Source organism: Streptomyces sp. NRRL S-1813 (assembly GCF_000719605.1).
Classification (GTDB): domain Bacteria; phylum Actinomycetota; class Actinomycetes; order Streptomycetales; family Streptomycetaceae; genus Streptomyces; species Streptomyces decoyicus.
The window spans coordinates 1-53,202 of record NZ_JOHB01000038.1 but is presented as its reverse complement, the minus strand read 5'-3'; the positions used below and the strand labels follow the sequence as shown (position 1 = coordinate 53,202).

Genomic DNA, 53,202 nt, shown 5'->3' with positions numbered 1-53,202 from the left:
CTCGGGCGGGAGTTCGCCGCGGAGCAGTGTCCACAGCCAGCGGTGGGCGCTGACCGTGTGGCCGTCTGCGGATGCCTTGCCGTAGCCGTCGCTGTCGCGGGGCCCGGTCCATTCCCAGCAGCCGGATGGTGCGGGGCGGACATTCCGGAGCAGGGTGCGTATGACGTGCTCGGTGGTCGGCTGGTTCATCGGTCCTCCCAGGTGTCGGGGCCGGGGGTGGTGGTGATTCGGCGTCGGCGCCAGGCGGGTTCGCAGTCGTCGAGGGAGGGCTGTACGGGGATGGCGAGTTGCCCGGCGGCGGCAGACGGGGCCGAGGCAGTCGGGGCTGGGGCGGCGCAGCGGCCGCCCGCAGTCCTCGCATTCGGTTATCGCTTCGGCTCCTTGGGCCGGCCGGTGATCCGGCTGTGGTCGGGGGAAGCGGTGATGGCGCTGGTGGTCACACAGATGAGCAGCACCAGCAGCACGACGGCGCCCATCAGGCGGTGTCGAAGTCGAGGACGCCGGCGATCGGCTTGGATAGGCGGGCCTGGCACAGCGCGGCGTACGGCTCGTGCTGCTCGACGCCGACTGCGCGGAACCCCTCGATCGCGGCGGCCTCCAGCGTGGTGCCGGAGCCGGCGAACGGGTCGAGCACGACACCGGCGGGCGGGGTGACGAGCCGGACCAGCCACCGCATCAGCGCGAGCGGTTTCACTGTGGGGTGCGCGGTGCCGTCCTCGCCGCGGGGCCGTTCGCTGGCCGGGGCTTTCGCCTCGTATCGGAAGGCGGGGAAGTAGCGGGATGCGCCGCTGTCGCCGTACGTCTCAGCGCCCGTGGTGGCCGGCATGTCGCCTGCCCACCCGGCGCGGTTGCTGCGCTGGACTCCGGCGCGCATCTTGCCGCTGGTCCGGACGCCGCTCTGCTGGTCCATCTCGGCTACGGGGCAACCGGGTACGCAGCCGTTCGTGCACGCGTCGCCAATCGGCTGGCCAGCCTCATCGAGGAGCGGCAGGTGTGTGAGGAGCACGTTCGTTGGCCATCGGCCGACGGTGCGGCATCCGTCGATGTTGAGGGCGCCCGTGCCGTGCTTGAGTACGTTGGCGACCGTCGTGTCGAACCCGGTGGACTTGCGGGCGATCACGATCGGCTCGTGGGCCGGCTTCAAAGCAGTGCTCCAGCCCTGCCATTCCTTTGCAGCGTCGGAGGCCGGGGCAGTGACAGGGATCGATCCATCCGGCGCAGGCCCGGTCGTGCCCCTAAAGAAGATGCTGGTGGCCCCATTCGCGCGGCCGGAGTGTCGGCGCCCGATCACCTGGCGCCGTGCCCACGCCTCGCCGACCGCACCTTTGCGTCCGTTGAGTTCGGCGACCAGCGGGCGTATGGCGGTGTCATCGAACCCGAGGGCGTCGCACAGCCGGTCCCATTGCTCCGGCGTCGGCACCGCGGCGGCAACGCCCTGCGTCGTCCAGTGCTGTGCCTGTCCGCCACGGTGGAACCCGAACAGCTCGTTCAACCGGGCGTTGGTCCAACCGGCCGCGTCGCGAGCAGACTTGAGCCAGGCCGTCACCTTCAGCACCTGTTCGCGGTCGTCTCGGCGCCGGTCAATGGCCTTGCTGATGTCCTGCCCCTTGGGGAATCCGCTGCCGTAGATCCAGTGCAGGGAGTCGCGGATCTCGAACCCGGCATCTTCGATGGCGCAGGCCATGCGGTGGTAGGTGCGGGTGCCGCCGAAAGCGGCGAGGTGGCCGCCGGGCTTGAGGACGCGCCAGCACTGCCGCCAGATCTCGACGTTGTAGGCGATGCCTGAGGCGTCCCACGTTTTGCCCATGAACCCGAGTTCGTACGGCGGGTCGCAGATCACGGTGTCGACGCTGGCGTCGGGGAGGGTGGGGAGGATGTCGAGGCTGTCGCCAAGGTGGAGAGTCGCCGCGTCGTCGCTGTAGTAGATGCTCACCGGCCGGTCTCCTCGGTGGTGATGTGGCAGGTGCGGTGGTGGGCGCGGCCGCCGGTGGCGGGCCAGGTGGGGCAGCAGGTCGTGAAGAGCGGGGCCGGGTGAGCGGGGCGGGTGGGGCGTGCGGTTCTCTCGGCTCGTACGGCGGCGGCTCGTCGGGCTCGGCGTCCTCGGAGTGCGGAGAGGGGGCGTGCGGCGCTCAGGCGGGCGTGCAGCCGGGCGTACGGGGTCACGCTGCGACTCCCTGAGCGTCGGCCCACGCGCCGGTGGCCAACGTCAGCCACATGTGGGGCGGGTAGTCGGCGCCGCAGCGGCGGCAGCGGACCTCCACGGCGCCGGTGCCGGTGGGAACGCGGAGGGGCGCGCCGCAGATGTCGCCGCCGCCGAGGTCCGCGGCGCACTCGCCTACGGCGAGCGTGGGTGGGGCCGGGTCGAGAAGCGCGGCGGCCTGGCCGGCCAAGGCGCGTATCTCGCGGGCCATGTCCCCGGCGCCCTCGAAGAACTCGGCGATCCAGTCGAGGTTGATGCGCAGCCCGCGGGCGGCGGCCATGACGCGGCGCTCGATCGTGCCGGTGCGGGCGGGCGGGCCCCAGCCGCGGGCGTTCTGCATGGCCGCGCGCCAGTCCTCCAGCATCGTGACCATACCGCCGGTGGCCCGCATGTCGAGCACGTCCTCGCGTACCGGCAACGGCGGCGTGCGAACGAGGGCCACGGGGCCGTCGCCGCGGGCCGCGCCGGGCCGGAGGTGAGTGGCCAGCAGCAGATACTGGCCGGGCAGTTCGGCCAGGCGGACGTCGAGGCCGCGGGTGCAGGCGGTGCAGAGCTGGGCGGGGGCGTCGAGCGGGCGGGTGCAGGCGGTGCAGTTCATGCGGCGCTCCTGGTGCGGGTGTTCGGGACGATCAACCAACCCGCCTCGGTGAGATCGATGACGATCCGCTCGGCCTGGGCGGCGGTGGATACCTGCTGTGGGTCGGCGAGCAGGTGGTACAGGACGAGCGCATTGCGGATCTCGTGGGCGGCCGCGCAGGGGAACTCCTTGCGTCGCCAGTTCGGCCGGAGGATGCCGGGCCGGCGGGCGGTGTATCCGCTGCTGATCAGGTACTCGGCGACTCGGCGTGCGGCCTCGGCGGCGGTTGCGTACGCGGGAGGGACGGTCAGCCAGTAGTCGTCGAGGGCGGCGAGAACCACGGCTCGCGCGGCGGCGGGTATCGCGGTGGCGGTCATGGCGTCGGCTCCTTCGGTGCGGTGGTGTCGAGGCGGGAGGGGTGGGGGTCGGCGAGCACTCGGCCGCGGGGGCTGGTGCAGCGGGCGCCGGGTTGGGCTCGGCAGCGGGGGCATTCGGCGGCGAGTTGCGCGGGGCGGCCGCGGCGGAGGCTGGCCGGCATCGGGGCGCCCATCACCGGCTCCGCGCGGCGTCGATGCGTGCCGGGTGCGGGTCGGCCAGGCGCCGCTTGCGGTAGGTGCTGCGGCAGCCCTTTCCGATCGGCGCACCGCACCGCGGGCACTCGACACCGAGCGGCCCCTGTCGGCGGACGGCGGGCACGGCTGGGTCGGCCACGGGAATTTCGCGGGTGACACCAGACGTCAGTTCGGCGACGGGCCGGGTTGCCAGCTGCTGGCCGGCTGCGGCACGGGTGCGCTGGCCGCGGAGGGCTGCGAGGTACGCGGTGACATCGTCGGGGTCGGCGTCGGGAATCTCTGCGTACTGGCCGGGGCCTTGCAGGTCGCGGTCACGGTCGGAGCGGGCTTGCCGTATCGCGGCGATGATCTCCGAGGGGGACACGAACGGGCGGACGCTCGCGCAGCGGGCGGCGGCGGCGCGGGCCTCATCGAGGGGGTATGCGCCGAGGACGTCGTGCCAGGCGTCGGGGGTGTACTCGTCGAACCGCTGCTGGGGGCACAGTGCCCGGACGTAGCGGGCGAGTACCACGGTCTCTTGAGGGTTCATCGCTGCTCCTGCGTACGGTCGTGGGCGCGCTGCATGGCGCGGTCGAACATGTCGTCGCTGGCCGCCTGCTGGCGGTCGGGGACGGGCCAGCCGTTGCCGACCGCGCGGAGGTTCGGGCGGGCCATGGGCGTGACGGAGTCGTCAGGGGCGGGCAGTGGGGGGAGTTCCTTCCAGCCGCTGACGAAGTACTTCGCTGAGACGACGGGGGTGCGTGCGCCGGCTGCTGCTCGGTGGGCGTACTCGATGAGGGCGGGGACGCCGGAGCGCTTCATCAGGGCGTGAATCGGGAACCACTCGGGGCCCTGGAACGGCCAGCGGACGGTAAGGCCGCTGCGGCTCATTCCGTCGACGAGCGGGCGGACCACATCCGGGATGCGTTCGGCGGGAGTGGCGGTCTCCCAGCTCTCTACTACTGGCCTGGTCTGAGTGGTCTGGTTAAGGGGTCCGGATTCCGGACCCATAGGGGTCCCGATTCCGGACCCCCCCGGTACGGATTCCGTACCCCTAGCGTTTTCGTTCTCGGTCCGGATTCCGGACCCCTGTTCAGAGTTAGGGGTCCCGATTCCGGACCCCTGCCGCGCCGCTACCGGTCCGGATTCCGTACCCCTAGAACCTGCCATCGGCCGCACATAGCCGACCGCGAGTGGCATCTGATAGAGCGCGGCGCGGCTCCCCCGGGCCTCCTCAACGATCTTCAACTCACCGGACTCCAGCGCCTTGTCGACGGCCGGCACCACAACGGACTTGCCCGTGTTCAGCCGCTTCCGAAGTTCGGTGGTGCCCATGCGCACCGTGCAGTCCGCCGTCTGGATCTTGTCCGCCACGGCGAGCAGCACGAGCCGGACGTTCCCGCGGCTGCGGGACTCGTTCCACACCCAGTGCTGTGCGTCAATGGTCACGGGCTCTCTTCTCTCTGCTGGTGCGGTGTGCTTGCGCCCGGGGCAGGGGCGTGTGGTCGTCACCCCGCCCCGGGGCCGTGCAGGTGGTGCTGCGGCTACGCGTTGGGGTGCTGGCCGCCGGCCTCGCGGAGCAGGGTCGTCAGGCGGTCGACGTGCCCGCCGAGGCTGATCTCGTTGGCGGTGGTCATCGCGTTCCGTGTCCAGTCGGCGAGCGGGCCGACCGCCTCGGCCGCCGAGGTCGCGGCTTCCTCGGTCTCGAAGCTGGCGAGGGCCTGCTCGTCGTGGTGGGCGAGGACCCAGCGGTACGTCGAGAGCGGGCTCACGGCGGCGGGGGTCTCGAAGACGCGCAGGCCGGGCACGGGCTCGGTCGCGTCCACGGTGAGCGGGCCGGCGGAGGTGGCGAGGGTGTGGTTCATGAAGATTCCTCTAGTCAGAACGGCGGGACGTCGGAGTACTGGGGCTCTTGCCAGCCGAGCCAGCGGCGGGCGATCCAGCGCGGTACGTAGGTGATGAGCCAGGCGCGTTCGGGCTGCCAGCAGTCGCAGTAGTCGGTGAGCGGGTCGGCGATGACCTGGCCGTTGTCGCCGACCGCGCCGCCGTACTCGATGCCGCCGGCGCCCGCGCAGTCCCAGCAGCCGGGCCGCGGGGTGTCGGTCAGCTCTACGGCCGGCTGCGGCCAATCCGTGTACTGGATCCGGAGGCGCATGGGAATCACCGGCCGCCCTGCTTCGTGCGCTTACGTTCGACGACCTCGCCGAGAGACGCGCTGGCCATCTCGAACAGGGCGCTGATGCCCTCGCCCAGGGCCCGCATCTGCTCGTCGGTCTGGCCGTCGATGAGGGCGTCAAACAGGCTGTAAGCGGTGCTGTGTTCGCCGTTGGCCCATGCGGTGCTGAACTGGGCGGCGAAGCGAACGCCGGGCGGCAGGTCGCTGGCGTTGGCCAACTGGCCGTCAGTGGTCGCCACCAGGAAGCCGAAGAAATGGCCCGGGGGCTGCTTCGCTCGGGCCTCGGCGCTCAGGGTCTCGGCGAGGGCGGCGCAGATTCCGGCCGCCTGCACCGGGCCGCGCTGCGCGATCGGTTCGAGGAGCGTGAGTCCGGCCTCGGTGTCACCGATCACGCCGTGGGCGAGCGCGGTTGTGATCGTGTCTGCGTCCTCGGTGAACGGGCCGTCGATGTTGGTCATGTGGTCTTGTCCTTCCGGACGGCGGCTTGCGCGGCGCGGTAGGTGGCAGGAGAAGAGCGGCGTTTGCCGGAGGCGACGGCGCGGGCGTCGTGGACGCGGCTGGCGCTGTCGGGGCTGGGTGTGGACCATGCGTCGCTCGGCCAGCCGGGGCCCGGCTGCGGCTCGGGCTGGCCGGCCCGGCCCCACGGCGAATGCTGGGAGCAGAGCCATCCGGTGGCGTACAGACGGACGGGACCGGTGTGGCCGCCCAGTGCCTCGCACGGACGCGGGGCGGCTGTCACGCCGGGACCTTGGTGCTGCCGGTCTTGCGGAAGTGCCGGTTCATCTCGTTGTGCGCCTCGCGGCACGCGTCGTCGATGGGTTCGCCGATGCGCTGGTGCCGCTTGTACGCCGTGTTGGTGCCGCAGGGGGCGAGCTTCCGGCCCTTCTTCGGCTTGCTGTAGCGCTTGTCAGCGCGGCGCCGGCGGGAGTCCTCCAGCATCGCGGCGTGGCACGGCGGGCAGGCCTCTTCCCCGAGCCGTTTGTGCCGGGTGTATCCGCCGGGTGTACCGCAGCCGGCGGGCGGACGGCCACCGCGTCGCTTCGGCTTGTCGGCCATAGCCTGCTGCCGGGTCGCTCGGCGTTCGTCCTCGGACAGTCCGCCCCACACCCCGGCTTCCTGGTCGGTGTCCAGTGCCCATTGCCCGCAGTCCTGCATCACAGGGCAGCGCTGGCAGACGGCCTTGGCCTGCTCGATTTGCAGAAGCGCGGGGCCCTTGTTGCCGGTTGGGAAGAAGAGGTCAGCATCCCCATCGCGGCATGCCGCGGAATTGCGCCAGTGGCTCACTGCTCCCCCTTACCGGTGGTGCAGGGCAGGCAGTAGGGGCGTCCGTCGCGTCGGTACCGGCGGTGGTCAGCGGCGGCATGTCCGCGGCCGCAGGCCTCCGCCGGGCTCTCGACGCCGATCAGGGCGGCGTAGGTGGCGCGGTTGCGGGTGCGGGTGGTGTCGTCCTCGACGTGGGCGGGGGCGACGCAGCCGGCCATGCCGCAGTCGGTGGAGCAGTGGCCGACGGGCTCGCGGTCGTTGTGGATACGGAACGCGATCTGGAGCGCGGTGTGGATGCGGCCGGCGTAGCGGACGCTGGCCAGGCCGCGCTTGCTGGTGTAGCCAGTCCAGCGCAGGTGTCCCCCCTCGACGGGTTCGGTGCGTGCGTGGAACAGTTCCTCGACGCTGGCCGCTGGCTTCTTCCCTGGGCGGATCTTCGTCGGTGTGCTCATGACTGGTGCCCCTTCCTCACGGCGTAGCGCTGGCGCTGGTAGGCGAGATCGGCCTGACGGCACGGGTCGCAGGGGGTCTCGTTGCGGTACCTGTGCTGGCGGTAGCCGCGGCGCGTGCCGTGGTCGATCGGCTGGCGGTGGCCGGCCGGGGTTGCGGAGGCGCGTTCTGTGCGTTTCGCGGCGCGGCAGTCGTCGCAGTACTCCTCACCGTTGTTGCGGTGCCGGGCGTACCCGGCAGATGTTCCGCATGCGGCGCGGGCACCAGGGCCGCGGCTGGGGCGCTTCAGCCCGATGGCGTCGATCAGTTCTTCGAGGTGGTCGTCTGTGGTGTCGCTCACTGGTGCCCCTTGGTGTGGCCGCATCCGGTGCACCGGTAGGCGCCGCCGGGCTGGGGGGTGTGAACGGTGGTCATGTGGCCGCAGATGGTGGTGTCGCAGGCGAGCCAGCGGGCGCCCGTGGGCTGCTCGGCGAACGTCGCGTACGGCGGGACGGCGGCGTGCTGGTGGCGGCGGAGGAACGGCCCGAGCCGGGCCGCGACGGCCACCGCGACGATTACCCACGTGGCGATGACGAGGCTGATCTCGGTGGGGCTCATGACGTGGCCCCCGCCCTTGCCCTCGCGGAGTAGGCGCGGCGTCGGAGAACGTTACGGCGCTCGGCCTCGGACAGCCCGCCCCAGACGCCGTCCGGCTCCCGGCTGGTCAGCGCCCATTCCTGGCAGAGCATCATCACCGGGCAGCGGCGGCACACGGCCTTGGCCTCGTCGATCTGCAAGAGCGCCGGGCCCGTGTCACCGGTGGGGAAGAAGAGTTCTGCGTCCACGTCCTTGGCGCGGCACGCGGAGTGCCTCCGCCAGTCCTCAGCGGACACCCGACGGGGCATAACGATGTTCCTCATGACGCCACCTCTCCCGGCTCGCGGCCGGTGGTCTGGACGGGGACGTCGATGGCCTTCAGGCCGGCGTCGGTGTAGCCGAGGGCGCTGAACAGCTGGTTCGAGAGCTGGTCGTTGACGCGCTGCTGCGCGGCGAGCTCGGCACGGAGGCGCAGGGTGGCTCGGGCCATCCGGGCGAGGCGGACGGCGTACCGGCCGGCCGGGCACCGGTGTGCCTCCCGCTCCGTGCGCTCCCATGCCACGGCTCGGCTGAGGTCCACGACCTGGTCCCGCAGGTCGGCGATGCGGCGACTCCGGCGGCTCATGACCGCGCCTCGCCCTCGTCGTCCACGAACTCGGCGTCAACCGCGTCGTCGTCCTCGTCGGGCTCGGAGGAGTCGAACGGCTGCGGCAGGGGCCCGGCGGGGAGGGGCGCCGGCTGCTGTTCGGCGTCCACATCGGCCTTGGCGCGCAGCTGTTCGCGGATGTACTCGGCCGAGGTGGGCACCCACTTCGTCAGCCGGTGCGCGGCTGTCTTCAGCCACATGGCCTCTTCGTCCGTGGCCCATGGGGAGCGGTGGGGGTACTTGCCGTTCGCGCTGTCGGACTTGGCGCGGGCCTTGGCGATGTGGCCCTTGTTGAGGACGACGACCTTGGACGTTGCGCCGTCCTTCATGACGGCGTAGGCGTAGGCGAGGCGCAGTTCCCCGCGCTCCTCCAGACTCAGGTCCCAGTCGATGTCATGCGCGGGGCGCTCGTCGCGGCCGGGCCGGTAGCTGAACTTGTCGCGTTCCCGGACAACTTCGACGATGACGGACGAGACGGCGCCCGCCCGGTACATCAGCTCGATCTCGCCCTGGTAGCCGCGGACGCCGGTCACCTCGGTGCAGCGCTTCTTTTTGTTCCAGCGCGGGACCAGGTAGTACTGCTCCGTGCCGGGTTCGAGGCCGAGGCGGGCGGCGTCGAGGAGCACGGACATGAACTGGCCGGGGTCGTTCTGCGCGGCCTCCAGCAGTTTTTCGTCCCGGCGCAGCAGCCCCTGGGTGGTGCGGATCCATGCGCCCACGCGGGCCTGCATGTGGCTCGGCATCACGAGTTCGATGTCTGCGCGGTGCTGGGCGACGAGGGCGCCGGGGCCGTTGTCGCGTACGGCAACGGCGTTGCCGATGGTTTGACCGGTCATGCTGCGGTCCCCCTGTTTCGTGCGGGCTGGAGTGCGTAGGTGCGGCCGTCGCGGACAGTGCGGGTGGCGACGGTCCGCCCGGCGGCGACGGCGCGGTGGCCGGTGCCGATCTCGTCGAGGACCAGGCCGGCCAGACGGCGCTTCTCGTCGTCGGCGTCCTTGGCGGTGGCCAGCGCGGTGAAGTACTCGTCCCGCAGGGCCTCGCTGATCTCGATGTCGATGTCGTCGAGGCCGTCGGACAGTGCCTTGATCGCCTGGTAAGTGGCGGTGTGGCCATCGATGTCGGGCCGGGCGCCGTCAGCGAGCGACTGCATGAACTCGGCGCCCGCGGTGCGCAAGATGCGGGCCTCGGCCGGGTCGTACTCCACGACGTACTCGCGGTACTCGGACCCTGCGATGAGCACGGCAAGGTGGCAGCGGCGGCGACCGAGTACGTCGAGGTACTGCATGGCCTGCGCCCGGTAGTGCACGGGGAACTCGTCGGTGCCCGGCTCGCCCCAGCCGTCCGCGGTCCGGGCCGTCTTGGCCTCGAAGATGTCCGGGCCCCAGATGCGGTCCGGGTTGGCGATCTGCCACCGGCGGGCGGCCGCGGCGTACGTCGGGGCGACGGTCACCGGGTGCTCGGGGTGCAGCTCGGCGAACCTGCGGCAGATGCCGGGCTCGTGGACCTTTCCCCAGTACATTTCCTCGGACTCGGCGACCGGCTCGATGAGCCCCTGCTTGCGGTGCCACAGGGAGAACCGGGATTCGTACGGGCTGATGCCGAGGACCGCAGCGATCTCGCTACCGCCGATCCCGGACCTGCGGGCCGCGTGCCACTCCTCCGAGCCGGGCTCGAAATGGCCGACCACCACCGGGCCGGCGGCCGGGGATCGCTCCCCGGCCAGCGCGGTGTTCGTCACCAGCACCTCCCGATTTCGCGGAGGCCGCCGGTGTGCTCGCGGACTTCCTGTACGGGCTCTCCGTCGTGGAAGGGGTTGCTGTCGAGGCGCGCGATCAGCTCGCCGTCTGCGGGGTCGGTGCAATGGCTGATCCAGGCATTGCCCTTGCCGTCGAGGTAGATGCGGCGGCGCTTGTCGTCGGGGTTGTCGGGCCGGTTGCCGTCGGCGGCTTGCTCGACTGCTGCGACCCACTCGGGGACGGGCAGGGGGTTCTCCCACCGACCCGCGGCGCGCTTGACCTCTTCACACAGGTGGTACACGGCGTCGAGGCAGCGGTTCACGTGCTGCGCTTCCTCGTCGCGGGTGGGCTCCTTGCCCACGTACTTCTCCAGCTCGGCTTCTGCGTCGAGCAGGCGACGCACGACCAGCGCCATCCGCTCGCCCATCCAGCCGACGAGGTTTCCGCAGAAGATGCCCTCGCCGGTGCCGTGGTCGTGCGTCCGGCAGTCCTTGACCGTGTGCCCCAGCCGCAGCAGGAAGTCGGCGGTGGCGGGTCGGGCGGCGTCACCAATCAGCTCGGCGAGCGCCGCGCGGTGCTCGGGAGACAGGGGCTCGTAGGCGCTCATGCCGCCACCGCCTTGGGGGCAGCGAGGGGCAGCAGGCCATACCGGCGCATCCGGTCGTAGCGGGCGATGCCCCACGCGATCGCGTGGCAGGCCCACAGGAACGAGCGGTCGTGGTCGTGGAAATCCCACTCCCACACGTCGTCGAACTCGAAGCCCTTGAAGCTGAATCCCTCCAGCAGTTCCCGCGCCTCGGCCTCGTGAGTCAGGTCCCGGTCGAGGATCTCGGTCCGGACCGCCTTGCCCAAGCCGGCCGGAACGCCACCCCACCGTGCGGCGTCCACGAAGTGCTCGACCACCAACTGCCGGAACAGATCCTCGGAGTAGACCTGCACCGACCGGCGCCCGCCCTCCGTCTTCTCCGCCCAGTAGTGCGCGTTGATGCCCCACCGGCGGTCGGCGCGGAAGAACTCGAACATGTCCCGGGTCCGGCTGAACATGTAGCCGTCGATGTCCCCGCGGATCGCGAGGGAGCCGGGCCAGGTGACGATGTCGAACCAGTACTCGCTGTAGCCGCTCGGGTTGCTGCTGAACCGCAGGTGCCGGTAGAGGCCGTCCTCGTGGAGCACAGTCATCTGGTGCCGGGCGCTGTCCCTGCGGAACCGCTCAGCAATGGACTGTTCACGCTCGTCGGCAGTGGCCCACGCGACCGGCTTTCCCGGGGCCGGGCGACGGCGAAGGGCCTGCGGCGTGCCGAGCAGCGTGGCGCCTTCAGCGGCTGTCAGCAGCGTTTCGGTTCCGGTCATCGGGCATCGTCCTTGCGGGTGTAGTAGCGGCGGTTCGGGGCGTCGTGGCGGGTGAGGACGCCGTCCCGAGTGAGATGTTCGAGGTCGTCGCGCCAGGTCTTGCGGTGTGGCACGGACAGGCCAGCAGAGCGGTACGTGCGGTCCACGCGCTTCGTGGTCCACTCACCGCCCTCGGCCCGGACGGCGTCCGCGAGGACGAGGCGGCGGGAAACGTCGGTGAGGCTCATGAGTCCCCCTCGTTGAGGTCGAGGGCGTCGAGGAGCTGGGCGAGGTCGTCGGCGTCGGTGGCGCGGCTGGCCACGTACCGGCGCCCGGTCCCGCTTCTCAGCGGGGGTCTTGGGCAGGGGCCTGGTGGCGGCCGCGTTGTTGCCCGCGGGGAGGTGGCCAACTACCCCAGTGCGGCGGGTCATGCGGCACCTCGGATCTGCCGGGCGACGCTGGCCGCGATGTGCAGTTCCGCAGCCAGATCGACCGCATCCTGCCGAGACATCTCAGCGGTCACCGGCTCCATGTGGTCTGCTGCCATGTGCGCGGTCAGCTCCTCGCGGGCAGCGTCGGCCTGCGCCGCGGCGAGCGTGGCCCCCGTGTCGTCGCCGTCCGCCTGCGCCTTCTCCCGGAACCGCAGCGCGCAACCGAGCGCCAGCAGAAGGTCATCGACCAAGTCCGGGTTGGACACGTGCAGGTCGGCGAGCCGGTCGAGGATGCCCTCGGCATCGCGGGTGACATCCACCTCGACGAGCCCCCGCCGGTTACGGCTGGCCTTGATGTGCCTCATCACGCACCCGCCGTCTGGGTCGGCGCGAGGATGCCGCGCAGCTTGTCGACAGCCGGCCGGGCGAGAGCACTGGTGGCCTGCGGCGTCAGCGCGTACGGCACCGGGCCAGCGCAGGTGCAGGCCGGGGATGCGGGCCACCGGCACGGCTCGGGGTGCGGCTCCGCGTCGGCGTCGTCCTCGTCGTGGGTCAGCACCCACCGTTCGGCCGCGCGGTCCCACTCGATGTGCTCGGTGCCGCACGGGTTCGAGATGTGGCCGTCCGGCTCGACGTGCACCGGGATCCCAGCAGTGGCCAGAGCGTTGAGGCCGTCCACCGCACGCTGCCACGGGGACACATCGGCGCCCGGCGCCTGCCCCTCGGAGATGTCACAGGTGCTCACGAGATAGGCGGCGCCGGTCTCACCTACGCTCTTGAGCCATGCGGCCACGTCCTCGATCACGGCCATGCGCCCAGTGGTGGCCTGCTGCTCTAGCTCGGCGGCGGTCTCCGGCGACTGGAGCATCCCCGCCGCGTCGAGGTCCGCGGCGATGCCAGCTGCCGTGTGCTTCCTCTTCATCGAGCGGCAGATCAGATCCGCCGCCGCGCTGATCGCCCGGACGTTCATGCCGACACCTCGGCATCCGCCGGGTCGTCGCCCAGCGTCCAGGCTTCGACCGGGACACCAGCCACCATCGCGTTCAGCGAGGTGTACGGCGCCGGGTTGTCGTCGCTGTGCGGCCGGGTCGTCGTCTCCACATCCAGCTCACGGGCCAGCGCGGCCACGCCCGCCTCGTCGTTGTGGAAGTACAAGCGGACCGAAACCTGATCCGGCGCCCAGGGACCGCAGTTGGTGGTCACCCAGCTCGGGAGCTGCGGGCAGATGCGGATGATGCGCTCGGCCACCGCCAGGGCAGCCATGTGCCCGCGACGCTGAGCGTCAGCCACAGCAGCGGGACCGGTAGAGTCGTTGCTCACGGGGAGCCTCGCTTTCGAGAGTGGTGAGGCGAGCCGTTCAGGGGTCGCGCCGGGTGTCGCCGGTCGCGGCCCCGACTCGCGTCAGGGGGGTCAGGCAGCTACGGGCTTGCGGCCGGAGGGGTAGCGGGACTTGATGCCGCCGGCGTGGAGGGCCTTGCGCTCCTCGCGGCTGACCAGAATTCGCCGTCCCGGGCCGCCGCCCCGCCGGATGGTGCGGAGCTTGCGGCGAACGGTGTTGACGCTGCACCGCATGACGTAGGCCGTCTCCTGGACCGTCAGATACGGAGCGTCGGGGTCCTCGGGCTTCTGCGGCGTGTGGTAGATCGTCTTGTCGATCACGTCACTGCTCCTGTGTGTGGTCCTCGGGTGGGGCCGGGGTCCTCAGCCGTTTGTCGCCGGCCCGCAGGCCGAGCGCCTTGCGGAGTGCGGCGTAACGCTCCGGTCCCATGCGGTCGCGGTAGCCCGTTTCGAGGTGCCGGAGGTAGCAGTCACTGATGCCTGCGCGTCTGGCCGTCTCAGCCGTACCGAGCTCTGCGTCCAAGCGGGTTTGGCGTATCGCCGCCCCGTTCACCTGGATGGTGGGTTGGGGTCTGTGCATGAGTAGAAGTTAACCCTAGTTGACCCGTTGCGCAAGCCCTAGTTGACCTAACATGGTTCAACGTTCATCGACATCAGAGGCAACATGGGTCAACAAGGAACTACTCAGTAACTAATTTCGGCCCACTTGACCCCCGTGCTGGCCGGTCCTGGCGGGTCCTGGGATGATGCGAGTCATGGCCACCCCCAAGGACCAAGACCTCAAGCGCCTAGCGCAGTACGTGACGAAACGAAGGCATGAATTCGGCATGGGCCGCGATGCCATCGCACGCACCGTTGGCCTCGCTAAGGGCACCTGGACTCGCCTCGAACAGGGCTCGCCGATCCGCGATGTGAACTACGCGAAAGTCGACAAGGCCCTGTCCTGGGCGGTCGGCAGCTGCGTATCCGTGGCCGAGGGGCATGAGCCGGTCGTGCTGCAAGAGGGGGAGCTGGCGCCCGGCGTGGTCGCCGCCACCGTGCCCGTCGAGGACATGGGGGATGCCGTACGACAGTCGGTCGAGTCCGCATCGATCGCCGTCACGAACAACTTGACGGCCCAAGAAATCCGAGACCTGAGCGCAAAGGTCGTCGAGACTCTGCGGGAACGAGGCCTGATCCCCTAAAAGATCAAGCCTTATCCGTACAACCTTCGCGGGTTATCAACACGCAACGTACACAAGCGGAATCACCCTGGTACGAACCGGCCACAGAACCGGTTGAATATGCGACAGTGGGTGAACGCCTTGGGGGGTTCCCGACGACGATCCAGGGGAGCCATGGTGCAGCACGGTCAGCTCGTCATAGCCGATCTCGGCGAGAACTTCACCGGGTCGATCAACAAAAGGGCGGGGAGGGCGTATTGCGTGGCGTCGCCCAAGGTCCAAGTCAACGGCATGGCACGCCGAGCCCTGCATGAACTGGCCAGGCGCGAGGGGATGGACTGCGATACCTGCCGCGGATGCTTCTTCGGCACGGCAAACTGAACGCAGTCAGCGCGAAGGCCGGCGGATACTTCCGCCGGCCTCGCTGCCTTGAGAGGGGAGAAACCATGGCCCGGCCAGACGAACACATCCACATCGAGTGGCGGGGCGGCACGTGCCGCGTGAAGTGGTGGTCAGGCGAATTCCTGCCCAACGGCCGGAAGAGGTACGAGTCCAAGGGCGGTTTCCTCGACGAGGAATCGGCGATGGACTACGGGCGCGATCAGCTGTACGAGATCCGGCACGGCACCCACGTCAGCAACCGCGACGGCGCCACGCTCATGACCGAGTGGCTGGACGACTGGCTCACCGGCATGGACCACGGCCACCTCACCGAACGCCAATACCGCTCGGTCGTCGAAAACCACATCCGGCCGTACTTCGCCCGGAAGACTGTGGCTGACGTCGACGTGCTCGCGTACCGGGCATTCCGGAAGCACGTGAACAGCGTCCTCGGCGCGGGCAGCGCAGGAAACGTGATGATGGTCTTGGGCATGGTTCTCGATGACGCCGTGCCTCGCCTCATCAAGACGTCCCCTGTCGAACGCACCCGGCGGCGCGGGAAGTTCACGAAGAAGAAGCGCGAGCGGAAAAAGGACATGGCACCGGCCGTCGTCGAGCAGCTGGCGCACAACGCCGAGATCTTCTTCGGGTTCCCCGGCTACGTCTTCATGTGGACCATGGCGATGACGGGTATGCGGCCGGCCGAGCTGTACGGGCTCACACGTGAGTACTGCTACCCGACCTGGCCCGGCACCGACCCGCGGACCGATCCGGACGAGGAGGAACGGTACGCGGAGGACATGGAGCGGTACGGCAAGGGCGACGGCCTGATGCCAGCGATTCGTGTAGAGCGCCAAGTTCAGTATTCAGGGGGCACGTTGCAGTTCTTCCCCCCGAAGTACGACTCGTACCGCCCTCTTGTGGTGCCGGTCTTCCTCGCCGAGATGCTGGACAAGCTGCAAGCAAGCCACACCAGTAAGTGGGTGTTCCCCGCGATCCAGGGCGGGAGCCTCGGCGCGGTGAACTTCGACTACAAATACTGGCGGCCGATCGCCGACGGCTGCGAGGAACGGAAGGGGCCCCGCGTGCGCAAGCCTCGGCCTGCGATCCCGGCCGTACCAACGTTCCAGGGGAAACGCCTGTACCTGCTGCGGCACGGGCACAAGGCGTGGCTGGACGAGGACGGGCACAGCAAGTTCGCGACCGAGTCCCGCATGGGCCATGAGGTACCGGGCGTCGAGGGCGTTTACTCCAGCGTGACGGTGCCGATGGAGCGTGCCATCATGGAGTCGATGCAGGCGCGTTGGGAGACGCTGCAACAGCAGATCCGGGAAGCCAATTCCTAGATCATCTCCCACTTGTTTCCCACTTGGGGGTTTCCCAGTGAGGAACCCGCAGGTCAGGCCACTTTCGGGCCCCAATGGTTCGACTCCCAGATGAAGTTGAGCGCGGTGACGGCGAGCGCGATGGGCCTGAGGGCGGGCCAGGTGACGGTACGGAAGCGGCGCCAGGCGCCCGCGCCGTCCATGGCGGCGGCCTCGTGCAATTCGCGTGGCACGTTCTGGAGGCCGGCCAGGAGGGTGACGGTGGTCTGCGGCATCCCGGCCCACACGCCGACGACGATGACCGCGGGCAGTGCCGTGGCCAGCCCGCTCAGCCAGTCCCGGCCGTCCCCGGCTCCGGAGAGGCCGAGGCCGCGCAGCGTCTCGTTCAGGATGCCGGCGTCCGGGTGGTAGACCAGCCGCCACATGATGCCGACGACGACCTCCGGCATCGCCCACGGAATGATCGCCAGCGCGCGGGCCAGCCAGCGCAGCCGCAGATTGAGGTTGAGCAGCAGGGCAAGACCGAGGGCGAGGACGAACTGCGGGACGGTGACCCCGAAGGCCCACACCAGTCCGATCCGGAAGGAGTCCCAGAACAGGGAGTCCTGGAACAGATCGGAGAAGTTCAGCAGCCCCACGAAACGGGTGGCCTGGGTCCGGCCCGACTGGGCGTCGGTGAAGGCCAGTCCGATGCCGTAGAGCAGCGGCCCCGCGCTCAGTACCAGGATCGGGATCAGTGCGGGCAGCACCAGGAACCAGACGCCGTGGTCACGCCGGCGCCGGTCGGTGCGGTCCGCGGCCGATGCGGTGGACCGCCGTGGCGCGGTCGCCAGGGTCACAGCAGGGACTCCTCAGGACACGCCCCAGGGCCTGTCCTTTGGATCAGGCCGGGCTCGGCCTGATCCCAACGACAGGCCCAAGCCGTTGGCACGTCTGCCATCGCTCCCCCTCTGCCCCGTCGGCCGCTTCCGGCCGCCGTCATCGTCGTGACGGCGGCCACCTCAGTCAAGGTCCCGGCCGGATTCCTTGAAGGATCTCCCCACCCGGGAGGTCTCCCGGAGCTGCCCGGCGGACCTGCGACACTGGTCGCGTTCACGCACCTCAGGAGGCATCCCGATGACCGAACCGAGCCCTGCCGCCTTCACGGAGGCGCGCGCCCGGGATGTACTGGCCGCGGCCGGACGCCCCGATGCGGCAGCCGATGCCGCGCTGCTCTCGCTCGGCGAAAACGCCGTCTTCGCCCTCGGCGACCACGGGCCGGTCGTACGGGTGGGCCGCAGCGCCGAACTCCTGGAGCGGGCCGAGCGGGAACTCGGTGTGGCGCAGTGGCTGGCGGCCGAGGGCGTGCCGGCCGTACGGGCCGCGGAGCCCGTGGCCACCTTGGTCGACGGGCATCCCGTGACGTACTGGCAGCGGCTGCCGGAGGCCGTCCGCCCCGCCGGTCCTGACGATCTCGCCGCCCTGCTGAAGCTGGTCCACGCCCTGCCGGAGCCGCCGTTCACGCTGCCCCGGCGCGAACTGCTCGGCGGCGTCGAGCGCTGGCTGCGGCTGGCCGGCGACGCCGTGTCGGCGCCGGACGCGGAGTATCTGCGCGGGCGGCGGGATGCGTTCACGGCGGCCGCCACCGCCCTGGAGCCGCAACTGCCCCGCGGCCCCATCCACGGCGATGCGCTGACCCGCAACGTTCATATCGGCCCCGACGGACCGGTGCTGGTCGACCTGGAAACCTTCTCCTCCGATCTGCGGGAACACGACCTGGTCGTGATGGCACTGAGCCGGGACCGCTACGGCCTGTCCCCGGACGCGTACGACACCTTTGTGTCCGTCTACGGCTGGGACGTACGGGACTGGGAGGGCTGCGCCGTGCTGCGCGGGTCCCGGGAGACGGCGAGCTGCGCCTGGGTCTCCCAGCACGCGCCCGGAAACCCGGCGGCGCTCAAGGAGTTCCGGCGCCGGATCGCCTCACTGCGCGACAAGGACGCCACAGTGCGGTGGTACCCCTTCTGAGCCGGTCTCGGTCGTGACAGCGCCGTAGCGCCCCGTTCCCGTCCCCACCCCGTCCCCGCTTCCGTTCCCGCTCAGCCCCTGGCCTGGTACGGGATCAGGGGCCAGGCCGGCTCGATTATCGCCTGGGGGTCGCCGGAGCGCCGCAAATACGCCTGGAACGCGGCGGCTTGTTCGGCGGCCGCCTGCTCCTGGAGGGCGTGCAGCGCACGGGGCGAGGGGATGGCGACAGCCGGGAACTTCTCCCCGATGCGCCGGGCGACCCCGGCCGCGGCCGCCGCGTCGGCGCCCGCTTCGTGTGCGCCGTCCAGCCGGACGCCGTAGTGCCCGCAGAGCGCCTGGAGCGCGCGCTTCCCCTTGCGGTAGCGGTCCACATGCTTGTCCAGGACGAGGGGGTCGATGACCGGTGCGGGTTCGTGTCCGAGGCGCTCGGTCAGCGTGCGCAGGCCGTGGCGCCGGCACTCGCGGTCCAGGAGGGAGAGGTCATAGCGGGCGTTCATCACCACCAGCGGGATGTCCGCGCGCAGGGCCTCGGCCAGCGCCTCGGCGATTTCCTCTATGGCGGTCACCGGCGAGCGGCCGTGCTCTTGGACATATGCGGTCGAAATGCCGTGAATGGCCGCAGCTTCATCGGGAATCGGCACGCCGGGGTCGAGCAGCCAGGTCAGCTTCTCGACCGCGCGGCCGTCCCCCTCCATCCGGATCAGCGCGGCCGTGACGATGCGGTCCTGCTCGACGTCCGTGCCCGTGGTCTCCAGATCGAAGCTGACCAACAGCTCCTGATGCCAGCTCATGCCGATACCTCGCTTCGCTCGGCCTCGCACTCGCTCGGCGCGCACCTTTTATCGATTCGCTCGTGACCCTCGCTCATGCCGATACCTCGCTTCGCTCGGCCTCGCACTCGCTCGGCGCGCACCTTTTATCGATCCGCTCGCTGCCCTCGCTCATGCGGCCTCCTTCGGTGGTACTTCCCCCGTTGCTCGCCCACTCTCCCACGCACCACTGACAATCGACCGGCCACCTGTCGCGGCACAGGAGCCGTGGTCCCCGGCCGCCCCTAGGCTGACCGCCATGGACCTACGGCTGGCAGGACATGGCGCGCTGGTGACGGGCAGCAGTTCGGGGATCGGCGCGACGATCGCCGAGACGCTGGCGGACGAGGGCTGCGAGATCCTCGTCCACGGGCGTAACGCGGGGGCCGCGGCGGCCGTCGCCGAGCAGGTCGCGGCGCGCGGTGTACGGGCCGAAGTGGTGCTCGGCGATCTGACGGAGCCGGGCGTCGCCGAGCAGGTCGCTCTCACCGCACGCGATTTCGGGGCCCGCATCCTCGTCAACAACGCCGGTCCGTTCGCCGAGCAGGACTGGGAGAGCTCCGGGCCGGCCGACTGGCGGGCCGCCTTCGAGGGCAATGTGCTGCCGACGGTGCGGGTCAGCCAGACGCTGCTGCCGTCGCTGCGCGCGCACGGCTGGGGCCGGGTGATCACCATCGGCAGCCGGGCCGTGCGGACGCCGCTCCCCCATATGGCGGCGTACTCCGCGGCCAAGGCCGCCGTGGTGAACATGACCACCAGCCTGGCCGGGCACCTCGCCGGGACCGGGGTCACCGCGAACTGTGTGAGTCCGGGGGTGATCGTCACCCCGTCCATGTACCGGATGTTCGAGGAACGGGCGGCGGCGGGCGAGGACAACGGGGCCGGTCCGGAGGGCGGACCCGACGAGGCGGGCATCGTCGCGGAGTACGCGCCGAACCCGAGCGGACGGCTGGGGCGCCCGGAGGACATCGCCGCCGCGGTCGCCTACCTTGCGAGCCCGCGCGCCGATTACGTCAACGGGATCGAGCTGCGGGTCGACGGCGGGATCACGGGGACGTCGTAGGAATCGGGCAATGGAGTGGGCGAAGTGGCCCGGTGCGAGCCGCAGCCGCACCAGGCTCGCCTTCCGAAGGCGCCGGCAGCAGCCCGACGACGGGCGGCGGCGGCCCCGTCAGGAGACCGGCCGCGAATCCGCCCACATGCTCTCGAATTCCTCGCGGTAGGTCTCGAAGAGGCCGTGGTCGCCGGCGTCCCGGCCGTCCTGGCGGACGACCTCGCGGCCGCCGCCGCGGAGGACGAGGACGGGGGACTCCATACCGCGGCTCTTGCGGAGGTAGGGCTGGACGACGGCCACGCCGTCGGGGCCGTCGCCGTCGACGAGGTAGGCGGTGAAGCGCGGGGTCTCGTCGAAGACCTGGATCTCGAAGGCACCGGGGTCGCGCAGCCGGGCGCGCACCCGTCGCATGTGGAGGATGTTCATTTCGATGGAGCGGCTCATCTCGCCCTTTTTCAGGCCGATTTCGCGCTCCCGGCGGCGGACCGCGCTGCTGGCCGGGTTGAGGAAGAGCAGGCGGACGCGGCAGCCCGATTCAGCGAGCCGGACCAGGCGGCGGCCCGAGTAGTTCTGGACCAGGAGGTTCAGCCCTATTCCGACGGCGTCGAGCCGGCGGGCGTTGCCGAAGAGGTCCTCGGCGGGGAGCTGGCGCTGAAGCCGCACCCGGTCGGAGTGCACACCGACGACGTCGGCGTAGCGGTCGCCGACGAGGTCCTCCACCGCGTCGATGGGCAGCCGTCCGGAGATACGGGTGCCGACGCCGGAGCCGAGGATGTCCAGGAGACGGGCGGAGGCACGCTCGGCCTGGGCGAGCACCGTCTCGGACAGGGCGCGGTTGCGGGAGACGATGTTGCGGGCGACCTCGAGTTCGTCGAGGGCCAGCTCGACCTCGCGGCGGTCGTCGAAGTACGGCTCGAAGCAGGGCCAGTGCTGGACCATCAGTTCGCGGAGTTGCGGCAGCGTCAGGAAGCTGACGATGTTGTCGTCGGCGGGGTCGAGGAGGTAGCCCTTGCGGCGGCTGACCTCGCGGACGGCCACCGCGCGCTGGACCCACTCCTGTCCGGCGGGACCGGCCGCGGCGATGACCCATTCGTCGCCGTGCACCGGCTCGTAGATGGGCCGCAGGACGGCCGCGACGACGGCCCGCAGCCGCTGCTCGACGAGATTCAGCCAGATGTAGGCGCGGCCGGCCCGCCGGGCCCGCGTGCGCACCTCGCTCCAGGCGTCGGCGCCCCAGTCCAGCTCCGCCCCGATCTCCAGCGGGCGTGCCAGGGACACCGCGCCGGGCGGTGCGTCGACGGAGCCGCCCTCATGACCCTCTTGACTCTCGTCACCAGGGGGCAACTCCAGCCCGCCGCTCACCTGCCACCGCCTTCCCGAACCCCCGTGCCAACGATCAAGGCAGACTACTGCGGTGCGGGAGACGGTGCAGCAGGATGGATCGAGTCGGTTGCCAACTCCCCTTACCTATAGTGCCCGTTGTGCCCGGACAGCGCGGGTGGAGTGAGCGGATTCATAGCCGTGACATCGCGTGGGACCAGCTGGAAGCCCTGCCAGTGCACGGGCATCGGCTCCTGGTCCTCGTCCCTGGCGATGTGATGGAACCCGATGTTGACCCACGCGATGGGGTGTTTCAGCGGCTGGCCGTTGACCCAGGTGTCGACGCTCTTGCCGGCACGGGCCCCGCAGTTGGCCAGGTTGTTGCTGGCGAACTGCTCGCATTTATTGTACTCGGTGAAGTAGATGTCGTGTGTGGTGTAACTGCGCCCGGTGTACTTGCTGGTGGGGCCCGGGACGATCTCGTACGAGCGCGGGTGGCCGTCCTTGTTCTTGCCGGTGGCGCTCACCACCCGCCACCAGCGCAGCGCGCCGGAGTCCCCGGCCAGCTCCTTGGTGACGGGCGTACGGGTGGTGCGGATGGTGGGGGTTTGGCCGCCGGGGCGGATGGTGGTGGCGGAGTCGAACTGCTCGACCTTGTTGGCGGCGCTGCCGTCCAGGCCGAAGTTGAGCCGCCAGAAGACGTTGTGGCTGTGGCTGGTGGCGTAGTCCTTGGCGCCCTTGCCGATCGGCGCGCCGCGGCCGTCACCGGCGTCGTAGTCGCCGGGTGACACGGTGCCGGTGGCGCCGACCTGAAGGGTCATGGTGCCGTCGCCGGAGAACCGCCACTCGCTGATGTACTCGTACCAGCCGACCTTGTTGACGGTGTAGAGCAGCAGGTCCTTGCCCTGGAGCTGGTAGGTCTTGGCGTGTTCGCCCGGGTAGGGGCCCATCCGGTAGGCATGGCCGCGGGCGCGGGTGGTGGCGCACAGGCCGCTGACGTCGGGGTGCGCGGCGTCATAGGCGCCGGGCACCCTGACGGTCTTGATGGTGCCGCCGGGGCATTCGGCGGGGTCGAGCTTCATCAGGCCCTGGGCGAAGCCCTGGCCGGTGAGGTCGTCGTATTCGTTCCCTCCGTCGTCGTAGGGAACGTGGATCTGGGCGAGTTTGGCGGTGGTGAGCACCTTGACCGGGGTGCGTTCGCCCTTGGGCTGGTAGGAGACGTCGTCCAGGACGAGCCCGGCGTTGCCTTCGTAATGCCAGCACATGCGCCAGACCGTGCCGCCGTCGAGCGTCTGGGTGATGCGATAGGCGGCACTGCAACGGGGAGCGGGTGCGGGTGCGGCGGGGGCTTCGGGGGCGGCCTGGGCGGACGGGCCGGTCAGCAGGGCGGTGGCGGCGAGCAGCAGGGGGGCCGCGGTGCGGACCGCGGCGCGGCGGCGCGGGCGGCGGGTACCGGCGGGGCGTCTTTCGGGCATGGCAAGGGCTCCCGGGGAAGGAGTGGTGGGGGTCGGCGGTGCGGGGCGCGTCAGCCGAGGCGCGCGACGGTGCGGGCGCTGAGGTCGATCACGAAGCGGCGGGTGTCGATCCACCGGCCGTTCTTCACCTTGGTGAAGAGCCGGATACAGCGGTGCTCCCCGCAGTCGCCCAGCGCGCCCGGCGCCTCGCCCTCCGCGCGGCCGCGGTAGACGAAGCCGGTGACGGAGAGCGGGTCCGGGCCGGTGAGGTCGCGCCCGGTGGCGTCGCGGTAGTCCTGGCGCAGCCCGGATCCCAGCGGGGCGGCGATCAGCAGCCTGGCCGCCTCGACGGCCTCGGCGTGGCTGGGCGGCGGCTGGACGCCGTGCTGGGTGTCCGTCGACTCCACCTTCGAGGTCGTGAGGTTGACGGTCCTGGTGAGGTAGCTGTCGCTCTTGTAGTCGTAGAAGGAGACCAGCGCGCGGCGCGGCGGGTCGGCGAGCCCGGCCTCCGAGGGGGCGAGTTCGGCCAGGTCGGTGGTGAGGCGTTCGGGGCCGGGGCGTCCGGTGACGTCCACCGCTGCGCCGCGCGGCGTCCGCGGCAGCGCCAGGTCCTGGGCGCGCCGCAGCTCGTCGTCGGTGAGCGGGTCCCTGCCCTGGCCGCGCTCGCCCTGGGGGCGGGCCCCTTCGACGACGCCGGGCGGTGGTGGTGGTCCCTGGTCGCGTCCCGGTGCCGGCGCGCCGACCGCACCGGGGCGGTTCCGGCCGGCCGTTCCGTCGGCGGCGCCGGCGTCGGACGGCAAGGTGATCGCGGCCATGACTGCGGTGCCCGTCAGCGCGATGGCGGCCCCCGCGACGACCTTGCCGAGGTGGCGGTGCATCAGATGGTGCACGGTTCCCCCCTGCTGTCACGTCCCGTGACATGCATGTCGGTCCCCCGTCCGTCCTCCAGTAGGACGACCAGTAGGACGATCCGACATCGGGACAGGTTGCTCCACCATTGAGCGGAGATCTCGCGAAAAGCCCTCTGTGTACGAGAAGTTGCGAAAAGTTGGGGAAGGATTTCGATTCGTTCCGCGGATGTGTGTCGTGGAGTCGCCGCAGCGCCCGAGAAGAAAGTGGAAGAGTCTACCCATGCAGGTCTGGCCGGGACAGATGTATCCGCTGGGTGCCACCTATGACGGGGCGGGCACCAACTTCGCGGTGTTCTCCGAAGCCGCGAAGCGCATCGAACTGTGTCTGCTGCACGACGACGGTTCGGAGACCGCCGTCGAGCTGCGCGAGAGCGACGCCAATGTGCGGCACGCCTATCTTCCGGGGGTGATGCCGGGGCAGCGTTACGGCTTCCGGGCGCACGGTCCGTACGAACCGGAACGGGGGCAGCGCTGCAACTCGGCAAAGCTGCTGCTCGATCCGTACGCACGGGCCATGAGCGGCCGGATCGACTGGGACGAGGCCGTCTACGGCTACCACTTCGGACGCCCCGAGGTGCGCAACGACCTGGACTCGGCGCCGCACACCATGGCGTCGGTCGTGGTCAATCCGTACTTCGACTGGGGTGACGACCGTCCGCCGCGCACCGCGTACCACGAGACGGTGCTCTACGAGGCCCATGTGAAGGGCCTGACGATGCGCCACCCGGAGCTTCCCCAGGAGCTGCGCGGCACCTATGCGGCGCTGGCGCATCCGGCGATCATCGACCATCTGACCAAGCTCGGGGTGACCGCGCTGGAGCTGATGCCGGTGCATCAGTTCGTCCAGGACCACCGGCTGGTGGACGCCGGGCTGACGAACTACTGGGGCTACAACACCATCGGGTTCTTCGCCCCGCACAACGCCTATGCGTCCTGGGGCGACCGCGGGCAGCAGGTGCTGGAGTTCAAGACGGCGGTGCGGGCGCTGCACCAGGCCGGTATCGAGGTGATCCTCGATGTCGTCTACAACCACACCGCAGAGGGCAGCCATCTGGGCCCGACGCTGTCGTTCCGGGGGCTGGACAACGCCTCGTACTACCGGCTGTCGGACGACAAGCAGTACTACATGGACACCACGGGCACCGGGAATTCGCTGCTGATGCGCAGCCCGCATGTGCTCCAGCTGGTGATGGACTCGCTGCGCTACTGGGTGCAGGAGATGCGGGTGGACGGATTCCGCTTCGATCTGGCGGCGACGCTGGCCCGGCAGTTCCATGAGGTGGACCGGCTGTCGTCGTTCTTCGATCTGGTGCACCAGGATCCGGTCGTCAGCCAGGTGAAGCTGATCGCCGAGCCGTGGGACCTCGGTGAGGGCGGCTACCAGGTGGGAAACTTCCCGCCGCTGTGGACCGAGTGGAACGGGAAGTACCGGGACACCGTGCGGGACCTGTGGCGGGGTGAGCCGCGCACCCTGGCGGAGTTCGGGTCCCGGCTGACGGGTTCCTCGGACCTCTACCAGGAGGACGGCCGTCGGCCGCTGGCCTCGGTGAACTTCGTGACCTGCCATGACGGCTTCACGATGCACGATCTGGTCGCGTACAACGAGAAGCACAACGAGGCCAACGGCGAGGACAACCGGGACGGTGAGCGCTTCAACCGGTCCTGGAACTGCGGCGCCGAGGGACCGACCGACGATTCCGGGGTGCGACGGCTGCGGGCGCGGCAGATGCGCAACTTCCTCGCCACGCTGATGCTGTCGCAGGGCGTGCCGATGCTCAGCCACGGGGACGAGTTCGGGCGCAGCCAGGACGGCAACAACAACGCGTACTGCCAGGACAACGAGCTGTCGTGGGTGCGCTGGCCGGAGCGGGCTCCGGTCGGGGGCGCCGACGACCCCTATGAGTCCGACGAAGCGGAGGGGGCGCAGGAGGCGGACGAGGAGGCGGAGGTAGCGGCGGAGGGGGACGAGGAGCAGCTGGCGCTGCTGGCGTTCGTCCGGCAGATGGTGTGGCTGCGGCGCGACCATCCGGTGTTCCGGCGCCGGCGGTTCTTCCAGGGGCACCCGATCGAGGGCGCCCACGACGAGCTGTCCGACATCGTGTGGTTCACGGCGGACGGCGAGGAGATGGGGCCGCGTGACTGGCAGTCGGTGCACGCCAAGTCGCTGGCGGTGTTCCTCAACGGAAGCTCGATCTCCGAGCCGGGTCCACGGGGCGAGCCGGTCACCGACGACTCGTTCCTGCTGATGTTCAACGCCCACGACCAGGAGAAGGAGTTCAGGGTTCCGGAGCACCTCGGCCGGCAGTGGCAGATCGTGGTGGACACCGACCGGCCGCAGGCGGTGGCGGACGGCGGCGGCGCCAAGGTCAAGGCCGGTGACCGGCTGACGCTCATCGGCCGGAGCCTGCTGGTGTTGCAGCGGCCGGCGTAGGAGCGGCGGCCCGCCGCCGGGCCGGGGCACCGAGGGCGAGAGGGAGGATCAGGACGGCCGCTCCGACGGCGACGGCGAAGGCGGCGGAGGGGCCGTACGCCTCGGCGAGCCGGCCGGCGGCGGCCAGAGCCAGCGCCTGGCCGCCGACCACCGCACTGGTGAGGAACGCCATCGATTCGGCCAGCCGGCCGGCGGGCACCAGCCGTTCAGTGAGGCCGAAGAGCGTGATCAGATGCGGCGCGAAGGCCACCCCGAGCACCACGACGACCGGATAGAGCGCCCCCAGGGACCGTACGAACAGCAGCGGTACGGACAGCACGACCAGCGCGACGGCGGCCGCCCGCCGGCGCGTCGGCAGCGTGATCCGGGCGGGCACCAGCGCCAGCGAGAGTCCGGCGACGGCACTCATCACCCCCATCGCGGCGTAGACGAGCCCGGCCTGGGCGGGCTGGTGGAGACGTTCGGTCAGCGCCGTGATACCGGACTGGCAGGCGCCGAAGATGACGCCCTGGAGCGCCATCGAGGCACGCATGCCGTGCACGGCGCGGGGCGTGCGGGCGCGGGCGGGGCGGACCTCGGTCGTGGATGGGCGCGCCGCGGTCATGGGCGGTGCCCCGGCCGAGGCCCCCCGCGCCCCGGCCGTCGGATGCAGCGCCTCGGCCCTCGGATGCAGCGCCGTAGCCGTCGGGTGCAGCGCGAACGCCGAGCCGCAGACCGCGAGCAGCAGGGCGGCCAGGGCGAGCGCCGCGGCCGGGTGGGCCACCGTGGCGGACAGCCCGACCAGGGCCGGGCCGAGCACGAACGACGTCTCGTCCAGGGTTCCTTCGAAGGACAGCACGGTGTTGATCAGGCGGTCGTCGGCCCCTGCGCGATGAGCGAGCGCCACCAGCCGGGTGCGGGCCAGCGGCCCGATCTGCGGTACGGCGGCACCGGCGAGCAGCCCGATCAGGGCCAGCGGCAGAGTCCCGGCCCGGGCCAGGGCGGCGGCCACCAGCGCGGCCACGGCGAACGCATCGAACCAGCAGGCGGCCAGCACCACCGTCCGCTGCCCGTGCCGGTCGGCGAGCCGGCCGAGCAACGGCCCGCCCACCGTCTGCCCCGCCGCCAGCGCACCGCCGACCAGGCCCGCGGTGGCCAGCGAGCCGCTCGTCCGTGCCACCAGCAGCAGACTGCCGAGCTGGCACATGGCCGTGGGGAGCCTGCCCAGGAAGGAGATGACGGGCAGCACCGGCCCGCTCAGGGCCATCACCCGGCGATAGGTGGCCGTTGCAGCGATCATCGCCAGACGCTATCGGGCACCGGCCCGCGCACCCCAGGCACCGGACGCACGAAGGTCTGCGGCCTCCCGCGCCGCCCCCTTGGAGGAAGCGACGACACCAATGCCGGGCGGGGATGACACAACGGGCCGTCAGCGGGGTACGGGTGTCCCCATGACGCAGCCACCGAGTCCGTCGCCGACCGCCACCTACCGGCTGCAACTCCAGCCGGACTTCCCGTTCGCGGCCGCCGAGCGGGCCGTCCCGCATCTGGCCGCGCTCGGCATCTCCCATCTGCACCTTTCGCCGGTGCTGGAGGCGGTGCCGGGGTCCACCCACGGCTATGACGTGGTCGATCACGCGGCGGTACGGGCCGAGCTGGGCGGCGAGCGGGGGCTGCGGGCGCTGGCGGCGACGGCCCGGTCGCACGGCCTCGGGCTGGTCGTCGACATCGTGCCGAACCATATGGCGGTGCCCGAGCCGGTGTCGCTGAACGGGCCGCTGTGGCAGGTGCTGCGCGACGGCCCGGCGTCCCCGTATGCGCGGTGGTTCGACATCGACTGGGACGCAGGACACGGCGGCCGGCTGCTGCTCCCGGTGCTCGGCGGCCGGCTGGGCGAGGAGGCGCGGCACTTCCGCGTCGAGGGCGGGGTGCTGCGCTATCAGGAGCATGCCTTTCCGCTGCGCCCCGGTACGGAGGGGCTGCCCCTGACCCGCCTCCTGGAGGCCCAGTGGTACCGCCTCGCCTGGTGGCGGCTGGCCCGCAGCGAGCTCAACTACCGCCGCTTCTTCACGATTTCGGAGCTGATCGCGGTCCGTGCCGAGGACCCCGAGGTGTTCGCGGCGACCCATGGCACGGTGCTGCGGCTGGTCCACGAGGGCGTCATCGACGGGCTGCGCATCGACCATCCGGACGGTCTGGTGGACCCTGGCGGCTATCTGGCCCGGCTGCACGGGGAGACCGGCGGCCGCTGGACGGTGGTCGAGAAGATCCTCACCGGCGACGAACAGCTGCCGGAGAGCTGGGCGTGCGCGGGCACCACGGGCTATGACGCCCTCCGGCACATCGACGGTCTCTTCGTCTGCCCGCAGGGCGCCGGCCGGCTGTTCTCCCACTACCGGGACTTCGTCACCCCGCTGGCCGACGAAGGCGGTGACTGGGAGGAGACGGTGCGCCGGGCCGCGTACGAGGTCATCACGCACGATCTGGCCGCGGAGGTCGAGCGCCTGGTGCGGACCGCGGCCCGGATCAGCGCCCGCGTCCCCGAGCCGGGCGACCATGCGCCGTGGGCGCTGCGCCACGCCGTCCGGGAGCTCATGGTGCGGCTGCCGGTCTACCGCCCGTACGCCGCGGACCCCGCGCGGACCGGGCAGGACGCGGCGATGCTGGGCGCGGCGGCGGCAGGGGCGCGTACCGCCTTCCGGGTGCCCGACGAGGCGCGGGCGGTGGATCTGGTCCACGATCTGGCGCTCGGCCGGCTGACGGACGACCCGGGACACGGCGGCACGGACTGCGCCGACTTCGCCGCGCGGTTCGCCCAGACCGCGTCCGCGCTGCACGCCAAATCCGTGGAGGACACCGCCTTCTACCGCTATCCGGTGCTGCTCTCGGCCTGCGAGGTCGGCGGGGCCCCCGGCGAACCGGCGCTCCCCCCGGAGGCGTTCCATGCGTACTGCACCCGCGTGCAGCGGGACCGGCCGGCGTCCGGGACGGTGCTCTCCACGCACGACACCAAGCGCAGCGCCGATGTGCGGGCGCGGATCGCGGTGCTGTCGGAGTGCCCGGACCGCTGGCGGGACGCGCTGGGCGCGATGGCCGACGGGGCGGTGTGCGACGTCGGAACCGGCGGGACGGACGGAGCCGGTCCGGCGGATCCGATGGTGTCGTGGCTGGCCTGGCAGACCGCTTTCGGCCTGGGTGCGCCCGGCGACGGTCCCGCGGCGGAGCGCGTGGCGCCCGCGGTCCTCAAGGCCGTACGGGAGGCCGGGCTGCGCACCTCGTGGACGGAGCCGAACGCGGGCTACGAGGAGGCGGTCGAGGAGTTCGTACGCAACGGGCCGTGCGGTCCCACGGCCGCCCCGCTCGCCGCGCTGGACGCGGAAGTCGCCCCGTTCGTCCGCGCCAATGTGCTGGGCGCGACGCTGCTGCATCTCACCATGCCGGGCGTCCCCGACCTCTACCAGGGCACCGAACTCGCCTACGCCGCGCTGGTCGACCCGGACAACAGGCGGCCGGCGCGCTTCCGTCCGGAGCAACTCGCCGAGCTGGACGCCGGCACCGCGCCACGCGATCTGTCCGCCGAGAAGCTCCGGATTACCGCCACGGCGCTGCGGCTGCGGCGCGAGAACCCGCACTGGTTCGGCGCCACGGCGACGTACGAGCCGGTGTATGCGGAGGGCCCGGCGGCCGAGCACTGTGTGGCGTTCTGCCGCAGCGGGCGGGTGCTGACGGTGGTGACCCGCCTGTCGCTGCGGCTGGTGGAGACCGGCGGGTGGTGGGACACGCTGCTGCGGCTGCCGCCCGGCGGCCCCTGGCACGAGCTGCTGACCGGCCGCGAACTGGCGGGCGGCGCGGTGGTGGGGCTGAGCGAGCTGCTGGCGGTGTCGCCGGTGGCGTTGTTCGTCGGTGAGTGAGCGGGGCACCGGGTAGCGGGCATGAGGGCACGTCAATTAACCGTGCTCCGCTTCGAGTTACCGCCCGCTCGCGTTCCCGCCCGCGCGCAGCAGTTCGGTGAACTCCGCGGCCGCGCCCGTCAGCTCGACCCGTGAGAAGACGGTGATGTCGCGCTGCCAGGGCGGGTCGGTGGGCACCGACGCACAGTCCAGGCCGAGGAGTTCATGGGCCGCGGTCAGCAGCACGCCGACGCCCGCCGAGGCCATCCGGACGGCGGTCGAGCTGTGCTGGGTGCGGACGGCGGTGCGCGGGGTGAAGCCGGCCCGTTCGCACTCCAGGTCCAGCCAGTGCCGTCCGTCGACCACCGGCTCCAGGCTGCACCGGACCCACGGGCGGTCCGCCAGCTCCGCGAGGCGTACCGACTCCCGGGCGGCGAGCGGATCGCCGTGCGGTACGACCAGCACCATCCGCTCCTGTCCCACGACGGTGACCGGACCCGGCCAGTCCTCGGGGCGCGGGCCGAGTGCCATATCGGCGACGCCGCGGGCCATCTGCTCGGACAACTCCCCGGTGGTGGCGTACTCATGGAGCACCAGGCGCACGCCAGGATGCTCGCGGGCCCAGCGTGCACAGATCTCCGGGAGCACCCCGATCGCCTGTGCGTGCACCGTCGCGATATGCAGTTCGCCGCTCTCCGCGCCGCCCGCCGCGAGCGCGGCGCGGCGGGCCTGCCGGGCGCTGCGGACGGCGAGTTCGGCGTGCGGGAAGTAGGCCCGGCCCATCGCGGTCAGCCGCACCCCGCGCGTCATCCGCTCCAGCAGCGGGCCGCCGACCTCTCGCTCCAGCGCCTTGATCTGGTGCGAGAGCGCGGACTGGGTGACGTGCAGCTCGTCGGCGGCGCGGGTGAACGACTCCTGCTCGACGACCGCCACCAGGTACTCCATCTGCCGCAGGCTCATACCCGCCCCTCCCCGGTGACCTCGGCCCGCCTCATGAAGCGCACCCCATGCAGCGCCCCCCTGAGGTGCGGCCCTGAAGTGCGCCCATGAAGACTCTGCATCCACTCCAGTGAAACATTGCCTTGGACTCATCGCCGCAGGTGGGCGGAGTCTGCTCCCATGAGTCAGACAGAGACGAACACGACGGATGTCCTCGTCATCGGCGGCGGCACCGGCGGCTACAGCACCGCGCTGCGCGCCGCGTCCCTGGGCCTGCGGGTGGTGCTGGCCGAACGCGACCTGGTCGGCGGCACCTGCCTGCACCGCGGCTGCATCCCCAGCAAGGCCATGCTGCACGCCGCCGAGCTGGTGGACGGCATCACGGAGGCCCGTGAGCGGTGGGGCGTCAAGGCCACCGTCGACTCCCTGGACTGGCCGGCCCTGGTGGCCACCCGCGACACCATCGTCGCCCGCAACCACCAAGGCGTGGCCGGGCACTTGCGGGCGGCGCAGGTGCGGGTCGTCCAGGGCTCGGCGCGGCTGACCGGTCCCCGTACGGTCCACATCGAGGGCGCGGGGGAGTTCACCGCGCGGCGCGGCGTCGTCCTTGCCACCGGCTCCCGGCCGCGGCTGCTGCCGGGGCTGGTGGCCGACGGCCGTCGGGTCGTGACCAGCGACGATGCCCTGTTCGCCACCGAACTCCCGGCCTCCGTGCTGGTCCTGGGCGGGGGCGCGATCGGCGTCGAGTACGCCTCCTTCCACCGCTCCATGGGGGCCGAGGTCACGCTCGTCGAGGCGGCCGGGCGGCTGCTTCCGCTGGAGGACGAGGACGTCGGCCGCCATCTGGCGCGCGGTCTGAAGAAGCGCGGGATCACGGTCCGTACGGGCTCGACGCTGACCGCCACCGAGCTGCTGCCGGACGGCGTACGGGCGACCGTACGCACTCCGCAGGGCGACGAGCTGGTGGTCGGGGCCGAGCGGCTGCTGATCGCGGTGGGGCGGGTCCCGGTGACGGACGGGCTGGACCTTGCGGCAGCCGGGCTGTCGGCCGACGAGCGGGGGTTCGTCGCGCCGGCGGACCGGTCGCGGCTGGAGACCTCCGTGCCGGGCATCCATGTGGTCGGCGATCTGCTGCCGCCGCCGTCCCTGGGGCTGGCCCATGCCTCGTTCGCGGAGGGCCTGTTGGTGGCCGAGACGCTGGCGGGCCTTCCTGGGCGTGCGGTGGACTACGCGACCGTGCCGCGGGTGACGTACTCCTCGCCGCAGACCGCTTCGGTCGGTCTGACCGAGGCCGAGGCACACGCACGCGGCCTGGAGATCAAGGTCAACACCATGCCGCTGGCCGCCACCGCCAAGGGCATGGTGCACGGTCAGGGCGGCATGGTGAAGGTGATCGCGGCGGCGGAGGGGGCGGGCGGCCACGCCACAGGACCGGTGCTCGGCGTCCATCTCGTCGGGCCGCATGTCTCGGAGATGATCGCGGAAGGCCAGCTGATCGTGGCCTGGGACGCCGAGCCGTCCGATGTCGCCGCGCACATCCATGCGCACCCCACGCTGTCGGAAGCGGTCGGCGAGACGTTCCTGACCCTGGCGGGGCGGGGGCTGCATCAGCACTGAGCGGGCCCGTGCCTCAGCACTGAGCGGGCCTGTCCCCCGGCCCGTTAATTCGGTTGCACGCCCGCGTCCGGCTGGCACCATGGCCCCGTACGCCCGGTTTTTCCTCTCTCAGGAGCACAGCATGCGCGGATTCCTCGGAACTACTCATCGCCCCAGCCGGACGACAGTTCTTGAGGAATCCACCTTCCATGCTTCTTTCGCGCACCCTGAACGTCGGGATTCTCGCCCACGTCGACGCGGGTAAGACCAGCCTCACCGAGCGGCTGCTGTTCGACACCGGTGCCATCGGCCGGCTCGGCAGCGTCGACACCGGTGACACGTGTACGGACACCGGCGAGCTGGAGCGGCAGCGCGGCATCACGATCCGCTCCGCCGTCGCCTCCTTCACCGTCGGCGGCACCCAGGTCAATCTTCTCGACACCCCCGGCCACTCCGACTTCACCGCCGAGGTCGAGCGGGCGCTGGGGGTGCTCGACGGCGCCGTGCTGCTGCTGTCGGCGGTGGAGGGCGTCCAGGCCAGGACCCGGGTGCTGATGAAGACCCTGCGGCGGCTGCGGCTGCCCACCCTGCTGTTCATCAACAAGATCGACCGGACCGGCGCCCGGGACGAGGCGCTGCTCGCGGACATCCGCCGGCTGCTGGCTCCGGTCGCCGTCCCGATGACCTCCGTGACGGGCCTCGGCACCGCGCGAGCCGACGCGGTGCCGTACGCCCTGGAGGACCCCCGGGTCCGCGAGCGGATCGCCGAAGTGGTGGCGGAGGCCGACGAGTCGGTCCTCGCCCAGCTGGTGGGTCCTGGCCCGCGAGGGCCGGAACAGGGCGGAACGGCAGCGGGCGGGCCTGAGCCGACCGCGGACCGGCTCCGCACGGCGCTCGCCGACCGGACCGCCGACGGTTCGCTGCACCCGGTGTACTTCGGCTCGGCGCTCGGCGGTCAGGGCATCGACGCACTCATCGAGGGCATGGTCCGGCTGATCCCGCCGGCGCCCATCGGCGCGGGCACCGAGCCGCGGGGCACGGTCTTCGCCGTGCACCAGCCGCCGAACGCCGAGCGGACGGCCCATATCCGGCTGTACGCGGGCGCGTTGCGGCCACGGCAGCAGATCGCGCTGCACCGGGCCGCGGCGGACGGCGCGCGCGAGTCCCTGACCGGGCGGATCACCTCACTCGACGTCGTCGGCCGGGCACCCGGCGACGGCGGGCCGCTCACCCCCGGCAATATCGGGGTGATCCGCGGGCTGCCCGGCATCCGGACCGGTGACCGCCTGGGAGCAGCCACCGACGCCCCCGCCGAGAACACCCTCTTCCCCTCCCCCACCCTCGAAACCCTGGTCCGGGCCCGCCGGCCGGCACGCGCCGCCGCGCTGCGTGCCGCACTGCTGGCGCTCGCCGACCAGGATCCGCTGCTCCAGGCGCGCCCCGCGCCGGACGGCGCGACCTCGGTGCTACTGCACGGCGAGGTGCAGAAGGAGATCATCGCGGCCACCCTGCGCCAGGAGCACGGCATCGAGGCGGAGTTCGCGCCCAGCCGGGCGGTGTGCGTCGAGCGGCCGTCCGGGGTCGGCGAGGCCTGCGAGGAGATCGCCCGGCGCGGCCACACCGGGCCCTGGGCCACGGTCGGGCTCCGGGTCGAGCCGGGCGCCCGCGGCTCCGGCCCGGTCTTCACCTACGAGACCGAACTGGGCGCCCTGCCGCACGGCTTCCACCAGGCCGTCGAGGAGACCGCGCTGGCAACCCTGCACCACGGACCGCACGGCCTGGCGGTGACGGACTGCCGGGTGGTGCTCACCCGTTCCGGGTTCGTCGGCCCGCTCAGCACCGCCGGGGACTTCCGAGCGGTCACCCCCGTCGTACTGCGGCGGGCGCTCGACCGGGCCGGCACCCGGGTCTACGAGCCGTACCACGCCTTCGAGGCCGAGCTCCCGCTCACCGCGCTCGCGCCGGTGACCGCCCGCCTCGCGGCACTGGGCGCGGAGCTCGCCGAGACCTCCGGCGGGCGGCACTCCTGGCTGGTCAGCGGATCGCTGCCGGCCCGTCGTGTGCAGGAATTCCTGGGGCTGTTGCCCGGTCTGACGCACGGCGAAGGGGTGTGGACGTCCCATCCGTCGGGAGACCGGCCGGTGCGCGGGCCGGTGCGGGAGGCGGCTGTCGCATCGCCGTGGGCACGGGAAGGGTCCGGGTGAGGGCCGCCCCGCTCACCGCTCCGTCAGGACGTAGTCCACCCGGCCGAAAGTGATGTGGTCGCCGGGGCCGACCGGCACCTCGCCCACCACACGGCGGCCGTTGACGCAGGTGCCGTTGGTGGAGCCGAGGTCGCGCAGCAGCCATCCCTTGCCCACGCTGCGGAGTTCGGCGTGGGCGCGGGAGACCGTCTCATGGTTGAGGCGCAGGCCCACGCCGGGCGCCCGCCCTATGAGCAGCGGGAGCGGGCCGGGCTCCGGCAGCAGCAGCTTCGGCAGCCGCTCCATGCGCCAGGCGCGGCGCACCCTGAGGTGGAACGCCGACACCCGGCCCACCATCCGCAGCATGACGCCCTGGACCTTGCCGCGGCTCGCCAAGTCGGCCGTGATCAGGTCGAGTTCCGACTGCTGTTGGGCGGTGAGAACGAGTTCCAGACGCCGCAGGAAGGTGTCCTGGGACAACCGTCCCTGCGCCGCACCGTCGCGCAGCAGATCGAGGGCGCGTTCCCGGTCGGCGTCCGACGGGCGCGCCGGGCGCGCAGGGAACTCGAGCGAAGTCATACCGCGATTCTCCGGCCACCGCGAGCCGCTGTCCAGGCGATGCAGGTGCGCGGCACGGAGCAGGTGGGCGCATGGGCTCGCCGGAACGGCCCAGTGGGATGGCGCGATGTCGGCCCGTATCGCCACGTCGGACTGTCGGGCGGCGCGGCAACATGCTTTCTTCGTCAGGGACCGGACCGAACGAAGGAGGACGGCCGTGCTGTTCGAGGTATGGGCTCCGAAGGCCGGGCGGGCCGCTCTTTGGTGGGCAGGGGACCGGGCCGGTGAAGCAGACGTTCCGATGGAGCGCGCAGGCGGCCGCGCGGGCTGGTGGCGCACCGAGACGCCGGCCCACGACGGGGACCGGTACGGCTTCCGGCTCGACGGCGGGCCGCCGCTGCCCGATCCCCGCGCCGCGCGGCTGCCGCAGGGCCCCGGCGGGCCCGGCGCCGTCGTCGAGCACGAACGGTTCGGGTGGCGGCATCCCTGGCCCGGCCGCCCGCTGCCCGGCGCCGTCCTCTACGAGCTGCACATCGGGACGTACACCCCCGAGGGAACCTTCGACGCCGCGGCGGCGCGGCTGCGGCACCTCGCCGACCTGGGCATCAGCCATATCTCCCTGATGCCGGTCTGCCCGTTCCCCGGCAGCCACGGGTGGGGGTACGACGGGGTCGCGCCGTGGGCGGTGCACGAACCGTACGGCGGGCCGGACGGGCTCAAGCGGTTCGTGGACGCCGCGCACGGCCACGGTCTGGGGGTCGTGCTCGACGTGGTGCACAACCACCTCGGCCCGTCCGGCAACCCTCTCCCGGCGTTCGGGCCGTACTTCACCGACACCCATCACACGCCGTGGGGCGCCGCGGTCAATCTCGACGCCCCCGGCAGCGACGAGGTGCGCGGCTACTTCCTCGGCTGCGCGCTCTCGTGGCTGCGTGACTACCGGCTCGACGGGCTGCGGCTGGACGCCGTCCATGCGCTGCACGACGACGGCAGCCCGCATTTCCTGGCCGAACTGTCCGCCGCCGCCGACGCGCTGGCGGAGCAGCTGCGGCGCCCGCTGTTCCTGGTCGCCGAGTCCGATCTCAACGATCCGCGCACCACCACGGCGCGGACCGACGGCGGACACGGTCTGCACGCCCAGTGGAACGACGACTTCCATCACGCCCTGCACACCGCGCTCACCGGTGAATCCCAGGGCTATTACGCCGACTTCGCACGCGCTCCGCTCGCCGCCCTCGCCAAGACGCTGACCGGCGGCTTCTTCCACGACGGTGCGTATTCCGCCTTCCGCGGCCGGGCGCACGGCGCACCGCTCGATCTGCGGCGGACGCCCGCCTACCGCCTGCTGGCCTACGCCCAGACGCACGATCAGATCGGCAACCGTGCGCTCGGCGACCGGCTCGCCGCCGGGCTCTCCCCCGGGCTGCTCGCCTGCGCCGCCACGCTGGTGCTGTGCTCGCCCTTCACACCGATGCTGTTCATGGGCGAGGAGTGGGGCGCGACCACGCCGTGGCAGTACTTCACCGATCACACGGATCCGGAGCTGGCGGAGGCGGTACGGGCCGGGCGGCGCCGCGAGTTCGCCGCGCACGAGTGGGCGGGCCACGAAGACGACTGGCCCGATCCGCAGGACCCGGCGACCCGCGACCGCTGCGTCCTGGACTGGAGCGAACCCGCCGTGGAGCCGCATACCGCGCTGCTGGCCTGGCACCGTACGCTGCTGACGCTGCGCCAGGAGCTGCCGCCGCTGACCGACCCCGATCCGCGCCACACGGCCGTCCGCTACGACGAGGAGGCCCGCTGGCTCCTGCTCCGGCGCGGACCGCTACGGGTGGCGGTCAATCTCGCGCGGGACACCACGGCCGCCATCCCGATGGGCGGCGACGGCCCGGAAGGGGACGGCGGCGGCCCGGACGGCGCGGCGGGGCTGCGGGCGCTGGCGGGCTGGCCGGAGGCCCGGGTACCCGGTGCGGACGGCGTGCTGCGGCTGCCGCCGGAGGCGGCGGTGGTGCTCGGGCCGTAGCGCGGCCGCCCGCGTGGGCGGCCGGCGGGCCTCAGTGCGAGAACTCCGAGATGAACGCCGCGCAGAAGGCCTCCAGATCGGCCGGCTTCCGGCTGGTGATCAAGGTGTTCGGTCCGCTGGTGCAGATCTGGACCTGTTCGTCGACCCAGGTGGCGCCCGCGTTGCGGAGGTCGGTCCGCAGGCTGGGCCAGGAGGTCAGGGTGCGGCCGCGCACCACATCGGCCTCGATGAGCGTCCACGGGGCGTGGCAGATGGCGGCCACCGGCTTCCCGGCGTCGAAGAACGACTTGACGAACGCCACGGCCCGCTCGTCCAGGCGCAGTGCGTCCGGATTGGCCACCCCACCGGGCAGCACCAGCCCGTCGAAGTCCGCCGCGGTCGCCTCGTCCACCGTCAGATCGACGGGGAAGGTGTCCGCCTTGTCCAGGTGGTCGAACGCCTGCACTTTCCCCGTGCGGGTGGAGACCAGTGTCGGGCCCCCGCTCGCGTCGGTCACCGCCTGCCACGGCCGGGTCAGCTCGACCTGCTCGATGCCCTCTGGAGCCACCAGAAACGCCGCCTGCATAGTGCGCTCACGTCCCTTCATCGGGTCGGGGAGCGAGGAAGAAACCCCACTGCCACACCTCTCGACCATAACGGGCCGCACCGCCTTCATTCATCCGCAGAGCCAGGACCCGTGGACCGGTCCCGAGGCGCCCCCACGGCCGTCGGGGGGCCGGTCCACGGCCGCCGCCGTGTCCACGACCGCCCCCAGCTCCGCTCGCCTGATCGTCCACTCCGCGGGGAGGTGATGGACACTGTGTCCATGCCCCTGCGTATCTCCGACCTCCTGGCCCGGCCCGATCTCCGTCTGTCGGTCACCTACGACGTGCCGCCGGAGCTGCTGGCCCGCACGATCGAAGCGGCCACGGTCTCGGATCTGCCGACGCCGGGAAAGTGGCTTCAGGGCGGTGAACTCCTCATGACGATCGGGCTGTTGCTTCCGATGGAGCCCGCCGCCTGCCGGGCGTACGTCCGGGACGCGGCCGAGGGCGGAGCGGCGTGCCTGGCGCTCGGGCTGGGGCAGGGCCTGCCGTACCAGGAGGCGCCGGAGCCGCTGGTGGCGGCGGCCGAGGAGGCCGGGCTGCCGCTGCTGACGGTGCCGGACGAGGTGCCGTTCATCGCCGTCACCAAGGCCGTCTTCGACGCACGGGCCGACGAACAGCGCGCGCTGCTGCACCGGGCGTTCGCGACCCAGCGGCGGCTGACGGCCGCGGCGGCGGGCGACGGACTGCGGCCGATGCTGACGGAGTGGACGGCGGCCACCGGTGTGGGCGCGACGGTGCTCGACCCGCTCGGGCGGCTGCTCGCCACCAGCGAGCACGATCAGCGGGCCCTGCCGGCCCAGGCGCACGATCTGCTCGAACGGGTCGCCGCGCGCGGACTGCGCGGCAGCGCCTCCAGCACGGCCGCGGGGCAGCAGCTGGAGGTGCAGCCCCTGGGCGCGCGGCGGCTGCGCGGTCTGCTGCTGCTCACCGGCCGCCCGGACGACGCCGCCCGTTCGGTCGTACCCGGACTGGTCTCCCTGCTCTCCCTGGAACTGGAGCGTCGCCACCTTCGCGACGAGCCGGAGCGCCGCCGCAGGTCAGCGCTGCTTTCGGAGCTGCTGGCCGACGAGGATCCCACCGCCGACCGAGCCCGGGACATGCTGCGCTCGGCGGGGCTGACGGCCGAGCGGGTGCGGGGCGTCGTGGTGGAGGCGGGGGGCGCCCCGAGCCGTACGGCCACCGGCCCCGCGGCATCCGGGGCGGCGGACGGGGCCATGGACGGGGCGGCGGGCGCGGCCGTGGACGGCGCCGCACAGGAGATGGCCGCCGATCTGGCGCTGGCGGTTCCCGGCGGCCTGGTCAGGGTCGTGGGCGGGACGCCGGGCGCGGTCATCGAGGCGGTGGTCGGCGAGGAGCTGGACATCCGCGAGGTGCTCGCCCGCTTCGCCCCGCACTGCCCGGCCGGTATCGGCCCGGCCACCGCGCCCGAAGCGGTACGGGTGTCCCTGCGCCAGGCGGCCGGGCTGCTCGCCGTCAGCCGGTCGGGCGGAGCCCCCGCGGAGGCCCGGCAGAGCCAGGCCAGCCGGCTGCTGATAGACCTGGGCGACCGCCGTACGCTGCACGGCTACGCCGACACCGTGCTCGGCCCGCTCGATCTCGCGGACCACGGCGAGGAGCTGATCGCCACCCTGGCGGCGTGGCTGGAGACCGGCGGCGCCTGGGACGCCACCAGCCGGCGGCTCGGCGTCCACCGGCACACCGTGCGCAACCGCCTCGACAAGGCCATGGACCTCACCGGCCGCCGTCTCGACGACCCCGACGACCGCTTCGACCTCTGGCTGGCCACCCGCATCCGCCGCGGTGGCGCTCCCGGTACCGGCCACGGCGGCCGGCCGGCTCCCCCACCGCCAGGCCGGTGACGCGGAGCCCCGCCACCCCGGTCGCCCTTCACTCTCTCCTCCGCACCGTCTTTACTTCGATGGTGACCTACGAGATCCGCACCCTCACGTCCGGCGCCACCGGCCCCACCCCCACGCCCGCGCCCACCGCCACGCCCGCTCCGGGTCCCTCGCGGGGCGCCGGCCGCGGCACGTTGGTGGCCGTCAGCGATCTGCACGTCCGCTACCAGGAGAACCGCGACATCGTCGAGGCGTTACGACCGGAGTCCGACGACGACTGGCTGCTGATCGCCGGCGACGTCGGTGAGCGCGTCTCCGACATCCGCTGGGCGCTCACCCTGCTCAGCAGCCGGTTCGCCAAGGTGGTCTGGGTGCCCGGCAATCACGAGCTGTGGACGCCGGAGCACGACCCGGTACAGCTGCGCGGCGTGGCGCGCTATGAGCATCTGGTGGAGATCTGCCGGGAGTTGGGCGTGCTCACCCCCGAGGACCCGTATCCGGTCTGGGAGGGCACCGGCGGCCCGGCCGTCATCGCACCGCTCTTCCTGCTCTACGACTACACCTTCCGGCAGCCGGGGACGACGTCCAAGGAAGAGGCGCTCGCCCGGGCCGAGAAGGCCGGGGTCGTGTGCACCGACGAGCGCTTTCTGCACCCGGACCCGTATCCGACGCGGGAGGCGTGGTGCCAGGCGCGGGTGGCCGCCACCGAGGCCCGGCTCGCCGCCCTGCCCGAGGAGTTGCCCACCGTGCTCGTCAACCACTGGCCGGTGGTGCGCGAGCCCACCCGGCCCCTGTGGTACCCCGATTTCGCGCTGTGGTGCGGGACGGAGGCGACCGCCGACTGGCCGCGCCGGTTCCGCGCCGCCACCGTGGTCTACGGCCATCTGCACATCCCACGGCTGCTGGTCTGCGACGGCGTGCCCCATCAGGAGGTATCGCTCGGCTACCCGCGGGAGTGGCAGCGCCGCCCCGGCACACCCGGCCGCCCGGTCCGGATCCTGCCCGCGCCTGCCACCGTCGCCGCCGGAACGACCGGGACCCTCGCATGATCGACAAGCTGCTGCCGGCCCCGGTCGTGACCGCCGAGGCCTTCCACGACGCCCCGGTGTCCGAGATGTTTCCCGAGGAGTGGGCGCTGGTGTCCGGCGCCGTGCCCCAGCGACAGCAGGAGTTCGGCACCGTACGCGGCTGCGCCCGCGGCGCCCTGGCCGAACTGGGCATCGCCCCCGCGCCCCTGCTCCCCGGCCCCAACCGGGAGCCGCAGTGGCCGCCGGGCATCGTCGGCGCCATGACGCACTGCGCGGGCTACCGCGCCGCCGCGGTGGCCCGCTCGGCGGACGTCCGGACGATCGGCCTGGACGCCGAGCCCCACCTGCCCGTGGAGGACCCCGGCGTGGTCGACCTCATCACCCTCCCCGAGGAACGCGTCCAGCTGCGCCGGCTGGCCGCCGCGCAGCCCGAAGTCTGCTGGGACCGCCTGGTGTTCAGCGCCAAGGAGTCCGTCTACAAGGCGTGGTACCCCCTCACCCACCGCTGGCTCGACTTCGAGGAGGCCCACCTCACCCTCGACCCGTCGAACTCCACCTTCACCGCCCGCCTCCTCGTCCCCGGCCCCGTGGTCGGCGGCAGGGAACTCACCGAATTCAGCGGCCGTTGGCTCGTGGAGGCGGGGTTGGTGGTGACGGGGATCGTGGTGATGGCGTGACGGGGCGGCCGCGGGGGCGAGTCCCCGCGACCCATCCGGTGCCGAACGCCGCACCGGCCGCCGGATACCCGCCCTGCCTGCGGTATTTTTCATGGCCCGTCAGGACGTTGAAGGGTCACTAGCCCACTCATGCAAGAGCACTGCGACACCACCGGTGGGACAGCACCCTCCGACACCGAGCTGGTCCGGCGTATCCGTGCGGCAGCCCGGTCCGGCGGCGGGGCGGCGGACGCTCCGTTCGGCACACCGGCTCCGGACGGCACGGCTCGGGCGGGCCAGGAAGCCCTCAACGAGTTCCATCAACGGCACTACGCGGCCGTGCTGGCCTACGCTCGTGACTGCTGCCGCTCGTCCCAGGCCTCGGCGGATCTGGCCAAGGAGGCCATCGACCACGTCCTGCACTCCCCCGGCCCGGAAGAGGGAGCCGATCCGGCCTGGCGGGCCGCGCTGCTCGCGGCGGTACGCCATACCGCCGCCGCCTGGCACCGCACTGCCCGCAACACCGAGCTGCGTGACGACTTCGCGTCCTGGCTGGCCGCCCAGCCGGAGGAAGGCCCCGGCCCCGCTGACGGCGCCCGGCCATCCGGCGCCGGCGGCGCGCCCACGGCCGGCCTGAGCTTCTCGGGGACGGTCCCGTCCGCCCCGCCGGACAAGCCCCGGCGGGCGCGGTTCTCACCGGCGCGGATCACCGTGCTCGTGGTCGCCGTGGCCGTCCTGGCCGGCGTCGCCATATCCGTCGGCCCGCTGTTCGGCCCGGAGCGCGACGATGCCGCGGCCGGGCGCCGCGACCGGTCGGACCGCTCTTCGGCCCCCGCCACGGACCAGCCGCCGTCGGCGTCCGACAGGAGCTCCGCCACCGCTTCCCGTTCGCCCTCGGGCTCCCCGTCCCCCACGCACCGCAAGAAGCCGAAGCGCCCGAGCTCCCGGCCCTCGCCGCCGGCGAAGCCGTCGCACTCGCCCCGCCCCGGCCCCGCGGACAAACCGCCGGCCGGCCACGCCACACCGCTGGGCGCCAGGTCGTGGAGCTCCCAGAAATACAGCTTCGCGCCGTTCAGGCCGGACAGCAGCATCGACGGACATCCCCTCACCATCCAGGGGACCGGCTACCCCGAAGGCATAGGGGCCCACGCCAACAGCGAGATCACCTACCAGCTCGGCGGCACCTGCTCCGCCCTCAGCGTGGACGTGGGCATCGACGACGAGGTGGGCGCGAACGGCTCCGCGGTCTTCCAGATCTTCCGGGACGGCACGAAGGTCGCCGACAGCGGGCTGATGACGGTGAACCAGCCCGCGAAGCGTCTCAGTGGGAACCTCACCGGCGGCACGGAGCTACGGCTCGTGGTCACTGACGGCGGCAACGGGAACGACTCCGACCACGCCGACTGGGGCAGCCCCCGCATCACCTGCGGCTGAGCCCACGCGGATGGATGTAGCCGTGGCCGCAGGTTCGCGTCCTGCGGCCACGGCATGCCACGCCCGACGTGGAAGCGGAACTCCGACTACTTCACGAGTCCCGGAGCGGCGGGGCGGCCACCGCCCCGCTGCTCACGCCTCGTCCGGAGCCAAGCGCAGGGAGATCGAGTTGATGCAGTAGCGCTGGTCCGTGGGCGTCGGGTAGCCCTCGCCCCGGAAGACGTGGCCCAGGTGGGAGCCGCAGCGGGCGCAGCGGACCTCCGTGCGGACCATGCCGTGGCTGCGGTCCTCGATGAGCTCGACGGCGCCGGAGTCCTTGGGGTCGTAGAAGGACGGCCAGCCGCAGTGGCTCTCGAATTTGGTGTCGGAACGGAAGAGCTCGGCGCCGCAGGCGCGGCAGGAGTAGACGCCCTCGGTCTTGGTGTCGGTGTACTCACCGACACCGGCGGGTTCGGTGCCGGCCTGGCGCAGTACCTGATACTCCGCGGGGGTCAGCTCGGCGCGCCACTGCTCGTCGGGCTTGTCGATCTCGTACGGCATCTGGGGTCCTCCTCAGCTCAGCTGCCCAGGCGGGACAGGATGGCGGGGCCGAGGTCGGTCACATCGCCCGCGCCCATGGTGAGAACAAGGTCACCGGGCTTCGCCATTCCGGCGATGACGTCCGCGACGGCGGCCTGGTCGCTCTCGGGGGTGACATCGGCGCCGGCGGTGCGCGCGGCGTCGATGATCAGGGCGCTGGTGACGCCCGGGATCGGGTCCTCGCGGGCCGGGTAGATGTCCAGGACCACGGAGGCGTCGGCGAGGGCGAGGGCCTGGCCCATCTCCGTGCCCAGCTCCTGGGTGCGGGAGAAGAGATGCGGCTGGAAGACGACCAGTACGCGGGAGCCCTCGGCGGCGCCGCGGATGGCTTCCAGGTCGGCGGTCATCTCCGTGGGGTGGTGGGCGTAGGAGTCGATGACCTGCACACCGGCCGCCTCGCCCATGAGCTGGAGGCGGCGCTTGACGCCGGTGTACTTGCCGAGCGCGGAGGCGAGGTTGTGCGGCGCGAGGCCCAGGGCGACGCCGGCGGCCAGGGCGGCGACGGCGTTGTGGGCGTAGTGCCGGCCGGGGACGGAGACCGTGAACGTGAGGATCTTGCCGCTGGTGAGGGTGACCGTGACGTCGCTGGTCAGGCCGCGGGGGTTGACCTTGAGGATGCGGACGTCGGCGTCCGGGGACTCGCCGTAGGTGACGACCTCGATGTCGTGACGGCCGGCGATCTTGGCGGTCAGCTCGCGGGCGCCGGGGTGGTCGGCGGCGATGACCAGGGTGCCGCCGGGGCGGATGCGGCCGACGAAGGTCTCGAACGACTCGTAGATCTCGTCCATCGAGGCGTAGTTGGCGTGGTGGTCGAGCTCCACGTTGAGGATGATCGCGACCTCGGGGGCGTACTTGTGGAAGCTGCGGTCGCTTTCGTCGGCCTCGGCGACGAAGATCTCGCCGGAGCCGTGCTCGGCGTTGGAGCCCGGGGCGTCGAGGTCGCCGCCGATGGCGTAGGACGGCTTGAGGCCGAGGGCGCCGAGGGAGACGGCGAGCATGGAGGTCGTCGTCGTCTTGCCGTGGGTGCCGGCGACGGCGATGGGGCGCAGGCCGTCCATGAGGGAGGCGAGCGCGTCGGAGCGGTGCACGACGGGGATGCCGCGCTCATGGGCGGCGGCCAGCTCGGGGTTGTCCGGGCGGATCGCGGAGGAGACGACGACGCCGGTGGCGTCCTCGGCGAGATGTCCGGCGGCGTGGCCGATGTGGACCGTGGCGCCGAGGGCACGCAGGGCCTGGGCGGTCGCGGAGTCCTTCGCGTCGCTGCCCGCCACCTGGGCGCCGCGCTGCGCGAGGATCTTGGCGATGCCCGACATACCGGCTCCGCCGATGCCGATGAAGTGCGGCCGGTCCATCGAGGCTGGGATGGCGGGTGCCATGGGTGGGTCTCCCTGATCGTCGATCATCGCGAGCGGTGGTGCGGTCGTTCTGTCGTGCTGTCGATGATTCTCGCACCCGGCACCGACAGCGCCGGTCCTCGGACCCGGCCGGGTGCGGAAACGGCCCGGCGGACGGCTGTGGAACGCCCGGCGGACGGCGCTCAGCGGCGGATCAGGCCCTGTGCCGTGGCGGCGGCGACCGCGGAGGTACGGGAGTCCACGCCCAGCTTGGCGTAGATGTGGACGAGGTGGGACTTGACGGTCGCCTGGCTGAGGAAGAGCTGTTTGCTGATCGCCGCGTTCGACAGTCCGTCGGCGACGAGCTGGAGGACCTCGGTCTCCCGGCGGGAGAGCGCGGTGGCGGGCGTGCGCATCCGGGCCATGAGCCGCAGCGCGACGGTGGGTGCGAGCGCGGACTTCCCGGCGGCGGCGGTGCGTACCGCGGCGGCCAGCTCCTCCGGCGGCGCGTCCTTGAGGAGGTAGCCGGTGGCGCCGGCCTCGACGGCGGCGAGGATGTCGGCATCGGTGTCGTACGTGGTCAGGACGAGGACGCGCGGGGCGCCGGGGCGGGCGGTGATCGCCGCGGTCGCCTGGGAGCCGAGCATCCGGCCGCCGAACTGGAGGTCCATGAGGACCACGTCGGCCTCCAGCCGCGCGGCGAGGCCGACGGCCTGCTCGGCGGTGGGGACATCGGCGACGATCTCGAAGTCCGGTTCGGTCTCCAGGACGGCGCGCAGTCCGGCGCGTACGACGGGGTGGTCGTCGGCGAGCAGCAGCCGGATGGGGGTGCCCGTGGCGGTCACGAGGCGGCCTCCGGGGCGGCGCCGGGCGCCGAGGCCGGGGCGGACGGGGCAGGGGCGGACGCGGTGACGGGGCACGGGAGGGTGACGGCAACGGCGGTGCCCTCCCCGGGGGCGGACTCGACGACGAGGGTGCCCTGGAGGGCGCGGGCCCGGGCGCGCATCGCGGCGAGGCCGAAGCCGGTGCCGCGGGCCGCCGCGGAGCCGGGGGCGGGCACCTCGGCGGGGACGAACCCCGCGCCGTCGTCTACGACGTCCAGCGCGACCTCGGTGTCCATGTAGCTGAGGGTCAGCTCGGCCCGTCCGGCACCGGCGTGCCGGACCGTGTTGGCGAGCGCGGACTGGGCGATGCGCAGCAGGGCGACCTCGTGCGCGGTGGGGAGCGCGGTGGGCACGCCGGAAACCTGGCAGTGCACGGCGAGCGGGGAGGTACGGGCCGTGGTGGCGCACAGCCGCTCCAGGGCGGCGGGCAGCGACCCGGCCTCCAGGTCGGGCGGGCTCAGCGCACGCACGAAGCGGCGCGCCTCGGCGAGGTTGCCGACGGCGGCGGTGCGGGCCTGCCGGACATGGCCGAGGGCGGTGCCGGGCCGCTGCGGCAGGGCGCGCTCGGCGGCCCGCAGCAGCAGCTGGATGCTGGACAGGCCCTGGGCGAGGGTGTCGTGGATCTCGCGGGCCAGGCGCTCGCGTTCGGCGAGCACGCCGGCGGCGTGTTCCGCGGCGGCCAGTTCGCTGCGGGCCGCGGTGAGCTCCTCGATGAGACGGCGGCGCTGTTCGCTCTCCTGGTAAAGGGCCTCGTAGCCGAGGACGACGGCGACGGCGACGGCGGCGCCCAGGGAGGGGCCGAGCACCGTGCCGACGTTCAGGGTGTGGGTGTGCCGGGCGAATCCGGCAACGGCGGCGGCGGTGGTGGCCACGACGGCGGACAGGGCGGCGCGCAACGGCAGCAGGTGCAGCTGGACGAAGAACAGCGGGAAGGCCAGCCAGACGCCGTCCTGGGTGAGGGCGAGCAGCACCAGCCAGAGCAGGGCCACGCCGGCGAGCCAGAGGGCGGCGGCGCCGGTGGAGGCGCGCAGACGGGGCAGCCGCAGGCCGAGGGCGTACACGGCGCAAAGCGCCGCCGCGGTGGCGGTCACGGCCGGGGCGTTCGGGGCGTGCCCGGCGAGGGCGCGTACGGCGGCGAGCGCGAGCAGCGCGGCCACCATCAGGTGCCGGCAACTGCGCAGGACCCGCAGGACGGGGGTGAGGGAGCGGGCGGTCACGGTTTCTTCGGTCACGGCCTTCTCAGGCTAAACGGCCGCCCCACGTGCGGCATCAACCAAAGGGTTGACCGCGGACCGCACCTATCGATCCGCGGGGACCACTCCCCTGCGCGATGTCCGCAGCCCGCCCGGGAGGCGACTGTGGGGTCCGGCCGCCGGCAGTGGAGCTCGGCACCCGGATCCGAGGAGGGCATCGCTGGTGTTCGTCGCCTGGAGGGACCTGAGATTCGCCAAGGGACGGTTCGCCCTGATGGGCACCGTCATCGTGCTGATCACGGTGCTGGTGGGACTGCTGTCGGGCCTGACGGCGGGCCTGGGCCGGGAGAACACCTCGGCGATCACCGCGCTGCCCGCCGACCACCTGGTGTTCTCGGCGCCCGCCGACGGCAGGGGCGTCGCCTTCACCGATTCGCGGCTGACGGAGCGGACCGTACGGGCCTGGGCGCGGGTGCCGGGCGTACGGCACGCCGACCCGCTGGGGATCGCGACGACGAAGGCGGAGGCGGGCGGCCGGACCGCCGCGGTGGCGTCGTTCGGGGTGCGGCCGGGGTCGGGACCGGCGCCGGCCGGGGTGGGCGACGGTGCGGTGGTGCTGTCCACGAAGGCCGCCGCCTCGCTGGGGGTGCGGGCCGGGGGCACGCTGACGCTGGGCGGCCGTACGGTCCGGGTCGCGGCGGTGGCGGGCGCGGCGATGTACAGCCACACGCCGGTGGTCTGGATGTCGCTGGAGGACTGGCGGCGGTCGGCGGGCGGCGCGGGGTCGGCCGGCGGCCGCGGCCCCGCCCGCGGTGGGAACGGCGGCTCCGGCGACGAGGGCGGGGCGACCGTGCTCGCCCTCTCCACCTCCGGCACGGCCGGCCTGGCGGCCGCCGACAAGGCACTCGGCACGAGGACCGTCGCCGCCGACGACGCCTTGCAGGCCATCGGCTCGTTCGCCGCCGAGAACGGTTCCCTGCAGCTGATGCGCGGTTTTCTGTTCGTCATCTCCGCGCTGGTCATCGGGGCGTTCTTCACGGTGTGGACGATCCAGCGCGGCGGGGATGTCGCCGTGCTGAAGGCGCTGGGCGCCTCGACCGGCACGCTGCTGAGGGACGCGCTCGGCCAGGCCGTGGTCCTGCTGGTGGCCGGGACCGGCCTGGGCAGCGCCGTGGCGGCCGCGGTGGGCGCGGTGCTCGACGGCACGGTGCCCTTCGTGCTCGCCCCGTCCACCGTGCTGGTCCCCGCCCTGATCATGATCGCGCTGGGTGCCGCCGGCGCCGCGCTCGCCATCCGCCGCATCACGTCCGTGGACCCGCTGACCGCCTTGGGAAGTGCCCGATGAGCCTCGAACTGACCGATGTCACCCTCACCTACCCCGACGGCGACGACCGGCTGACCGCGCTGGACGAGGTCTCGCTGACCGTGCCCGCCGGATGTCTGACCGCGGTGATCGGCCCGTCCGGGTCCGGCAAGTCCAGCCTGCTCGCGGTCGCCGCCACGCTGATCTCCCCGGACCGCGGACGGGTGGTGATCGACGGCACGGACACCGTGGGGCTGGGCCGGGCCGCGGCGACGACGCTGCGCCGCACCGCCATCGGCACGGTCTTCCAGCAGCCGAATCTGCTGCCGTCGCTGACCGCCGCCGAACAACTGCAGGTGATGGCCCATCTGGACGGCCGCTCGCCCCGTACGGCGCGGGCGCGGGCGCGAGAACTGCTGGCGGCGGTCGGCCTGGACGGGGAGGCCGACCGGCGGCCGCATCAGCTGTCGGGCGGTCAGCGGCAGCGGATCAACATCGCGCGGGCGCTGATGAACGAGCCCGCGGTACTGCTGGTGGACGAGCCGACCAGCGCCCTGGACCACGAGCGGGGCGCCGCGGTGCTCGATCTGCTACTCGCCCTCACCCATCAGCGCGCGACCGCGACGGTGCTGGTCACCCATGACCCCGCGCATCTGGATGCGGCGGACGAGATCGCCGAGGTGCGGGACGGCCGGCTGCACCCGCGGCACGTCGCCCGCCCGTGACCGGACGGACCGGACCGGCGCCCGGGGGCCGGTCAGCCCCCGCCGGTCCCCTGGGGCTGGTCGTCCGCCGCGTGCGAGAAGAGCTTGAGGACCGGGACACCGACCTTGTGGCGGGCGCGGGAGGCCCAGTCGCGGTGGAAGAACTCCTCCACGAAGTGCGGGGTGGTCAGCACGATCACCTCGTCCGCGCCTGTCTGGTCGACAACGGACCGCAGCAGGTCCAGCGGATGGTCCTCGACCACCTGCCCGACGGCCTCCGCGCCGGTGTCGCGCAGCGCCTGGAGGGTGTGGGCCAGGGCGAGCTCGGCGGGGGCCTCGGCCCGGGCGCCGCCCGGTTCCTCGCCCTCCCGTACGGCGTCGTCGAACTCACCGAGGGCGACATCGTCGATGGCCCTTAGCAGAACATCCTGCTTACCGCGAGGCTGCATGAGCACGACGAACGAGATCCGGTCATCGCCGTGCAGCGTGGTCACAAACTCCACATCGGCCGGCGTCAGTGGCTTCTCGATCATCAATACGCTCGTGAACACGACGGACGCCCTTCTTCTCTTCCGGGGCGCCGCATGGCACGGAGCCCGACAGACACCATCCTGCCCCGTCGCGGTGCGGGGCCTGTTGGCTTTTAGTGTGCCCAACGGAAGCTAAGCGGAACAGATAATTCCGCCGATTGTCAGGACCGACGGTAGCGGGTGAACAGGAACCCGGCCTCCTCCAATACCGAGGCCAGGGCGAACCGCTCCGGTACCGGCACGGCGGGACCGTTCATGATCCTCGGCGCGTCGCCCACCGCGACCACCGGCGCCAGCGACAGACACAGCTCGTCCAGCGCACCGGCCGCCGCGAACTGCCCCAGCAGCATCGGCCCGCCCTCCGTCAGCAGCCGGGTGTGCCCCCGTCCGGCCAGCACCCCGGCCACCCGGGCCGGATCGACGCCCTGCCCCTCCCCGGCGAACAGCACCTCCACGCCCGCGGCACGGGCCTCGGCCACCCGGTCGGCCGGCGCGCCCGCGCCGGTCAGCACCAGGGTGGGAACCAGCGGCTCGGTGAACAGCGGCAGGGTGAAGTCCAGCCCGAGACCGGCGGTCACCACGGCGATGGCAGGGGCCGGCCCCTGCCCTGCGGCGGCCCGGCGGGCGGCGAACGCCTCCCGGGCCCGAGCCGGCCGGTAGCCCTCCTGCCGTACGGTCTCCGCGCCGACCACCACCGCGTCCGCGAGCCCGCGCAGCACCCCGAAGATCCGCATGTCGGCATCGCTGGAGAGCGGCTGCGAGCGGCCCTCGTGATGGGCCGCGCCGTCCACGGAGGACACCATGTTCGCCCGCAGCCAGCCGGTGCGCCCCGAGCGCACCGGATCGTCCGCCGACGGGTACGCATAGGCGTCGGCCAGCTCGGCCGGCGTCCACTCGCGGTCCATGGGGTCGATCGCCCCCACCACGGCGTTCTCGGCGTCAGGGGCCGGTACGGAGGGGGCGGAGAGAGGGAACAGACGTCGCATGGCGGCAGTGTGACATGCCTCGCTCACGGGACCGGCGGCCACCGCACACGAGATAGGCTGGACGGCTGTGTCGCCTTCCCAGTCCTCTTCCCCGCAGCCCGACCCGATAGCCGGACCGCCGGCCGACGGGGACGATGCGGCGCCCGCCGCGCTCACCGCCCGCGCCCCGCACGTCCCGGCCGACCGTCTGGTGGCCGAGATGGTGCCGCCGCCGCGCTTCCAGGGCGCCCGCTTCGACACCTACATCCCGGACCCGAAGCAGCCCAGCCAGTCCGAGGCCGTCCAGGACCTGAGCGACTTCGCGGAGAGCATCGACGCCGGACGGGCCGGCTCGGGCAAGCGACGCTGGTTCGCCAAGAAGCCGGCCGCCCCGAAGGGCCCGCGCGGTGTCTATCTGGACGGCGGCTACGGCGTCGGCAAGACCCATCTGCTCGCCTCCCTGTGGCACGCCACCCCCGCCCCGGCCGAGCAGAAGGCCTTCGGCACCTTCGTCGAGCTGACGAACCTCGTCGGCGCGCTCGGCTTCCAGCAGACCGTACGCACCCTCGGCGAGCACAAGCTGCTGTGCATCGACGAGTTCGAACTGGACGACCCCGGTGACACCGTCCTGGTCTCCACCCTGCTCGGCAAGCTGGTGGATGCCGGTGTGGCGCTGGCCGCCACCTCCAACACGCTGCCCGGCAAGCTCGGTGAGGGCCGCTTCGCGGCCGCCGACTTCCTGCGGGAGATCCAGGGCCTGAGCGCCCAGTTCCGTCCGCTGCGGATCGACGGTGAGGACTACCGCCACCGCGGTCTGCCCGACGCGCCCGCCCCGTACGACGACGAGACCGTCACCCGCACGGCGTACCGCACGCCCGGCGCCTCGCTCGACGACTTCCCCTCCCTGCTGGAGCATCTGTCCAAGGTGCACCCCAGCCGCTACGGCGCGATGTGCGACGGCATCGAGGCGGTCTGCCTCACCGACGTCCAGGCGGTGCCCGACCAGTCCACGGCGCTGCGCCTGGTCGTCCTCGCGGACCGGCTCTACGACCGTGAGGTGCCGGTACTGACCTCCGGCAAGGCCTTCGACGAGCTGTTCAGCGAGGAGATGCTGCGCGGCGGCTACCGTAAGAAGTACTTCCGGGCGATCTCCCGGCTGACGGCGCTGGCACGCGACGCGGGCCCCCTGGTGGCCGGCAACTCCCGGTAGACGGGGCGCCGCCGGAAACACCGGGGGCGCAGCCTGGTTCCCGGCAGCCCGGCCGCGTGGTACACACGAGCGGGTCACTTCACCTGTCCGCCAACAGGGAGTTGCCCATGTCCGCGACACGACGTCAGATCCTGGCAAGAACCGGTGCGCTCGGGGCGGGAATCGCCTTCTCCGGAAGCCTCACGGAGCTCTTCACGGGGACCGCGACCGCCCAGAGCATGGGGCAGCGCGGCTACGGCCCGCTGGTCCCCGACCCCGACGGCCTGCTCGACCTCCCCCGGGGCTTCCGCTACCGGGTCCTCTCCCGGGAAGGCGACCCGCTGCGCTCAGGGGAGGGCAAGGTACCCAGCAACTGCGACGGCATGGCTGCCTTCCCCGGTTCTCCCGGTTCTCCCGGTTCTCCCGGCTCCTCCGGCCACCACGGCGGCACCCGCCTCGTCCGCAACCACGAGAACCGTACGGGCTCCCGCCAAGCCGTCCCCCGGGTCCGCGACCTGACGTACGACCCCGGTGGTGAGGGCGGCTGCACGGCCCTGGAACTCGGCCCGGACAACACGGTGCGCTCCGAGCGGGTCGCCATCGCCGGCACCTCCACCAACTGCGCGGGCGGCCCCACCCCCTGGAACACCTGGCTGACCTGCGAGGAGACCGAGCTCCGGGCCGGCGAGGAGAACTACACCAAGGACCATGGGTTCATCTTCGAGGTCGATCCCTACGACCCGCGGCGCACCGGCGCCGTCCCGCTGACCGCGATGGGCCGCTTCCAGCACGAGGCGATCGCCGTGGACCCCGGCACCGGCACCGTCTACGAGACCGAGGACGCCTTCGACAAGCCCTTCGGACTGTTCTACCGCTTTCTGCCCAACAAACCGAGGGGCGGCCGCGGTTCCCTCCGGGCCGGCGGCCGCCTCCAGGCGCTGCGTGTCCCCGGTGTGCCCGACCTGTCCACCATCCAGCGGCCCGGCACCACCTTCGACCACGTCACCTGGGTGGATGTGCCCGATCCGCTCGCCCGTGAGACCCCGATCCGCTTCCAGGACTTCGGCCCCGGCGGCATCACCCACGCCCAGAAGCTGGAGGGCTGTTACTGGGGCGGCTCCTGCGTCTACTTCGTCTCCAGCTTTGCGCACCGCGAAGACGGCTCGGCGGCCGACCACTATGGGCAGGTGTGGAAGTACGACCCGAAGAAGCGGCGGCTGACCCAGGTCGTCGTCTTCGGCCCGGACAGCGACCTCCAACTGCCCGGCGAGTCCCCCGACAACATCAGCCTCGCGCCCAGCGGCGGTCTGATGGTGTGCGAGGACGGCGAGGGCGCCCAGCACGTCTTCGGCCTCACCCGGCGCGGCGCGGTCTATGCGATGGCGCGCGGCCGGCAGAACATCGGCACCCCGGAGAAGCCGGAGTGGGGCGAGTTCGCGGGCGTGACGTTCTCGCCCGACCACCGGACGATGTATGTCAATTGCTATACGCCGGGAACGACGTTCGCGGTGACCGGACCCTGGCACCACTGACGCAGCAGAGGCGGGGCACTGGCTGACACAGCAGGGGCGGGCGCCGGTCAGCCGGAGCAGCCGGTCAGCCGGAGCAGGCGGGGCGCCGGAGCAGGCAGACCGCCGTACGCCCGCTCCCCCCACCCCCGAACCCACCCCCGCCCCCTCCCC

General features: G+C 72.1%; 59 protein-coding genes and 2 pseudogenes (1 of these 61 only partly in view). 18 read left to right on the top strand and 43 right to left on the bottom strand.

Features of this window, described 5'->3' with window-relative positions; translation table 11 throughout:
• The 28 genes and pseudogenes from IF67_RS40575 to IF67_RS0133660 form a co-directional block, all read right to left on the bottom strand.
• Nucleotides 1-189, bottom strand: the 5' portion of a protein-coding gene (locus IF67_RS40575; protein ID WP_051818893.1) for an HNH endonuclease. The gene continues 231 nt to the left of window position 1, outside the view; 189 of the gene's 420 nt are visible here — the first part of the coding sequence; its start codon is at nt 187-189; its stop codon lies off the left edge, out of view.
• Between the two features lie 286 nt (nt 190-475).
• Nucleotides 476-1,933 carry a DNA-methyltransferase gene (locus tag IF67_RS0133785; protein ID WP_051818891.1) on the bottom strand — a complete coding sequence of 486 codons (1,458 nt, stop codon included), beginning with the start codon at nt 1,931-1,933 and terminating at the stop codon, nt 476-478.
• Nucleotides 1,930-2,163 carry a hypothetical protein gene (locus IF67_RS0133780; RefSeq protein WP_030992212.1) on the bottom strand — a complete coding sequence of 78 codons (234 nt, stop codon included), beginning with the start codon at nt 2,161-2,163 and terminating at the stop codon, nt 1,930-1,932. Before IF67_RS0133780 ends, IF67_RS0133785 begins: the two co-directional genes overlap by 4 nt.
• On the bottom strand, nt 2,160-2,798 hold the full coding sequence (locus IF67_RS0133775) for a hypothetical protein (RefSeq protein WP_051818889.1): 639 nt from the start codon (nt 2,796-2,798) through the stop codon (nt 2,160-2,162). Before IF67_RS0133775 ends, IF67_RS0133780 begins: the two co-directional genes overlap by 4 nt.
• Entirely contained in the window at nt 2,795-3,154 is a 360-nt protein-coding gene (locus tag IF67_RS0133770; RefSeq protein ID WP_030992208.1) for a hypothetical protein, read from the bottom strand. The genes IF67_RS0133775 and IF67_RS0133770 overlap by 4 nt, the downstream gene beginning before the upstream one ends.
• Nucleotides 3,151-3,315, bottom strand: coding sequence for a zinc finger domain-containing protein (locus IF67_RS46410; RefSeq protein WP_420708735.1), 165 nt, complete (start codon nt 3,313-3,315; stop codon nt 3,151-3,153). Before IF67_RS46410 ends, IF67_RS0133770 begins: the two co-directional genes overlap by 4 nt.
• A gap of 11 nt (nt 3,316-3,326) precedes the next feature.
• The gene (locus IF67_RS0133765; RefSeq protein ID WP_030992206.1) at nt 3,327-3,878 is read right to left on the bottom strand and encodes a hypothetical protein; all 552 of its coding nucleotides are present in this window, start codon (nt 3,876-3,878) and stop codon (nt 3,327-3,329) included.
• A complete protein-coding gene (locus tag IF67_RS0133760; RefSeq protein WP_030992204.1) occupies nt 3,875-4,777 on the bottom strand; it encodes a hypothetical protein in 903 nt (300 codons plus the stop codon). The genes IF67_RS0133765 and IF67_RS0133760 overlap by 4 nt, the downstream gene beginning before the upstream one ends.
• 95 nt (nt 4,778-4,872) lie before the next feature.
• Entirely contained in the window at nt 4,873-5,193 is a 321-nt protein-coding gene (locus tag IF67_RS40570; protein ID WP_030992202.1) for a hypothetical protein, read from the bottom strand.
• 14 nt (nt 5,194-5,207) lie between these two features.
• Nucleotides 5,208-5,483, bottom strand: a complete 276-nt coding sequence (locus IF67_RS39745) for a hypothetical protein (protein ID WP_037840186.1) — start codon at nt 5,481-5,483, stop codon at nt 5,208-5,210.
• A 5-nt stretch (nt 5,484-5,488) separates the two neighbouring features.
• Complete coding sequence (locus IF67_RS0133745; RefSeq protein ID WP_030992199.1) at nt 5,489-5,962, bottom strand: hypothetical protein; 474 nt, start codon at nt 5,960-5,962, stop codon at nt 5,489-5,491.
• Entirely contained in the window at nt 5,959-6,243 is a 285-nt protein-coding gene (locus IF67_RS39740) for a hypothetical protein (protein WP_037840185.1), read from the bottom strand. The genes IF67_RS0133745 and IF67_RS39740 overlap by 4 nt, the downstream gene beginning before the upstream one ends.
• Before the next feature lie 299 nt (nt 6,244-6,542).
• Nucleotides 6,543-6,788, bottom strand: a pseudogene (locus IF67_RS45390) (WhiB family transcriptional regulator); the annotation flags it as partial.
• Nucleotides 6,785-7,219: a hypothetical protein gene (locus IF67_RS0133730; RefSeq protein WP_051818887.1), complete on the bottom strand. Its 435-nt coding sequence runs from the start codon at nt 7,217-7,219 to the stop codon at nt 6,785-6,787. The pseudogene IF67_RS45390 and the gene IF67_RS0133730, both read right to left, overlap by 4 nt.
• Nucleotides 7,216-7,557: a hypothetical protein gene (locus IF67_RS39735; RefSeq protein ID WP_037840184.1), complete on the bottom strand. Its 342-nt coding sequence runs from the start codon at nt 7,555-7,557 to the stop codon at nt 7,216-7,218. Before IF67_RS39735 ends, IF67_RS0133730 begins: the two co-directional genes overlap by 4 nt.
• A complete protein-coding gene (locus IF67_RS0133720; RefSeq protein WP_030992194.1) occupies nt 7,554-7,814 on the bottom strand; it encodes a hypothetical protein in 261 nt (86 codons plus the stop codon). Before IF67_RS0133720 ends, IF67_RS39735 begins: the two co-directional genes overlap by 4 nt.
• Nucleotides 7,811-8,116 carry a WhiB family transcriptional regulator gene (locus IF67_RS0133715; protein WP_324608901.1) on the bottom strand — a complete coding sequence of 102 codons (306 nt, stop codon included), beginning with the start codon at nt 8,114-8,116 and terminating at the stop codon, nt 7,811-7,813. Before IF67_RS0133715 ends, IF67_RS0133720 begins: the two co-directional genes overlap by 4 nt.
• On the bottom strand, nt 8,113-8,418 hold the full coding sequence (locus IF67_RS0133710; RefSeq protein WP_030992189.1) for a hypothetical protein: 306 nt from the start codon (nt 8,416-8,418) through the stop codon (nt 8,113-8,115). Before IF67_RS0133710 ends, IF67_RS0133715 begins: the two co-directional genes overlap by 4 nt.
• Nucleotides 8,415-9,275, bottom strand: a complete 861-nt coding sequence (locus IF67_RS0133705) for a recombinase RecT (protein ID WP_030992187.1) — start codon at nt 9,273-9,275, stop codon at nt 8,415-8,417. Before IF67_RS0133705 ends, IF67_RS0133710 begins: the two co-directional genes overlap by 4 nt.
• Entirely contained in the window at nt 9,272-10,177 is a 906-nt protein-coding gene (locus IF67_RS0133700) for a YqaJ viral recombinase family protein (protein ID WP_158713205.1), read from the bottom strand. Before IF67_RS0133700 ends, IF67_RS0133705 begins: the two co-directional genes overlap by 4 nt.
• Nucleotides 10,174-10,782 (bottom strand): hypothetical protein, encoded by a 609-nt coding sequence (locus IF67_RS44015; protein ID WP_030992183.1) that lies wholly within the window; start codon nt 10,780-10,782, stop codon nt 10,174-10,176. Before IF67_RS44015 ends, IF67_RS0133700 begins: the two co-directional genes overlap by 4 nt.
• Nucleotides 10,779-11,525 carry a hypothetical protein gene (locus IF67_RS0133690; protein WP_051818882.1) on the bottom strand — a complete coding sequence of 249 codons (747 nt, stop codon included), beginning with the start codon at nt 11,523-11,525 and terminating at the stop codon, nt 10,779-10,781. The genes IF67_RS44015 and IF67_RS0133690 overlap by 4 nt, the downstream gene beginning before the upstream one ends.
• A complete protein-coding gene (locus IF67_RS0133685) occupies nt 11,522-11,752 on the bottom strand; it encodes a hypothetical protein (protein ID WP_030992178.1) in 231 nt (76 codons plus the stop codon). Before IF67_RS0133685 ends, IF67_RS0133690 begins: the two co-directional genes overlap by 4 nt.
• Before the next feature lie 179 nt (nt 11,753-11,931).
• Nucleotides 11,932-12,300 (bottom strand): hypothetical protein, encoded by a 369-nt coding sequence (locus IF67_RS0133680; protein ID WP_030992177.1) that lies wholly within the window; start codon nt 12,298-12,300, stop codon nt 11,932-11,934.
• A complete protein-coding gene (locus tag IF67_RS0133675; RefSeq protein WP_030992175.1) occupies nt 12,300-12,905 on the bottom strand; it encodes a hypothetical protein in 606 nt (201 codons plus the stop codon). The genes IF67_RS0133680 and IF67_RS0133675 overlap by 1 nt, the downstream gene beginning before the upstream one ends.
• A complete protein-coding gene (locus IF67_RS0133670; protein WP_030992174.1) occupies nt 12,902-13,198 on the bottom strand; it encodes a hypothetical protein in 297 nt (98 codons plus the stop codon). Before IF67_RS0133670 ends, IF67_RS0133675 begins: the two co-directional genes overlap by 4 nt.
• Nucleotides 13,199-13,345: 147 nt before the next feature.
• Nucleotides 13,346-13,594 carry a hypothetical protein gene (locus IF67_RS0133665; RefSeq protein WP_030992172.1) on the bottom strand — a complete coding sequence of 83 codons (249 nt, stop codon included), beginning with the start codon at nt 13,592-13,594 and terminating at the stop codon, nt 13,346-13,348.
• Between the two features lies 1 nt (nt 13,595).
• Nucleotides 13,596-13,853 carry a helix-turn-helix domain-containing protein gene (locus IF67_RS0133660; RefSeq protein WP_199812820.1) on the bottom strand — a complete coding sequence of 86 codons (258 nt, stop codon included), beginning with the start codon at nt 13,851-13,853 and terminating at the stop codon, nt 13,596-13,598.
• A gap of 175 nt (nt 13,854-14,028) precedes the next feature.
• Between IF67_RS0133660 and IF67_RS0133655 the strand changes: the two genes are divergently transcribed.
• The 3 genes from IF67_RS0133655 to IF67_RS0133645 all read left to right on the top strand — a co-directional run bounded on the left by IF67_RS0133655 (nt 14,029) and on the right by IF67_RS0133645 (nt 16,163).
• Nucleotides 14,029-14,457: a hypothetical protein gene (locus IF67_RS0133655; RefSeq protein ID WP_030992169.1), complete on the top strand. Its 429-nt coding sequence runs from the start codon at nt 14,029-14,031 to the stop codon at nt 14,455-14,457.
• Between the two features lie 153 nt (nt 14,458-14,610).
• Nucleotides 14,611-14,817 carry a hypothetical protein gene (locus IF67_RS0133650; protein ID WP_030992168.1) on the top strand — a complete coding sequence of 69 codons (207 nt, stop codon included), beginning with the start codon at nt 14,611-14,613 and terminating at the stop codon, nt 14,815-14,817.
• Nucleotides 14,793-16,163, top strand: a complete 1,371-nt coding sequence (locus IF67_RS0133645) for an integrase (RefSeq protein ID WP_158713204.1) — start codon at nt 14,793-14,795, stop codon at nt 16,161-16,163. The genes IF67_RS0133650 and IF67_RS0133645 overlap by 25 nt, the downstream gene beginning before the upstream one ends.
• A gap of 77 nt (nt 16,164-16,240) precedes the next feature.
• Here the strand turns inward: IF67_RS0133645 and IF67_RS0133640 are convergent.
• A pseudogene (locus tag IF67_RS0133640) lies at nt 16,241-16,981 on the bottom strand (carbohydrate ABC transporter permease); the annotation flags it as partial.
• 277 nt (nt 16,982-17,258) lie between these two features.
• Here IF67_RS0133640 and IF67_RS0133635 point away from each other — a divergent pair.
• On the top strand, nt 17,259-18,149 hold the full coding sequence (locus IF67_RS0133635) for an aminoglycoside phosphotransferase family protein (RefSeq protein WP_030992163.1): 891 nt from the start codon (nt 17,259-17,261) through the stop codon (nt 18,147-18,149).
• 71 nt (nt 18,150-18,220) lie between these two features.
• Here IF67_RS0133635 and IF67_RS0133630 read toward each other — a convergent pair whose 3' ends face one another.
• Nucleotides 18,221-18,940, bottom strand: coding sequence for an exonuclease domain-containing protein (locus tag IF67_RS0133630; RefSeq protein WP_030992161.1), 720 nt, complete (start codon nt 18,938-18,940; stop codon nt 18,221-18,223).
• A 277-nt stretch (nt 18,941-19,217) separates the two neighbouring features.
• Between IF67_RS0133630 and IF67_RS0133625 the strand changes: the two genes are divergently transcribed.
• Nucleotides 19,218-20,021 (top strand): SDR family NAD(P)-dependent oxidoreductase, encoded by an 804-nt coding sequence (locus IF67_RS0133625; protein WP_030992159.1) that lies wholly within the window; start codon nt 19,218-19,220, stop codon nt 20,019-20,021.
• 108 nt (nt 20,022-20,129) lie between these two features.
• Here IF67_RS0133625 and IF67_RS0133620 read toward each other — a convergent pair whose 3' ends face one another.
• The 3 genes from IF67_RS0133620 to IF67_RS0133610 form a co-directional block, all read right to left on the bottom strand.
• A complete protein-coding gene (locus IF67_RS0133620; protein WP_030992157.1) occupies nt 20,130-21,374 on the bottom strand; it encodes an SAV2148 family HEPN domain-containing protein in 1,245 nt (414 codons plus the stop codon).
• 101 nt (nt 21,375-21,475) lie between these two features.
• Nucleotides 21,476-22,807, bottom strand: a complete 1,332-nt coding sequence (locus tag IF67_RS0133615; protein WP_030992155.1) for a copper amine oxidase — start codon at nt 22,805-22,807, stop codon at nt 21,476-21,478.
• A 50-nt stretch (nt 22,808-22,857) separates the two neighbouring features.
• Nucleotides 22,858-23,676, bottom strand: coding sequence for a Tat pathway signal sequence domain protein (locus IF67_RS0133610; RefSeq protein ID WP_078889784.1), 819 nt, complete (start codon nt 23,674-23,676; stop codon nt 22,858-22,860).
• Nucleotides 23,677-23,917: 241 nt separating this feature from the next.
• Here IF67_RS0133610 and glgX point away from each other — a divergent pair, with 241 nt between their 5' ends.
• The gene (glgX, locus tag IF67_RS0133605) at nt 23,918-26,128 is read left to right on the top strand and encodes a glycogen debranching protein GlgX (protein WP_030992152.1); all 2,211 of its coding nucleotides are present in this window, start codon (nt 23,918-23,920) and stop codon (nt 26,126-26,128) included.
• Here glgX and IF67_RS0133600 read toward each other — a convergent pair.
• Entirely contained in the window at nt 26,088-27,407 is a 1,320-nt protein-coding gene (locus IF67_RS0133600; protein ID WP_030992149.1) for a hypothetical protein, read from the bottom strand. The two genes, glgX and IF67_RS0133600, sit on opposite strands and share 41 nt — an antisense overlap.
• Nucleotides 27,408-27,558: 151 nt before the next feature.
• Here IF67_RS0133600 and treY point away from each other — a divergent pair, with 151 nt between their 5' ends.
• A complete protein-coding gene (gene treY, locus IF67_RS0133595; protein WP_030992148.1) occupies nt 27,559-30,018 on the top strand; it encodes a malto-oligosyltrehalose synthase in 2,460 nt (819 codons plus the stop codon).
• Nucleotides 30,019-30,075: 57 nt separating this feature from the next.
• Here treY and IF67_RS0133590 read toward each other — a convergent pair whose 3' ends face one another.
• The gene (locus IF67_RS0133590) at nt 30,076-30,957 is read right to left on the bottom strand and encodes a LysR family transcriptional regulator (RefSeq protein ID WP_030992145.1); all 882 of its coding nucleotides are present in this window, start codon (nt 30,955-30,957) and stop codon (nt 30,076-30,078) included.
• A gap of 159 nt (nt 30,958-31,116) precedes the next feature.
• On the opposite strand from IF67_RS0133590, the gene lpdA reads away from it, so the two are divergent.
• Nucleotides 31,117-32,553 carry a dihydrolipoyl dehydrogenase gene (gene lpdA, locus IF67_RS0133585; protein WP_030992144.1) on the top strand — a complete coding sequence of 479 codons (1,437 nt, stop codon included), beginning with the start codon at nt 31,117-31,119 and terminating at the stop codon, nt 32,551-32,553.
• Nucleotides 32,554-32,741: 188 nt separating this feature from the next.
• A complete protein-coding gene (gene otr(A), locus IF67_RS0133580) occupies nt 32,742-34,736 on the top strand; it encodes a tetracycline resistance ribosomal protection protein Otr(A) (protein WP_051818878.1) in 1,995 nt (664 codons plus the stop codon).
• A 12-nt stretch (nt 34,737-34,748) separates the two neighbouring features.
• On the opposite strand, the gene IF67_RS0133575 is transcribed toward otr(A), so the two are convergent.
• Nucleotides 34,749-35,294, bottom strand: a complete 546-nt coding sequence (locus IF67_RS0133575) for a DUF1707 and FHA domain-containing protein (RefSeq protein WP_030992139.1) — start codon at nt 35,292-35,294, stop codon at nt 34,749-34,751.
• Nucleotides 35,295-35,490: 196 nt separating this feature from the next.
• On the opposite strand from IF67_RS0133575, the gene treZ reads away from it, so the two are divergent.
• Nucleotides 35,491-37,296, top strand: a complete 1,806-nt coding sequence (gene treZ / locus IF67_RS0133570) for a malto-oligosyltrehalose trehalohydrolase (protein WP_030992137.1) — start codon at nt 35,491-35,493, stop codon at nt 37,294-37,296.
• Nucleotides 37,297-37,327: 31 nt separating this feature from the next.
• Here the strand turns inward: treZ and IF67_RS0133565 are convergent, their stop codons facing one another.
• Nucleotides 37,328-37,861, bottom strand: a complete 534-nt coding sequence (locus IF67_RS0133565) for a type 1 glutamine amidotransferase domain-containing protein (protein ID WP_030992135.1) — start codon at nt 37,859-37,861, stop codon at nt 37,328-37,330.
• Nucleotides 37,862-38,101: 240 nt separating this feature from the next.
• Between IF67_RS0133565 and IF67_RS0133560 the strand changes: the two genes are divergently transcribed.
• The 4 genes from IF67_RS0133560 (at nt 38,102) to IF67_RS0133545 (ending at nt 42,839) form a co-directional block, all read left to right on the top strand.
• Nucleotides 38,102-39,742 carry a PucR family transcriptional regulator gene (locus tag IF67_RS0133560; protein ID WP_030992133.1) on the top strand — a complete coding sequence of 547 codons (1,641 nt, stop codon included), beginning with the start codon at nt 38,102-38,104 and terminating at the stop codon, nt 39,740-39,742.
• A gap of 62 nt (nt 39,743-39,804) precedes the next feature.
• Nucleotides 39,805-40,770 (top strand): metallophosphoesterase family protein, encoded by a 966-nt coding sequence (locus IF67_RS0133555; protein WP_030992131.1) that lies wholly within the window; start codon nt 39,805-39,807, stop codon nt 40,768-40,770.
• Nucleotides 40,767-41,426 carry a 4'-phosphopantetheinyl transferase family protein gene (locus IF67_RS0133550; protein WP_030992129.1) on the top strand — a complete coding sequence of 220 codons (660 nt, stop codon included), beginning with the start codon at nt 40,767-40,769 and terminating at the stop codon, nt 41,424-41,426. Before IF67_RS0133555 ends, IF67_RS0133550 begins: the two co-directional genes overlap by 4 nt.
• A 129-nt stretch (nt 41,427-41,555) precedes the next feature.
• Nucleotides 41,556-42,839 (top strand): NPCBM/NEW2 domain-containing protein, encoded by a 1,284-nt coding sequence (locus IF67_RS0133545; protein WP_030992127.1) that lies wholly within the window; start codon nt 41,556-41,558, stop codon nt 42,837-42,839.
• Nucleotides 42,840-42,971: 132 nt separating this feature from the next.
• Here the strand turns inward: IF67_RS0133545 and msrB are convergent, their stop codons facing one another.
• From msrB to IF67_RS0133525, 4 genes are all read right to left on the bottom strand, one after another.
• A complete protein-coding gene (gene msrB / locus IF67_RS0133540) occupies nt 42,972-43,379 on the bottom strand; it encodes a peptide-methionine (R)-S-oxide reductase MsrB (RefSeq protein WP_030992126.1) in 408 nt (135 codons plus the stop codon).
• 17 nt (nt 43,380-43,396) lie between these two features.
• Nucleotides 43,397-44,794, bottom strand: a complete 1,398-nt coding sequence (murC, locus tag IF67_RS0133535; protein WP_030992125.1) for a UDP-N-acetylmuramate--L-alanine ligase — start codon at nt 44,792-44,794, stop codon at nt 43,397-43,399.
• A gap of 161 nt (nt 44,795-44,955) precedes the next feature.
• Nucleotides 44,956-45,597 carry a response regulator gene (locus IF67_RS0133530; RefSeq protein WP_030992124.1) on the bottom strand — a complete coding sequence of 214 codons (642 nt, stop codon included), beginning with the start codon at nt 45,595-45,597 and terminating at the stop codon, nt 44,956-44,958.
• Complete coding sequence (locus IF67_RS0133525; RefSeq protein WP_030992123.1) at nt 45,594-46,868, bottom strand: sensor histidine kinase; 1,275 nt, start codon at nt 46,866-46,868, stop codon at nt 45,594-45,596. The genes IF67_RS0133530 and IF67_RS0133525 overlap by 4 nt, the downstream gene beginning before the upstream one ends.
• A gap of 184 nt (nt 46,869-47,052) precedes the next feature.
• On the opposite strand from IF67_RS0133525, the gene IF67_RS0133520 reads away from it, so the two are divergent.
• Together IF67_RS0133520 and IF67_RS0133515 are read left to right on the top strand one after the other, a co-directional pair.
• Nucleotides 47,053-48,174, top strand: a complete 1,122-nt coding sequence (locus IF67_RS0133520) for an FtsX-like permease family protein (RefSeq protein ID WP_030992122.1) — start codon at nt 47,053-47,055, stop codon at nt 48,172-48,174.
• On the top strand, nt 48,171-48,857 hold the full coding sequence (locus IF67_RS0133515; protein ID WP_030992121.1) for an ABC transporter ATP-binding protein: 687 nt from the start codon (nt 48,171-48,173) through the stop codon (nt 48,855-48,857). The genes IF67_RS0133520 and IF67_RS0133515 overlap by 4 nt, the downstream gene beginning before the upstream one ends.
• A 32-nt stretch (nt 48,858-48,889) precedes the next feature.
• Here the strand turns inward: IF67_RS0133515 and IF67_RS0133510 are convergent, their stop codons facing one another.
• Together IF67_RS0133510 and IF67_RS0133505 are read right to left on the bottom strand one after the other, a co-directional pair.
• A complete protein-coding gene (locus IF67_RS0133510; protein WP_030992119.1) occupies nt 48,890-49,387 on the bottom strand; it encodes a hypothetical protein in 498 nt (165 codons plus the stop codon).
• Nucleotides 49,388-49,527: 140 nt separating this feature from the next.
• On the bottom strand, nt 49,528-50,352 hold the full coding sequence (locus tag IF67_RS0133505) for a pyrimidine reductase family protein (protein WP_030992117.1): 825 nt from the start codon (nt 50,350-50,352) through the stop codon (nt 49,528-49,530).
• A 67-nt stretch (nt 50,353-50,419) separates the two neighbouring features.
• Between IF67_RS0133505 and zapE the strand changes: the two genes are divergently transcribed.
• Together zapE and IF67_RS0133495 are read left to right on the top strand one after the other, a co-directional pair.
• Entirely contained in the window at nt 50,420-51,541 is a 1,122-nt protein-coding gene (gene zapE / locus IF67_RS0133500) for a cell division protein ZapE (RefSeq protein ID WP_030992115.1), read from the top strand.
• A gap of 107 nt (nt 51,542-51,648) precedes the next feature.
• Nucleotides 51,649-53,052, top strand: a complete 1,404-nt coding sequence (locus tag IF67_RS0133495) for an alkaline phosphatase PhoX (RefSeq protein ID WP_030992114.1) — start codon at nt 51,649-51,651, stop codon at nt 53,050-53,052.
• Nucleotides 53,053-53,202 lie beyond the last annotated feature (150 nt).

Bases quoted from the DNA above. Each gene is read 5' to 3' on its own strand.
- lpdA (WP_030992144.1), top strand. From the start codon at position 31,117: ATGAGTCAGACAGAGACGAACACGACGGATGTCCTCGTCATCGGCGGC.
- IF67_RS0133770 (WP_030992208.1), bottom strand. From the start codon at position 3,154: ATGACCGCCACCGCGATACCCGCCGCCGCGCGAGCCGTGGTTCTCGCC.
- IF67_RS0133630 (WP_030992161.1), bottom strand. From the start codon at position 18,940: ATGAGCTGGCATCAGGAGCTGTTGGTCAGCTTCGATCTGGAGACCACG.
- glgX (WP_030992152.1), top strand. From the start codon at position 23,918: ATGCAGGTCTGGCCGGGACAGATGTATCCGCTGGGTGCCACCTATGAC.
- IF67_RS0133550 (WP_030992129.1), top strand. From the start codon at position 40,767: ATGATCGACAAGCTGCTGCCGGCCCCGGTCGTGACCGCCGAGGCCTTC.
- IF67_RS0133545 (WP_030992127.1), top strand. From the start codon at position 41,556: ATGCAAGAGCACTGCGACACCACCGGTGGGACAGCACCCTCCGACACC.
- IF67_RS0133730 (WP_051818887.1), bottom strand. From the start codon at position 7,219: ATGAGCACACCGACGAAGATCCGCCCAGGGAAGAAGCCAGCGGCCAGC.
- IF67_RS0133655 (WP_030992169.1), top strand. From the start codon at position 14,029: ATGGCCACCCCCAAGGACCAAGACCTCAAGCGCCTAGCGCAGTACGTG.
- IF67_RS40570 (WP_030992202.1), bottom strand. From the start codon at position 5,193: ATGAACCACACCCTCGCCACCTCCGCCGGCCCGCTCACCGTGGACGCG.
- IF67_RS0133680 (WP_030992177.1), bottom strand. From the start codon at position 12,300: ATGAGGCACATCAAGGCCAGCCGTAACCGGCGGGGGCTCGTCGAGGTG.
- IF67_RS0133495 (WP_030992114.1), top strand. From the start codon at position 51,649: ATGTCCGCGACACGACGTCAGATCCTGGCAAGAACCGGTGCGCTCGGG.
- IF67_RS39745 (WP_037840186.1), bottom strand. From the start codon at position 5,483: ATGCGCCTCCGGATCCAGTACACGGATTGGCCGCAGCCGGCCGTAGAG.
- IF67_RS0133705 (WP_030992187.1), bottom strand. From the start codon at position 9,275: ATGACCGGTCAAACCATCGGCAACGCCGTTGCCGTACGCGACAACGGC.
- IF67_RS0133675 (WP_030992175.1), bottom strand. From the start codon at position 12,905: ATGAACGTCCGGGCGATCAGCGCGGCGGCGGATCTGATCTGCCGCTCG.
- IF67_RS0133685 (WP_030992178.1), bottom strand. From the start codon at position 11,752: ATGAGCCTCACCGACGTTTCCCGCCGCCTCGTCCTCGCGGACGCCGTC.
- IF67_RS0133710 (WP_030992189.1), bottom strand. From the start codon at position 8,418: ATGAGCCGCCGGAGTCGCCGCATCGCCGACCTGCGGGACCAGGTCGTG.
- IF67_RS0133505 (WP_030992117.1), bottom strand. From the start codon at position 50,352: ATGCGACGTCTGTTCCCTCTCTCCGCCCCCTCCGTACCGGCCCCTGAC.
- IF67_RS0133575 (WP_030992139.1), bottom strand. From the start codon at position 35,294: ATGACTTCGCTCGAGTTCCCTGCGCGCCCGGCGCGCCCGTCGGACGCC.
- IF67_RS0133600 (WP_030992149.1), bottom strand. From the start codon at position 27,407: ATGATCGCTGCAACGGCCACCTATCGCCGGGTGATGGCCCTGAGCGGG.
- IF67_RS0133690 (WP_051818882.1), bottom strand. From the start codon at position 11,525: ATGACCGGAACCGAAACGCTGCTGACAGCCGCTGAAGGCGCCACGCTG.
- IF67_RS0133590 (WP_030992145.1), bottom strand. From the start codon at position 30,957: ATGAGCCTGCGGCAGATGGAGTACCTGGTGGCGGTCGTCGAGCAGGAG.
- IF67_RS0133625 (WP_030992159.1), top strand. From the start codon at position 19,218: ATGGACCTACGGCTGGCAGGACATGGCGCGCTGGTGACGGGCAGCAGT.
- IF67_RS0133670 (WP_030992174.1), bottom strand. From the start codon at position 13,198: ATGGCTGCCCTGGCGGTGGCCGAGCGCATCATCCGCATCTGCCCGCAG.
- murC (WP_030992125.1), bottom strand. From the start codon at position 44,794: ATGGCACCCGCCATCCCAGCCTCGATGGACCGGCCGCACTTCATCGGC.
- IF67_RS0133765 (WP_030992206.1), bottom strand. From the start codon at position 3,878: ATGAACCCTCAAGAGACCGTGGTACTCGCCCGCTACGTCCGGGCACTG.
- IF67_RS44015 (WP_030992183.1), bottom strand. From the start codon at position 10,782: ATGAGCGCCTACGAGCCCCTGTCTCCCGAGCACCGCGCGGCGCTCGCC.
- IF67_RS0133645 (WP_158713204.1), top strand. From the start codon at position 14,793: ATGCTTCTTCGGCACGGCAAACTGAACGCAGTCAGCGCGAAGGCCGGC.
- IF67_RS0133650 (WP_030992168.1), top strand. From the start codon at position 14,611: ATGGTGCAGCACGGTCAGCTCGTCATAGCCGATCTCGGCGAGAACTTC.
- IF67_RS0133515 (WP_030992121.1), top strand. From the start codon at position 48,171: ATGAGCCTCGAACTGACCGATGTCACCCTCACCTACCCCGACGGCGAC.
- IF67_RS0133615 (WP_030992155.1), bottom strand. From the start codon at position 22,807: ATGCCCGAAAGACGCCCCGCCGGTACCCGCCGCCCGCGCCGCCGCGCC.
- IF67_RS46410 (WP_420708735.1), bottom strand. From the start codon at position 3,315: ATGCCGGCCAGCCTCCGCCGCGGCCGCCCCGCGCAACTCGCCGCCGAA.
- treY (WP_030992148.1), top strand. From the start codon at position 27,559: ATGACGCAGCCACCGAGTCCGTCGCCGACCGCCACCTACCGGCTGCAA.
- IF67_RS0133745 (WP_030992199.1), bottom strand. From the start codon at position 5,962: ATGACCAACATCGACGGCCCGTTCACCGAGGACGCAGACACGATCACA.
- msrB (WP_030992126.1), bottom strand. From the start codon at position 43,379: ATGCCGTACGAGATCGACAAGCCCGACGAGCAGTGGCGCGCCGAGCTG.
- IF67_RS0133565 (WP_030992135.1), bottom strand. From the start codon at position 37,861: ATGCAGGCGGCGTTTCTGGTGGCTCCAGAGGGCATCGAGCAGGTCGAG.
- IF67_RS0133775 (WP_051818889.1), bottom strand. From the start codon at position 2,798: ATGAACTGCACCGCCTGCACCCGCCCGCTCGACGCCCCCGCCCAGCTC.
- IF67_RS0133560 (WP_030992133.1), top strand. From the start codon at position 38,102: ATGCCCCTGCGTATCTCCGACCTCCTGGCCCGGCCCGATCTCCGTCTG.
- IF67_RS0133660 (WP_199812820.1), bottom strand. From the start codon at position 13,853: ATGCACAGACCCCAACCCACCATCCAGGTGAACGGGGCGGCGATACGC.
- IF67_RS0133715 (WP_324608901.1), bottom strand. From the start codon at position 8,116: ATGAGGAACATCGTTATGCCCCGTCGGGTGTCCGCTGAGGACTGGCGG.
- IF67_RS0133720 (WP_030992194.1), bottom strand. From the start codon at position 7,814: ATGAGCCCCACCGAGATCAGCCTCGTCATCGCCACGTGGGTAATCGTC.
- IF67_RS0133635 (WP_030992163.1), top strand. From the start codon at position 17,259: ATGACCGAACCGAGCCCTGCCGCCTTCACGGAGGCGCGCGCCCGGGAT.